Below are 53,499 nucleotides of genomic sequence, written 5' to 3'. Positions count from 1 at the left end.
CGCTGCTCGGTGCGGTCGATCGCCGCCGCGAGCGCCGCATGGGCCTCCGCCAGCGTGAGCGGCGCGGCGTCGATCACCGGCTCGCCCCCGATCGCGTCGATCTCGCCGCAGAGCCGGTCGAGCGCGCCGGTCAGGTGCAGCGCCGTGGCCGGGCCGCCGCGCTCCGGGATCACGACCGCCGCCAGGCAGTGGGGTGGCGCGACGGCGCGGGCGAACTCGACCACCAGCGTCTGGACGCCCGGCTGGCCGGCGGCGGTCAGCCGCGCGGCGCGGACCGGACGGGTCTCGGCAGCTGGGACCACCAGATCGGCCGCGACAGGCCGCCGGCGACCAACCGCTCGGCGGCGCGCCCGGCGTCCTCCGCGACCGCCGCGCTGCCCGCGGCCGCGAGCGCGCTCAGCGCCGCCACCGCCGGCGGGTCGGCCCCGACCTCGAGCGCCTCGACCAGCTGCTCGCCGACCAGCGCCTCGAGCGCCGCACCGGGCCCGCAGGGACCGGTGAACCACTGGCCGCAGACGTTCGAGGCCAGCAGCTCGGCGTCGAGCGCGTCGGCCAGCCGCGGGGCCCAGGTGCGCAGCTGCCCGATCGACAGGTCGACCAGCTCGCCGGCGAGGAAGACCATGTCGGACGCCGCGATCCACCCGACCGAGCGGCCCGCGGCCGGGCGGTCGACGGCGGGCTGGTCGTGCTCCCGCGCGGTCGGCCGGGGACGGGGGGCGTGGCGGGTGGTCATGGCGGGATCGTGCCGGGAGCACCGGTGACGGAACCAGGGGCGAAGCGCGCCGATTCGACGCCGATCTCGTGCCAACTTCGTGACAGCGGCCGCTATGGTGGCGGGCGATGGCCCGGCGCCCCCGCACCGACGCGCTCGCCGCCCGCACCCGCGGTCGGCTCGCCGCCGCCATCGTCCTGACCATTACCGCCTGAGCCTGCGCCGCCGCGCGCAGGCCCGTCGTCCCGCGAGCGGACGACCGGCGGCGCCGACGCCGGGCGGGTCGTTCGACGGGACCGGAGGAGACGCCGTGTTCCACACCATCGACCTGACCCTCGACCCTCGCGAGCCGACCGTGCTCCAGCGGATCGTCGTCCTCTGCCGGGCCCGCGGCTGCGCGATCGCGGCCCTCGACTACCGGCCGGCGCGGGCGACGCTGACCCTCGACGGCCCGGCCGGGCGGGTGGCACTGGTCGGCGACCGGCTGCGGAGCCTGGTCGGCGTGCTCGACGTCCACGGCGCCGCGCTCGCCGGCCCCTGGCCCGGCGACGACCCGGCGGCGCGGCTGGGCCCGCCGCGAGCCGCGCCACTCACGCGGGACGCGCGTCCGGATCGGTCGTCCGGTCCGCTCGCGACCAGGTGCTGAGCACCATCAGGGTCTTCGTCCCCGTCACGCGGCCGCTCCGGCGCAGCTGGTCGATCGCCCGCCGCAGGTGCGTCATGTCCTGCACCCGCAGCCGCACCAGCGCGTCCGGATCGCCGGCCGTCGTGAAAACCTGCTGGACCTCCGGCAGGTCACGGGCCGCCGCCTCGATGTCCTCGAGCCGGGTGTTCCCGATCACCCGCAGCTCGGTGAACGCCTCCAGGCCCCAGCCGAGCTTCGCGTGGTCGATCACGGCCGTGTAGCCGGTGATCACGCCCAGCCGCTCCAGCCGGTCGATCCGCCGCTTGACCGCCGGCGCCGAGAGGCTGACCTGCTCGCCCAGGTCGGCCAGCCGGCGGCGCGAGTTCCGCTCGAGGGCGGCCAGCAGCTCGCGGTCGACGTCGTCCAGCTCGGGCAGATCGGGCATGGCCGCACCGTAGCGCTCCGACGCAACCGATCGCCACCTACGAGACATCTGCCTTCTGTTTCTTGCGCGGTCGGGCCGGTTCTCCGGAATCCGCTTGCTCGCGGGAGCGGGCCGGGGGTTGACTGGCACCACGATGGAACCCGTCTTCCCCGGCACCGAACAGCTCGTCCTCTGCGACGACCGCGCCACCGGGCTCCGGGCCGTGATCGCGATCGACGACACGACGCTCGGCCCCGGGCTCGGCGGCGTGCGACTGAAGGCCTACGCCAGCGACGCCGACGCCGTCACCGAGGCCCGCCGGCTGGCGGCCGCGATGACGCTCAAGAACGCCGCGGCCGAGCTGCCCTACGGCGGCGGCAAGGCGGTGATCGTGGCCGACGGACCGATCGCCGACCGCGCCGCGCTGATGCGGGCCTTCGGCCGCTTCGTCGCCCGCACCGGCGGCGCCTACCTGCCCGGCGTCGACATGGGCACCACCACCGCCGACCTGGCCGAGGTCGGCCGGGTCGCGCCCGACGTCGCCTGCGACCAGGAGGACCCGTCCGGCTGGACCGCGCTCGGCGTCTGGGCCGGGATCTGCGCGACCGCCCGCCAGCTCGACCGCCGCGACGACCTCGGGGGCCTGACCGTCGCGATCCAGGGCGTCGGCCACGTCGGCGCCGACCTGGCCCGGCGGGTCGCCCGCGACGGCGCCCGGGTGCTGGTCGCCGACGTCGACGGGCAGCGGGCCGCCGACGTCGCGGCCGAGGTCGGCGGCACGGTCGTCACCGCCGACGAGATCGTCACCGCCCCCTGCGACGTGCTGGCGCCGTGCGCGGCCGCGCGGGTGATCGACCGCGCGACGCTGCCGCGGCTGCGCTGCCGGGCGATCGCCGGCGCCGCCAACGACGTCCTGGCCGACGCCGAGCTGGCCGACGGCCTGCGGCGGGCCGGGATCGCGTACGTCCCCGACTTCCTGATCAACGCCGGCGGCGTGATCCACATCCACGCCCTCCGCGCCGGCTGGTCGGCCAGCCGTCTGGAGGCCGAGGTGCTGGCGATCGGCGACCGCGTCGAGCGCGTGCTCCACGACGCCGCCCGCGCCCACCGCCCCCCGCTCGACCAGGCGGTCGAGCGCGCCCGCGCCCGGATCGCCGCCGCCCGCCCCACGCCCGACGTCCGACTCGCGGCCTGACCGCGCCACCCGGGAGCCCGAGATGAGCACCGCCACCCCCAGCCGCACCCGCAGCAGCGGCCGCCGTCGCAGCGCCGGTGCCCGGCCCGCGGCCGACGAGCCGTCGCCGACCCACCTCACGGCGGCCGACCACGCCGCGCTCCACGAGCTGCTGCTGCTGACCCGCGCCGTCGAGGAGCGGGGAGTGCGCCTGTACAAGCAGGGCAAGATCCCCGGGTCGTTCTACGACGGCCGCGGCCAGGAGGCGATCAGCGTCGGCGCCACCTACGCGCTCGGCGCCGACGACGTCGTCTGCTCGCCGCTGATCCGCGACCTCGGCGCGCACCTCGTCCGCGGCACCGACCTGACCGAGCTGCTCCGCCACTACCTGGGGCGCGAGAACGCGATCAGCCGTGGCCGCGAGGGCAACATCCACTTCGGTGACCGCCGGCTGGGCGTCGTCGGGCCGGTCTCGATGCTGCCCGACATGATGGTCGTCGCGGTCGGCGTCGCGATGGCGTTCCGGATCCGCGGCGAGCGTCGCTGCGCGCTGAGCTTCTTCGGCGACGGCGCCACCTCGCGCGGGGACTGGCACGAGGCGATGAACTGGGCCAGCGTCCGCCGCGACCCGGTCGTCTTCGTCTGCGAGAACAACCAGCTCGCCTACTCGACCCCGACCGCCCGCCAGTTCCGGGTCCGTCCCGCCGAGCGGGCCGCGGCCTACGCGATGCCGGCCGAGGTGGTCGACGGCAACGACGTCGGCGCGGTCTTCGACGCGGTCCGGCGGGCGCGCGAGCGGGCGCTCGACGGCGGCGGCCCGACCCTGGTCGAGGCCGAGAGCATGCGGATGCACGGCCATGGCGCCCACGACGACGCCTCCTACGTCGACCCCGAGCTGCTGAGCGCCTGGGCCGACCGCGACCCGCTGGCCGCCCACGCGACGGTCGCCGGCGCCCACGGGGTCGACGTCGAGGCCCTGCTGCGGACGGTGACCGAGCGGGTCGACGAGGCGGTCGCCGCCGCCCTCGCCAGCCCGATGCCGGATCCCGCCGGAGCGGCCGACGACGTCTTCTGCGTCGGCGATCCGCAGGGCCTGGGCGCCGGCCGCGCGCCCTGGAGCGGCTTCGAGCGCGAGGCCGCCTGATGGCCCGGATGACCTACCTGCAGGCGATCACCGACGGCCTCCGCGAGGAGATGCGGGCCGACGAGCGGGTGCTGCTGGTCGGCGAGGACATCGGAGCCTTCGGCGGTGCCTTCAAGGCCACGGTCGGGCTCCAGGAGGAGTTCGGTCCCGACCGCGTCCAGGACGCCCCGATCGCCGAGGCGGCGATCATCGGCACCTCGGTCGGCGCCGCGATCGCCGGGCTGCGGCCGGTCTGCGAGATGCAGTTCTCCGACTTCGTGGCCTGCGGCTTCGACCAGCTGGTGAACGTGGCCGGCAAGATGCACTACCGGACCGGGCTGGCGACGCCGATGGTGGTGCGGCTGCCGACCGGCGGCGGCTTCGGCGGCGGCCCCTTCCACTCCCAGAACCCGGAGGCCTGGTTCATGCACGCGCCGGGCCTGAAGGTGGTGGCGCCGTCGACGCCGGAGGACGCCAAGGGGCTGCTGATCGGAGCGATCCGCGACCCCAACCCGGTCTGCTTCCTGGAGCACAAGAACCTCTACCGGCGGGTCAAGGGCGAGGTCCCCGAGGGCCGCTACGAGACGCCGTTCTCGGCCCGGATCGCGCGCCCCGGCCGCGACCTGACGATCGTCACCTACGGGGCGATGGTCCACGCCGCGCTCGACGTCGCCGAGCGGCTGGCCGACGAGGCCGACGTCGAGGTGCTCGACCTGCGGACGCTGGTGCCGCTCGACGAGCAGGCGATCCTGGAGAGCGTCGCCCGCACCAACAAGGTGCTGATCGTCGACGAGGCGAACGAGACCTGCGCCGCCGGCGCCCAGGTGGCGGCGCTGATCGCCGACCGCGCCTTCGACCAGCTCGACGGCCCGCTGCGGCGGGTCGCCACCCCCGACGCGCCGATCCCCTTCAGCCCGACGCTGGAGCCGGCGGTCCTGCCCACTCCCGACCGGATCCTGGAGGCCGCCCGTGAGCTCCTCGCCTACTGACCTGGCCACCGCCGTCGACGTCGTGATGCCCGCGATGGGCTCCTCGGTCGTCGAGGGCACGATCGTCGATTGGCGGGTGGCGGTCGGCGACGTGGTCGCGGCCGACGAGACGATCTGCGAGATCTCGACCGACAAGGTCGAGAGCGAGTGCCCCTCGCCCGCCGCGGGGACCGTGATCGAGCTGCTGGTCGAGGCTGGCGAGACGGTCGACGTCGGGACCGTGCTGGCCCGGATCGCGCCCGAGGGCGCGGTCGTCGCGGCGCCCGCCGAGGCGCCCCCGGCCAGCGACCCCGCCGACCCGCGCGACGAGGTCGCGGCCGAGAGTGTCACGGCCGTCGTGGCGGACGGCGGCGACCGCCGGCAGGCGCTCCAGCGGTCGTCGCCGGTGGCGCTGCGGATCGCGACCGGTCACGGCCTCGACGTCGCGACCGTGACCGGCAGCGGCCGCAACGGCCGCGTCACGAAGGGCGACGTCCTGCGCGCGATCGAGGACGGCGTCGGGGGCGACGAGCCGCCGATGCACATCGAATCGCCCTACCGCCACGACCCGAACGTGCCCGTCGCGGGAGCGGAGCCGCGCTCCTCCTCACCGCGTCAGAAGCCCGCCTCCGCGGCGGGCACGACCCCTGTCCCGGCCCCGGCCCCGGCGACGCCGCCCGACGACCTCGGCGGCACCGTCACGCCGATGTCGCGGATGCGGCGCTCGATCGGGACCGCGATGCGCCGCGCGCTCGACAGCGCCGCCCACTGCACGACGGTCGTCGAGTGCGACATGTCGCGGATCGAACGCCAGCGGCGGGCGCTCGGCCTGACCGCGCTGCCGCTGATCGCGGTCGAGGCGATCGCGGCCCTGCGCGACTTCCCGGGCCTCAACGCGACGCTCGACGGCGACGTGTTGACCGGCTACGACCGGGTCCACCTGGGGATCGCGGTCTCGCTCGGCGAGGACGGCCTGATCGTGCCGGTGATCCACGACGCCCAGGACCTGAGCGCCGAGGGCCTCGGCCGCCGGATCAAGGACCTGGCCGGCCGCGCCCGCGGCAAGCAGCTGCTGCCGGACGAAGTCCGCGGCGGGACGTTCACGATCACCAACCCGGGCGCCGCCGGCGCGCTGATCGCCACTCCGGTGATCAACGTCCCGCAGGTGGCGATCCTCGACCTCGAGGCGATCGTCAAGCGGCCGGTGGTGGTGACCGACGAGGACGGCAACGACAGCATCGCGATCCGCCCGATGGCCAACCTCTGCCTGAGCTGGGACCACCGGGCGCTGGACGGGATGTACGCCGCCCAGTTCCTGACCGCGCTGCGGAAGCGGCTGGAGGGCGTCGGGGGCTGAGGGCCGTCGATCAGACCGGGTCGCCGTCGGGCAGGCCGTGCTTGGCGACGACGCGGTCGTAGTTGAGCCGCATCAGCGCGATCACGTCGTCGACGTCGGCGGCCGTGGTCAGGGCGCGGGCGGCCCAGGCCGGCTTGTGGGGCGCGACCGGGTGGGGGCCGACGCGACCAGCGGCGCGGAGGGCCGCCCCGACCTCCTTGGGGAAGCCGAAGTGGGCGACGCGGTCGCCGTGCAGGTGGCCGATCTCGCGGCGGCCGAGCCGGAACGACAGCTCGCCGCGCTCGCCGAGGCCGTGGTGGACGCCGGGCCAGTCGCCGACGGTGGCGGTGATGCGGGCGCTGGCGGAGGTGGTCGGGGACGGGGCGGTGGTCATCGCTGCTCCTCGGAGGGGGACGGGTGCCTGCCGACCACCATGAGCCTTCAACCACGGTTGAAGTCAAGGGCGGTTGCCTATCCTGGGCACGATGGCCGGCCAGGAGACCCCCGCGACCCGCGCCGCCCGCGCCGCCGGGATCGCCTTCGAGATCCACGAGTACGAGCACGATCCCGCGGTCGCCTCGTACGGCCTGGAGGCGGCCGAGGCCCTGGGCCTGGACCCGGCGCGCGTCTTCAAGACCCTGCTGGTCCAGCGCGGCGACCAGCCGACGGTCTGCGTCCTGCCGGTCTCGGCGACGCTCGACCTGCGGGCGCTCGGCAAGCGGACGGCGATGCTCGACCCGAGCCGCGCCGAGTCGCTGACCGGCTACGTGACGGGCGGGATCAGCCCGCTCGGTCAACGGCGGCGGCTGCCGACCCTGCTCGACGAGAGCGCCGACGAGCACCGCACGATCGCCGTCAGTGCCGGACGCCGCGGGCTGGAGATCGAGCTGGCCCCGGACGACCTGGTGGCGCTGACCGGGGCCGAGCGGCGGCGGTTGGCGCGGGACTGACGCGGCCGTCCGTCCGTCGGGACCTCCCCGGGCGCTCGCCCGCGCTAGCGTGGAGCCGTGCCCGCGCCGCTCTTCCGCCTCGTCGCCGTCCCCGCCGCCCTCAACGGAACGCCCGCCTCGTGGGCGGCCGACATGCTGCGCGACGGCGAGGTGGCGGTGCTGGTCGACGAGGGTGGCCTCGACGCGATCGACGCCGTGGCCCGGGCGATCGACGCCACCGCGATCGCCGTCGTGCGGACCGAGCCGACGCCCGAGCAGCAGGAGCGGACGGTGATGGCGCACGCCGACGGCCTGGCCCTGATCTGGGTCGCCGGCGGCTTCAGCGACGAGGCGCGCGCCTGGGCGACCAAGCGGGCCCCGATGACGCTGCTCGTCGAGGCGACCGGCCCGCTGCCCGACGACGAGCGCCACCGGATCGAGCGCTTCATCCGGATCCTCGGCGGCCAGGCCGCCTGACGCGCGGGCCCGGAGGTCCGCCGGACCGCCTACTCCAACCGCTCCCCCAGGAACTCGCGCTCGGCGGCGTTCTCGGTCAGCGCCAGCGCCGCGCGGTAGGCGTCGGCGGCCTCGCGGTCGCGGCCGAGCCGCCGCAGCAGCTCGGCCTTGGTCGACGGCAGGTAGCGGTAGCCGTCCAGCCGCCCCTCCCGCTCCAGCGCCTCGACCTCGGCCAGCGCAGCCTGTGGCCCGTCGACCATCGCCACCGCCACGGCACGGTTGAGCCGCACCACCGGCGAGCTCCAGACCCGCGCCAGCTCGTCGTAGAGGGTCAGGATCTGGGGCCAGTCGGTCTCGTCGTAGCGGGGCGCCTGCGCGTGCAGCGCCGCGATCGCCGCCTGCAGCACGAACCGTCCCGGCGGTGCCGACCGCAGGCTGGCCACGATCAGCCGGTCGGCCTCCTCGATCGCGGGCCGGTCCCAGACGCCGCGATCCTGGTCCTCCAGCCGCTGCGGCCGACCGCGCTCGTCGGTGCGGGTCGCTCGCCGGGCGTGGTGGACGAGGAGCAGCGCCAGCAGCCCGGCCACCTCTCCGTCGTCGGGGACGAGGGCCCGCAGCATCCGCGCCAGGTCGAGCGCCCGCTCGGCCAGGTCGATCCGCACCAGCTCCTCGCCCGACGGCGCCGCGTGCCCGGTGGCGGCGAGCAGGTGGACGACGGTCAGGACCGCGTCGAGCCGGGCCCGGCGGTCGTCCGGCCCGGGCACCGCGAACGGGATCCGCGCGGCGACGATCTTCTTCTTCGCCCGCGTCAGCCGCGCGGCCATCGTCGGCTCGGCGACGAGGAAGGCGTGCGCGATCTCGGCCGTCGCCACCCCGCAGACCAGCCGCAGGGTAAGCGCCACCTGGGCCTCGCGCGCCAGGGCCGGGTGGCAGCAGACGAACACCAGTCGCAGCCGGTCGTCGGGGAAGGGGTCGTCCTCCGGCAGCGTGCCCTCCTCCCCCGCCCCGGCGCGCGCCTCGGGCTCGATCAGCAGCGGCAGCTTCTCCCGCAGCGTCCGCCCGCGGCGGAGCCCGTTGAGCGCCGTCCGCCGCGCCGCGACCGTCAGCCACGCGCCGGGGCGCTCCGGGATGCCATCGCGCGCCCACGCCGCCAGTGCCGAGACGTACGCGTCCTGCACCGCCTCCTCCGCGGCGTCGAGATCGCGCGTGACGCGGACCGTCGCGGCGAGCACGGCGGCCCACTCGCGACGGTGCGCGTCGGCGACGGCTTCGGCGACCGCGGTCAGGACCGCTCCGCGACCTCGAAGCCGAGCAGCGGCCGGACCTCGACCGCGCCGTCGATGATCGGGGTCATCCGCGCCAGCTCGAGCGCGTGGTCGAGGTCGCGCGCCTCGATGATGAAGAGGCCGCCGAGGACCTCCTTGGTCTCGACGAACGGGCCGTCCGTGATGACCCCGTCGCGGATCGTCGTGGCCGTCTCCGGCGGCTCCAGGGCCAGGCCGGCGACCTCGCGACCGCCGGCCTCGGCGATCCGCCCCGGCAGCGCCCGGTGGGCGTCCATCACCTCCGCCGGCAGCTCGGCGGGCGGCACCCGCTCATAGATCATGATCGCGTACTGGGGCATCAGGCCACCGCCGTGGTCGTCGTGGTCGTGGTCGTGGTCGTGGAGGCGAGTGCCCGCCAGGCATCGGCCGCGGACTGAGCGTCGGCGCCGGGGGCGAAGAGGTGGAGCGTGATCCCGAGCCCGCCGCCCCACGCCTCGCGGCCGAAGCAGCGGATCAGCGCGTCGTCGCCGCGCAGCCCGAGGAAGGCCGGGGCGACGTAGTCGATCCGCAGGTCGAGCGCCGCGCCGGTCAGCGGCGCCCGCACCTGGTCGCCGACCCGCGCCTCCTCGTCGACGCCGATCGCCCGCCGCAGGTCGGCCAGCGTCGCGGGCACCTCGACGCTCACGTAGGCGGGCACGCGTCCCGCGAAGTCGCGCACGTACGTGGTCAGGGCGTGGCGGTAGAAGTCGGTGTGCCGGACGCAGGCGTCGTGCTCCTCCGCCGTCAGCAGCGAGAGGTGCCGGTAGCGCACCGCGGTCCCGCCCGGGTCCGGCTCGAGCCGGTAGTCGAGCGTGTTGTGCCAGCCGTCGGGCCGGGTCGCTCGGGTCTGGAAGTGCCGGCCCGGCTCCCACGCCGTCACGGTGCCGCCGGACGAGGTCAGGCCGCGCTCGGCGCCGCCGACCCGCGGCTCGTACTCGATCGGCCACAGCCAGCCGTCGGCACGCTGCGTGATCGCCTGCCACACCTGGTCGGGCGTCCCGGGGAGCACCTGCTCCCATCGGATGTCGGTCTGCTCGGGCATCGTCGTTGCTCCCGTCGTCGGATCGGGCCGCCGCGGCGGCCCCTTCTACCTCTCCGACAACCGCGTCATCACGAAATCGACAACCGCCTCAGACGACCAGCCGATCGGCCAGCGGCGGCAGCACGTCCGCGAGACCGCCGTCGATCCGGATCGTCGCCTCGCCGTCGCCGCGCGTCGGTCCGCGGGTGACGATCGCGACCGGGATCCCCCGCTCGGCCGCCCGCCGCACGAAGCGGTAGCCCGAGAAGACCTTGAGCGACGACCCGAGCACGAGCAGCGAGCGGGCCTCGTCGGTCAGCGCGAAGCACCGCTCGACCCGGTCGCGCGGCACCGACTCGCCGAAGAAGACGACGTCCGGCTTGAGCGTGTCGGACCCGCAGACCAGGCAGCGCGGGACGACGAACGAAGCGACCTCGAGATCGTTCAGCGCGACGTCGCCGTCCGGCCGGATCTCGTGGTCGGCGGCGACGAAGCCGGGGTTGTCGTCCCGCATCCGCCGGTCGAGCGCCACGCGGTCGCTGCGGTCGCGACAGGTCAGGCAGACGACGTCGGCAAGCGAGCCGTGCAACTCGACGACCTCGTCGCTGCCGGCCCGCTGGTGCAGGCCGTCGACGTTCTGGGTGATCACGGCCCCGATCCGCCCGGCCCGCTGGAGGCGCGCGACCGCGTCGTGGGCGGGGTTCGGCCGCACGCTCGAGAACCGCTGCCAGCCGACGTAGGCGCGGGCCCAGTAGCGCTGCCGGGCCGCCGCGCTGGCCACGAACTCGCGGTACTGCATCGGCGTCACGCGACGCTCGCCGTCCGGGCCGCGGTAGTCGGGGATCCCGGAGTCGGTCGACATCCCGGCCCCGCTCAGCACCAGCGCATCACCGGCCGCCAGCAGTCCGGCCAGGGCCTCGAGGGCGTCCCCGGACGGGGCCGCGGGATCGGTCTCGGAGGTGCTGACGGTGGCCATGCGGTGATGGTGCCAGCCCCGCCTGTGCCGGAACAACGGATCTTCGTGCCAATTCCGTGACAGCGCCGGGCCAAATGCGAGGATGGCCCCGATGGCCGACCCCAGCGACCCGGTCCGGATCGACCGCTGGCTGTGGGCCGCGCGGTTCTTCAAGACGCGGCCGTTGGCCGTCGAGGCGATCGGCGCCGGCCACGTGCAGCGGGAGGGCAAGCCGCTGAAGCCGTCGCGGCTGGTCGGACCCGGCGACGAGCTGACGATCACCGTCGGCCAGCAGCGGTTCGTGGTCCTCGTCCGCGCCACCGCCCAGCGGCGCGGTCCCGCGAGCGAGGCGGCGCTGCTCTACGAGGAGCGACCGGAGAGCCGCGCCGAGCGTGAGCGGCTGGCCGAGCAGCGACGGCTGGCCGCCCCGTTGGGGGCGGACCTCGGACGCCGGCCGACGAAGCGCGACCGGCGGCGGATGGAGCGTGAGCGGGGACGCGATCCGGACCGGCGTTCGCGCTAGCGGCCGATGAGTTCCAGGGCCGGGCGCGGTCTTTGTCGGCGGACCGCCGACCGAGCGGCCCGCCCGACCAGGAGGAGCAGACATGAGCAGCGTGTTCATCGACTTGGGGATCTCGGCCGACGGCTACGTCGCCGGTCCCGACCAGAGCCCGGAGACGCCGCTCGGCGTCGGCGGCGAGGACCTTCACCGCTGGATGTTCGCCCGCGACCTGCCGTTCGACGATTCGGTCGACCCCGAGACCGTCGACGACCCGGACGCGAAGGTCGTGGCCGAGACGTTCCGCGACGTCGGCGCCTACGTGATGGGCCGCCAGATGTTCGGCGGCGGGCCCGGCCCCTGGCGCGAGGACGAGCCGTGGACCGGCTGGTGGGGGCCGAACCCGCCGTTCCACGTCCCGGTCTTCGTGGTCACCCACTACCCGCGCGAGCCGCTGACGGTGGAGGGCGGCACCACCTTCCACTTCGTCACCGAGGGGCCGGAGGCCGCGCTGGAGCAGGCCCGCGAGGCCGCCGGCGACCGCCGGATCCGCGTGGCCGGCGGCGCCAGCATCGCCAACCAGCTGCTGATCGCAGGTGCGGTCGACGAGGTCCACCTGCACGTCGTGCCGCAGATCCTGGGCGGCGGCGAGCGACTGTTCGAGGGCGTGACGCCGGCGATGCTGCGGATGGAGATCGACCGGGTGCTGCCGGCGCCGACGGTGACGCACGTGCGGTACCGGGTGCGGCGGTAGGGGCCGTTCGTCCAGGTCTCGGTCGCCGCGTCGAGGACCGGTGGCGGTGGGACGATGGGTCCCGGGAGGCCGTCGCGCGCACGGTCGCGTTCGTCCGTGGAGCCCGTCGTGTCCCTCACCGCTACCCGCCGCACCCCGATCCTGCTAGCGCTGCTCGTCGCGGCGGTCCTCGGACTGCTCCCAACGGCGACGGTCCGGGCCGACGACCCGCCGGTCGAAAGCGACCGCGGCACCGTCACCGGCCGCGTCGTGGGCAGCGACGGGAAGCCGATCGCTACCCCGTCGGTGGCGTTCGTCCCCGGGGAGCATGAGGGCTCGTGGGGCGGGCTGACGGAGCCCGATGGCTCGTTCTCGTTCGAGATGCCGGCGGGGACCTACCGGCTGTACGCCAACGGCGGGACGTCGCACCGCGAGGGTTGGGCCAACGGGGCGACCAGTTTCGAGACGGCGACGACCGTCACGGTCGTCGCCGGCCAGGTGGTGCGGGACGTGATCGTCACGATCGCGCCCCGGCCCCAGTACGACATGTGCGATCCGGACGGGACCTTCGTGGCCGGGACCGACGGCCCCCGTCCCGACGGCTACTACCCGGGCTGTCCGCCGCGCGTCGGCATGTGGCCCTGGCAGATGGTCGCCGTGATCTACGTGACCCAGGGCTGCGCCGCGCCGGTCCCGGTGCCACTCGAGCTCGCCGGCTTCACCCGCGAGACGCTCTGCGCCGCCGGGCTCTACCTGATCGAGCATCCCGACGGGTCGTACGGCTCGCCGAGCACGCCGGGCGGCCACGGCGAGGGACGCGACATGCTCCTGAGCATGGTCCCGCCGGAACTGCTGGCCCGGACCCCCGCGACGCTTCCGGACGTCGTCCTCGGGCTGCCGGGGGCGGTCTCGCCACGGGGGGCCTTCGCGATCCCCGTGACGTGCACCGACAGCGCTTGCAAGGGCACCGTCGCCGTGACCACCCGGGTGCGGACGGCGGCGCCGCGACATGGCCGTGCGCCGCGGACGCGCGTCGTCACGATCGCCAAGGGGCGCGTGCGCGAGGCCTCGTCGGCACGGCTGCGCCTGCGGCTCAACGCGACCGGCCGCCGCCTGCTCCGGACCAGCCGCAAGCTCTCGATCAGCGTCACCTGGACGACGCCCGGGGCGGCGTCCACCAGCACCCGGCGGACGCTCGCGCTGCGGCGCCGCTGAACGGCGCGGCGCTCAGACCCACCGCCCCCGCTGGCGCTTGGTCGTGATGTAGACGGTGCGCTTCCCACGCAGGCAGAAGCCCTGGGCCGCCCCCGGCGAGCCAGCGCAGCGCCAGCCGCCGCCGACCGCGAACTGCCCCGAGCCGCGCGACGGCTTCCAGTGGCGGAAGAACCGCGTGCCGACCGTCTTCGCCGAGCGGCAGGAGACGGTGCGGGGCGCGAAGACGCCGGCCCGGACGCGCTTCTTGCCCTTCTTGGCGGTGATCGTCCCGCAGGCCCGCTGACCGGCGGCGGCCGCCGGTGACGCGGCCACGCCCGTGGTGCCGGCGGCGAGAACCGCCACGAGCAGCGGGGTGAGCAGACGGCGTCGGTCGAGCATGCGCGCATCCTTACGGAGCCGCTGGCGTGTTGCAACCGAGAGCGCGGACGTCGTCCACTCGACACACCGACGGCTCTTCGCCTACAGTGGCCGCGTTCACACGCGTCCTGGGGGGACAAGAGATGTATCGACGTATCGTGGCGACCTTGGCGACCACGTCGCTGCTCGCCGTGGGTTCGGCGGCGCTGCCGGTGGTCGACGGCGGGCCGATCGCGGTCGCGCAGGCCAAGAGCTGCAGCGGCGGCTACAAGCGCGCCCAGATCAACGGACAGACCAAGTGCCTGAGGCGCGGCCAGTTCTGCGCCCGCGCCGCGGACTCGCAGTACCGCCGCTACGGCTACCGCTGCACCAGGTACGACGCGAAGGTCCGGCGCTACCGCCTGACCTAGCCCGGCGAGCGGGGCGGCCGGCGCGACAGCGGCCGCCCCGTTCTTCCCCCACCACCCCGCTCCGCCCGTACGATCGGCCGGCACCAGGGCCACCCCCGACCCCGACCAGATCCGCATGAGCGACCGCACGACGAAGTTCCTGCTCCCCGAGGACCAGATCCCGAGCCACTGGATCAACGTCCTCCCCGAGCTGCCCGGTGGGGCACTGCCGCCGCTGAGCCCGGCGACGATGCAGCCCGCGGGCCCCGACGACCTGGCGGCGATCTTCCCGCCGCAGGTGATCGAGCAGGAGGTCTCGTCGGAGCACGAGATCGCGATCCCCGAGCCGGTCCGCCAGGCGCTCGGACTGTGGCGGCCGACGCCGCTCTTCCGGGCCCGCCGGCTGGAGGAGGCGGTCGGGACGCGGTCGCGGATCTACTACAAGTACGAGGGCGTCTCCCCCGCCGGCTCGCACAAGCCGAACAGCGCGATCGCCCAGGCCTACTACAACCAGCAGGCCGGGATCACGAAGCTGACGACCGAGACCGGCGCCGGCCAGTGGGGCAGCGCGCTGTCGTTCGCCGGGGCGATGTTCGGCCTTGACGTCGAGATCTACATGGTCGGCTCCTCCTACGACCAGAAGCCGTACCGCCGCTCGATGATGCGGACCTGGGGCGCCCAGGTGCACCGCTCGCCCAGCGACCGGACCGAGGCCGGACGCCAGAACGCGGCCTTCGAGACCGGCTCGCTCGGGATCGCCATCAGCGAGGCGGTCGAGCTGGCCGCTCAGCGCCCGGACACGAACTACTCGCTCGGCTCGGTGCTGAACCACGTGTTGCTGCACCAGACGGTGATCGGCCAGGAGACGATCGCCCAGCTGGCGCTCGCCGGCGACACCCCCGACGTGATCGTCGCCTCGGCCGGCGGCGGCTCGAACTTCGCCGGCATCGCCTTCCCCTGGTGGCGGGAGAAGCGGCGCCGGGGCCTGGACCTGCGCTTCGTCGCGACCGAGCCGGCGGCCTGCCCGACCCTCACCCAGGGCGTCTACGGCTACGACTTCGGCGACGCCTCGGGGCTGACGCCGCTGCTGCCGATGCACACCCTCGGCCACGGCTTCGTCCCGCCCCCGGTCCACGCCGGCGGCCTGCGCTACCACGGGATGGCACCGCTGCTCTCGGCGATGGTCGAGGCCGGCGAGGTCGAGGCCCGCGCGATCCGTCAGAACGAGACCTTCGACGCCGCGCTGACCTTCGCCCGGGCCGAGGGCATCGTGCCCGCCCCCGAATCCGCCCACGCCGTCCGCTCGGCCCTGATCGAGGCCGAGCGCGCCGACGAGGCCGGCGAGGAGCGCACGATCCTCTTCCTGCTCTCCGGCCACGGCCACTTCGACATGGCCGCCTACGACGCCTACCTGGCCGGCGACCTGGAGGACCCGGAGTTCTCGGCCGAGGAGCGCGACCGGGCCCTGGCGGAGCTGCCGGCGGGGGCGCCGGCGATCGGGTAGCACGTGACGGCGATCGAGCGGTCTCACGCCACCGGGAACGCCCGCTCGATCGCCGTCACGGCCCGCGCCACGACGGCCGCCTCGACGCCGCCCGCGGCGGCCAGCAGCAGGCAGTCCTCGGCCTCGAGCAGCGGCACGCCGTCGACGACCGCGCGCTCCGGCGGCAGTTCGTCGGCGGCCACCCAGTGCAGGACGCCGTGGACCGGGACCTGCCCCAGCCCGGCGCGGGCGAGGGCCAGGCGCACCTGCTCGGTCTGCCGGTGGACGCCGGCGGCGAGCTTCGGGCGCCGGCGGCCGCCGACCCACAGCTCGCCGTCCCGCACCCGGGCCCGCCCGACGTAGTTCTTGCTGTCGGCCACGACGACGCCGCCCGGCCCGATCAGCAGGTGGTCGAGGTTGGCCCGGCGGCCCGGGATGCCGCGATCGTGGAGCACCGCGACGTGCGGGAAGCGCCCGCGGCGCAGCGTCTCGAACGCGACCGCGGCCCACGCCTCGCCCTCGGCGCCGCGACGCCACTGCCGGGCGGCCGCGTGCGCGTGCTCCGAGGCGACGAGATCGCCCGCCGCCGCCCGTCGGACCGCCGCCGCCTCGATCCTCTCAGCGGCGCGAGCGGCGCTCGCGCCGGCCCCGGCCCCGTCCGTCGTGACCGACGGCGACGGCCCCGCCCGACCGACGCCGGCCGTCACCAACCGCTCCACCACTCGCCGCCGCTGACGGCGACGCCACGCGAGCTGAGCCACGCGCGCCAGGGCGATCGCGATCAGCACGCCGAGCAGCGCCCGCAGCACCGCCGGCACCCACTCCAGCAACGGACGCGCCCGCACCGACAGCGGCGTCAGGCCGAGCGGATCGGGCACCGTCGCCCGCGCGACGTCCAGCACCGCCGGGGCCGCACCGCCGCGCACGAGGTAGGCGCAGACCGTGGTCGCCTGGTTCCCGACGCCGACCCGGCCGCGGACCGCGAACGCCCGCCCGCCGGGCAGCCGCGTCCCGGGCCGCCGACTCCCGCCTCGCCAGCCGAGGCGCTCCGTCCCGGCCGGCAGCCGCAACTGGGTCGACGGCAGGACGCGCGGCGTCGGGCAGTCCCCCGCCACGTCCGTCAGCCCGAGCAGCCGGACCGTCGTGCGGCGGCCGGCGGGCGCTCCGACCCGTCCCCGGACCCGCACCGTCGCGGCGTCGCCGGTGCGCGCGACCTCGATCCGCAGAGCGGTCCCGCCCCGCGACGCCGGCGTCGTACGACCGCCGCTCTGCGCGCCGTCGTCTCGGAGCAGCCAGAGACCGCCCAGGATCGCCAACGCGACCACGCCGGAGACGACCGCCTCGTCGCCACGACGCCGGCGCTTCCGGGAACGCGAATGGGTCCGTGGCGGCACCGTTCCCTGGTCGGCACCGACGGCGACCGGATCGCGCCGACGGCGTGGGGAACGGACGGACGTCCGGTGGCGCCGGGCGGCCGACCACCCCTACTTCAACCCCGCGAACACCTTGTACGTCTTCCGCTCCGCCCCCAGCCGGTTGAGCAGGCCCGACTGCCAGCCGGTCTTGGGATCGACCGGGTCCTGCAGCTGGTACCAGGAGAAGCTGGTCACGCGCTCGCGCTTGGCGATCTTCCAGGCGCTGGCCAGGTACTTGGCCGCGCGGGTGGTGGAGATCTTCTTCTTGCCCGCGGTCAGGAAGGCGAACTCGGTGATCCGGAAGTCCTTGGTGGCCTTCTTGTCGACGGCGCCGCGGTTGGCGGCCTTGCGCCAGGCGCGCTTGGCCTCGGCCAGGTTGGCGATCGTCCAGACGTCCTTGCTCTTGGGCTTGGCCATCGGCTTCTTGAGGAAGTCGTAGGGGTGGATGCCGATCGCGTCGCCACGGACCTTGGTCTGGCAGTCCTTCGAGCGCCGCGACTTCGCCAGCCGCTGGTAGCCGCTGGTCAGGCACAGCGCCCGTCGCAGGAAGTCGCCCGGGTCGTAGACGCTCTTCGACGAGGCGTAGGGCGAGAACTCGCCGACCAGGACCGGCCCGTCGGGATCGCCCGCCTTGTAGCCCGCGTACCCCGCGTTCGAGGCCTTCGCCCACAGCTGCGGATACTTGTGCGGCCACTGCGAGGGCCAGTTCGGCTCGTTCCAGGTGATGTACCCCGCCACCTGCAGATCAGCCACCGACGCCGCCAGCGACTCGGCGTACGGCCGGTAGGCCTTGATCACCTTCAGGACCTTCGAACGGCTCACGCCCTTGGCCTTGGAGAACGGCGCGAAGAGGCCGATCAGCGGCCGGATCCCGTGCGCGTTCGCCTCCTCGGTGGCCCGCCGCAGCCGGATCCGCGACGGGTCGTCGATCGTCGTCCGCGCCGCGTCCCAGGTGATCAGGATCCGCACCTGGCGCACGCCCAGCGCCTCGGCCGAGGCCCAGAACCGATCACGGGTCGCCTGGTCGTCGGAGAGCACCATCGCGTCGTCCTCGAGCGACTTGACCGGCGCCGCCGACGCGGGCGCCGCGCTCACCCCCGTGGCGACGGCCGTGGCGGCGAGCGCGCAGGTCAGCGCGCGACGGAGGCGTGAGGGCGTCCGGTGGTCCATGCCTCCGAGGATCGCAAAGGTCCCCCCGAGGACGAGCCAGTTCCCCCGCGACCGTCAGTCGAAGGTGCAGATCCGGCGGCTGCCGCTCCAGCTGAACCACTTGCCGAGCCGCCCGCCCGGCTTCGACACCGCCCGCGCCCGCAGCTTCAGGTAGGCCCGCTGGCCGTTCGTCCCGGGACAGGTGCCGCGGCCGCTGGCCCGCAGCTCGATCCGCCCCAGCCGCGCGTAGTAGCCGCCGTTCGGCCGGTAAATCGGGATGTAGCCGCGCCCGTAGGTCACCGCGTGGCCCCAGCCCCGCCAGCGGATCCGCTCGACCCGCCCGCTCGGCGCCCCGCCGTTGAAGATCACCCGCGGCTTGGCGGTCCCGAAGCCGCTGCCGTTCGGCGCGTAGGCCGCACTGCCGAGCACGATCGTGCCCGCCGACGCCGCGCTGGTCGCGACCGCGGCCGGCCCCAGCGTCGCGATCGTCACCAACGCCGTCGCGCACGCCGCGGTCCGGCGCCGCCGACCGCCCCTCCTGGTCACCTCACGCATGGAGACCACCCTACGCCGACCATCCGCCGGCGGTGCCGATCGGCGGTTCCCCGCCTGCTCACGGGCCGCGTGTCGCGGCGGGTTAGGCTCGCACGGCAGCCCATCAGCGATCGAGGAGGCACCCATGCCCGCCAAGGGTCACGCCGAGTGGAACGGCGATCTGAAGTCCGGCAGCGGCACGTTCACCGCCGGCGACACCATCAGCGGCGAGTTCTCGTTCAAGTCGCGGTTCGAGGACGGCCCCGGCGCCAACCCCGAGCAGCTGCTGGCTGGCGCCCACGCGTCCTGCTTCTCGATGGCGCTGTCGCACATCCTCGCCGAGGCCGGCACCCCGGTCGAGTCGGTCAAGACGGACGCGAAGGTCACCCTCCGCCAGACCGAGAACGGCCCCACGATCACCGCGATCGCGCTGACCACGGTCGGCGTCGTGCCCGGCATCGACGAGGCCACCTTCCAGCAGCAGGCCGCCGCCGCCAAGGCCGGCTGCGTGATCTCGCGCGCGCTGGCCGGCGTGCCCGAGATCACGCTCGAGGCGACGCTCGCCGGCTGAGCGCGCCTCGGCGGTGACGTTCCGGTCGCCGGTCGACCGGAACGTCACGGCCCGGCGGGGCGGCCGGCGGCTGGCGTAGGCTCGATCCGTGAGCATCACCGAGCAGGTCAAGAGCGACGTCACCGCCGCGATGAAGGCCGGCGAGAAGGACCGCGTCCAGGCGCTGCGGCTGCTCCTCTCCGAGCTCCAGAAGGACGCCAAGGAGGGCAAGGGCGACGAGATCGCCGTCCTCCGGCGCGAGCGCAAGCGGCGGATCGAGTCGGCCGACACCTACGCCGACGCCGACCGCCCGGAGCTGGAGGCGGCCGAGCGGCGCGAGGCCGAGCTGATCGCCGCCTACCTGCCGCAGGAGCTGTCCGACGACGCCCTCCGCGAGCAGGTCGCCGCCGCGATCGCCGAGTCCGGCGCCAGCTCGCCGAAGGACATGAGCGCGGTGATGAAGCTGGTGATGGCCGCGGTCGGCGGGCAGGCCGACGGCAAGCGCGTCTCGGCGCTCGTGCGCGAGGCGCTGAACGGCTGAGCGGCGCCGAAACCGCTTCCCAACCAGCCCGGGTCGCCGATGCGCGACCCTATGCCGGTGAGCCCGCGCCCGCGCCTCTACCTGAACCACGACGCCGACTTCGACTGGCTGCGGGCCGTCGAGTTCGGGCGCGTGACGGAGGACCAGCCGGAGGACTGCTGGCAGCCGCTGAGCGAGTCGTTCGCGTACCTGGCGGAGGAGCCGGGCGGGCGGATCGTGGGCTTCGCGATCGAGGACTTCCCGCAGTTCGACGAGGACGCGCCGGAGGTGGCCGCGATCTGGGGCGAGCCGCGCTTCGACGCCCCGGTCCTGGGCCTGGTCGACGCCAGCGCAGGCGAGATCGTGCTGGCCGCGCGCAGCCACTTCGACGGCCACGACTCGATCAACCGCTCGATCTTCGCGATGGCCGCCGACGTCGAGGGCGAGGCGGCCGTCGAGCGCTGGCGCCACTGCCTGGAGGCCGGCGACTCGATGGCCCACTTCGCGCTCGGCTACACGCTGCTGGAGCTGGGCCGCTCGACCGAGGCCTACCGGCACCTGCGCCACTACACCGAGATCGCTCCGATGGGCACCTGGAACTGGTGCTGGTACGGCCGCGCCGCCGAGGCGATCGGGGAGCTGGCCGAGGCCCGCGCCGCCTACCGGCGGGCGATCGAGCTGGAGGCCGACGGCGGCGAGGCGACCGACGCCGACGAGCGGCTGGCCGCGCTCGACTCGCCCCAGCGCTAGCGGCCCGCGCGCGTCCGTCCCCGCCGTCGGCGAGGCTGGCGGTCGATGCCCGAGAAGTACACCGACACGCCGCTGCTGACCGCGCGCTTCGACGAGGCGCTGCACTACGCCACCGAGCACCACCGGCCGCAGCTGCGCAAGGGCACCGCCGTCCCCTACGTCGCCCACCTGCTGGCCGTCGCGGCGATCGTGCTGGAGATGGAGGCCTCGGAGGACGAGGCGATCGGCGCGCTGCTGCACGACGTGGTCGAGGACGGCGGCGGCCTGGCCGCCCGCGACGAGATCGAGCGCCGCTTCGGCCCCGACGTCGCCCGGATCGTGCTGGCCAACAGCGACAGCGTCGACGGTGCCGGCCCGAAGGGTCCCTGGCGGCCGCGCAAGCAGGCCTACCTGGACGCGATCGCCCACAAGCGACCCGACGAGCTGCGGGTCTCGCTGGCCGACAAGCTGCACAACGCGCGCTCGATCCTGCTCGACCTGCGGCTGCACGGCGACGACCTCTGGCACCGCTTCGCGGCCGGCGGCGGCGACCAGGTGCGCTGGTACTACCGCTCGCTGGCGCGCGCGTTCGAGGCCCGCCGCGACGACCTCGGGCCGGGCGCCGCCGTCGCCCTCGACGAGTTCCGGCGGACGGTCGCGGCGATCGACGACGAGGCGCGGCCGTGATCGCGATGCCTCAACGGATGATCTAGCCGCCACTGGGCAGATGTTCTAGACGGAGCGAGACGGGGTACACTCGCGGCGGCCGGACGCCGACGCGATCGGCAGATGGCCCGGTCCCGGCGCATCCCGCTCCCGACGCTCCCGCTGGCGCTCGCCGGCGCGCTGGCCACCGGCGTGCTGCTGCCGGCCGTCGCCCCCGCCGCGACCGCCTGCCCCGGAGCCGACGGCGATCCGGCGGCGCTCGGCCACGACGCGACCGTCGCCGCCCTCGTCTGCCTGACCAACCACGAGCGGATGGCCGCCGGGCTGCCCGCCCTGCGTCCCGACGCGCGCCTGGCGCTGGCCGCCCAGCGGCACACCGAGGACATGCTGACCCGCGGCTACTTCTCCCACGACGCCCCCGCGCCGGCCCCGTTCGGAACCCGCCCGCCCGACCGGGTCGAGGCGGCCGGCTTCGCCTGGGCGGCACTCGGCGAGAACATCGCCGCCGGCCAGCGGACGCCGCGCTGGGTGATGCGCGAGTGGCTGGCCAGCCGCGGCCACTGCCAGAGCATCATGTGGACCCAGGTGACCGCGGTCGGCTTCGGGATCGCGACCGGGCCGGAGCAGGAGGACGGCCCGCCCGCGCCCGCATGGGTCCAGGAGCTGACCCGGCCCGCGGGCAGCGCCGGATCGGACGACGGCGATCCGCCCTGCCCCCGCGCCCCCGCCGTCCCGGCCCCGGTCGACGGGCCGATGCCGCCCGGCGAGGCGATGCCCTGGGCCCGTCCTGCCGCTCCCGCGGGCGCCCCCGTCGCCGCGCCCGTCACCACCACCCGCGATGCGGGCGACCGGCGACCGCTGCTGGCCGTCGCCGCTCGCCGCCGCGGCCGGACGCTGCGCCTGCGCGTGACGGTCCCCGACGCGGCCGCTTCCCGCGGGCGCGTGCGGGTCCGGATCCGGGTCCGCCAGCACGGCCGAGCCGGCGGCGCCCTCGACGTCCGCCGCCGCGCCGGCGCCCAGCGGATGCGGCTGCGGCTGCGGCGGGCGGCCGGCGGCGCGGTCACGATCCGCGCGGCCCGCGTCCGGCAGACGCTGCGGTTCGGGTAAGGGGTTGGGGCGCGCCCCACCGCCGTCTAGGCTGGAGCGATGGGTCGTCGGCTGCCGTTCTCCACCGCACTGGGGCTGACCGGCGCGGCCGTCGCCGCCGGGCTGGCCGGCGCTCCGGGCGCCGGTGCGGCGACCGCCTGCCCGGGGGCCGACGGGCGGCCGGCGTCGATCGGGACGGCGAAGGCCGCGGCCGCCGTCCGCTGCCTGGTCCGCCACGAGCGGGCCGCGGTCGGCCTGCCCGCGCTGACCGCCGAGGCGCGGCTGGCGCTCGCCGCCCAGCGCCACGCCGACGACATGGTCGGCCGCGGCTACTTCGACCACACCGCTCCCGCGCCGGCGCCGTTCGGGGCGACGGCGGCCGACCGGGTCAGCGCGACCGGCTACTCGTGGTCGGCGGTCGGGGAGAACATCGCCGCCGGCCAGGCGACGCCGCGGGCGGTGCTCGCCGGCTGGCTGTCGAGCGCCGGGCACTGCGCCAACCTGGTCGGCAGCGAGGCGACCGAGATCGGCGTCGGGATCGCCACCGGCGGCGTCGGAGCCGTGCCCGGGCCGACCTGGGTGCTCGTCGTCGCCCGGCCGCTGCACGTCGCCCGGCCCGGCGGGCAGGCCGCCGGCTGCCCGCGCTCGCCCGCGTCGCCGGCCGCCACCGATCCCGACCGCTCCGGAAGCGGCTCGCCCTCCGGAACGCCCGCCGACCCGGTCGGCCGCGCCTCCGGGCTGCGGCTCCACGCCCGCCGCCACGGCCGCTCGCTGCGGCTGCGGGTGCGGATCGCCTGGCCCGGTGCCAGCGGCAAGGTCCGGATCCGCGTCCACGTCGTCCAGGGCGAGCGCTCGCGCGACGTCGTCGTCCGCCGGCGGGCCAACCGCGACCAGCGGTTCAGCGTCCGCCTGCGCCGCGCCGGTCGCGGGCGGGTGACGGTCCGGGTGCCCGGTCAGCGGCTGGCCCTGCGCTTCCGCTAGCCGCTCCGGGGGAGGCGACTCCCCCGCGCGGACGATCGACGGCACGTCAGCGGGGCGCGATGCTCTCGCCATGCTCCGCGTCCGCACCATCGCCGCCCTGACCGCCGCCGCGCTGCTGGGCCCGGCCGCCGCCGCCGAGGCCCGCACCGTCCACGCCGACAACATCGTCTCGCCGACCAAGCTGATCCGCTGCTACGCCGTCCAGTACGGCGGCGGGATCGAGTGCTCGGCCAGCTACCTGCGCCGGATCGGCGAGCTCGACCCGTACATCGCCCTCAAGCCGCGCGGCCGCGCCCGCTACGGCGAGCGCGGCGACTACCCCGGCTACACCACCGCCCGCCGCACGCTCCACTACGGCGACCGCTGGCAGCCGCGCCGCAAGGCCCGCGGCATCAGCTGCACGATCCGCAGCGCCAGCGGCCTGACCTGCCGCAACCGCGACGGCCACGGCTTCGTGCTCGTCAATGGCGGCGTCCGCCGCTTCTGACCGCCAGCCGCGAAGATCGGGCCGTGCGGCTGATCGTCGACGGCTCGAACGTGATGGGTGCCCGGCCCGACGGCTGGTGGCGCGACCGGCCCGCCGCCCGCCGCCGGCTGGTGCGCGAGATCGACGCCGCCGCGGACACGATCGAGGCCGGGCTCGCGGTCGCCGGGCCGCCGGTGGTGGTCTTCGACGGCCGCCCCCACGAGCTGCCGGCGACCGTCGCCGACGTCCGCTTCGCCCCCTCCGCCGACGACGCGATCGCCGCCCTCGCCGGTCCCGACGACCTGATCGTCACGTCCGACCGCGAGCTGGTCGGCCGGGTCGGCGACCGCGGCGCCCGCGCGGTCGGCGTCCGCACGCTGCTGCGGCTGCTGTGACCCGTGACGGCGTCCACGCGCGGCAACGCGACCATCGACGTCCCGTTGCTTGCCGCTTCCGGCCGCCGCCGGATACCGTCCGCCGATGGCTCCCAATCAGATCCTCCAAGGCATCCGGCTCGCGATCGGCGTCGGTGCCTGGGCGGCGCCGAACCTGACCGGCCGGCTCTTCGGCCTCGATCCGGAGGCGAACCCGCAGGCCGCCTACCCAACGCGGCTGTTCGGCGTCCGCGACGCGGTGCTGGGGATCGGGACCCTGACCACGAGCGATCCCGGCGCCCGCCGCCTGTGGCTGCAGCTCGGCGTGCTGACCGACGCGGTCGACGTGGCCGCCGCCGCCCTCAGCGGCAAGGAGGGCTCGCTGCCGAAGCAGGCCGCGATCATGGCCGGCGGGACCGCCGCGGTCGCCGTCGGGCTCGGGATCGCCGCGCTCCGCGCCGAGGGCGAGGGCTGAGCGTGCCGCGAGCGACCGTCCGGGGCCGCCGCACGGCCGCCCACCGCTCGGCGATGATCGCGTCGTGACCGTCACCACCGCGTACCGCGGGCCGCTGGCGGCCCCGACCGCGGCGCGGCCGCGCGTGCCGCTGCCGCCGGATCGGCTGCCGCTGGTCCGCGACCGCCGGCTGCGCAAGGGCTGGCGCTACGTCGGCTACTTCGGCGAGGAGCTGTCGCTGTGCCTGGCGCTGGCCTACGTCGGCCCGCTGCGGCAGGCGTTCTGGGCCGTCTGGGACCGCCGCGAGGGGCGGCTCCACGAGCGCACCTACCGCCACGCCGCCGGGGTCCGGATGACGCCGGGCCACGCGGCGCTGAGCACCCGCGAGGTGGGCTTCGACCTGCGCTTCGCGGAGCAGGACGGCGCGCCGATGGAGACGGTCACCCCCTACGGCGGCGCCTACGCCTGGACGGTCAAGCGCGGCGCGATCGCGCTCCGCGGCACGGTCCGGGTCGGCGGTCGCGAGCACCGGATCGACGGCCCCGGGATCATCGACGACTCGGGCGGCTACCCGCCCCGGCACACGGTCTGGAACTGGGCCGCCGGCGTCGGCGAGGACGTCCGCGGGCGGGCCGTCGCCTGGAACCTGGCGACCGGGATCCACGACGACGCCGGCGCCAGCGAGCAGACGGTCTGGATCGACGGGGTGCCGCGCCACGTCGGCCCGGTCCGGTTCGCCGTCGACCTCTCGGCGGTCGACGACGCGCTCGGCCAGCGCGACGGCCAGGCGCCGGTCCCGGACGAGGAGCGCGGCGTGGCGCTGCGCTTCCACCGCGAGGCGGTCCGCGAGCACCGCGAGAACCTGATCGTGATGCGCCAGTCCTACGAGCAGCCGTTCGGGACCGTCACCGGCACGCTGCCGGGCGGGGTCGAGCTGCGCTCCGCCTTCGGCGTCATGGAGCACCACGACGTCGTCTGGTGAGCGCGCTCCGGGGGCGCCGCGGCGCCCCCGACGGGCGGCTCAGCGGCCCTGGTAGGCCGTGCCGTGCTTCGGGCCGCGCTCGATGAAGGCGGCGACCGCGGTCTGCAGGTCCTCGGTCGCGAAGAGCGCGCCGGAGACCTCGGGCACGACCTCGTCGGCCAGCCCGATCCCGCCGTCGCACCAGGCGCGGACGATCTGCTTGGTGGCGTCGTGGGCGCGGGTCGGCCCGGCCGCCAGCCGCTCGGCCAGCGCGCGGGCGCGGGCGTCGACCTCGTCGTCCTCCCAGACCTGGTTGACGACGTTCCAGCGCTCGAGCGTCTCGGCGTCGTAGAGCCCGGCGGTCATCACCAGCTCGCGGGCGCGGCCCGACCCGGCCCGCTCGGCCAGCCGCTGCGGCCCGCCCATCGACGGGGTCAGGCCGACGACCGTCTCGACCAGGCCGAACTTGGCGCCGCGGCCGGCGACGATCAGGTCGCAGGCCAGCGACAGCTCGAAGGCGGCGGTCAGGGTCAGGGCGTGGGCGGCGAAGACGGTCGGGCAGGGCAGCCGCTCGATCGTGTGCAGCGGCTCGAACAGCGACCGCCAGAGGTCGCCGCCGGTCTCGGGCGTGAGGCCGGAGAACTCGTGGACGTCGACCCCGCCGGAGACGACCGGCCCCTCGGCCCGGATCAGCAGCGCCCGCGGCGGCGCGGCGCCGAGGTCGCGGGCGGCGGCGACCAGCGCCTCGAACATCGCGCGGTCGAACAGGTTGAGCGGCGGGCTGTCGATCGTCAGGACGGCGAGGTCGCCCTCGCGCTCCAACCGCATCGGGGTGTCGGACATGAGGCGGGAGCCTACCCGCGCTCAGCAGGAGGATGTGAGGCGCACGTCGACCGAGCAGGTCGCCGCCGGGGAGCGAGAGCCGTACTTCGTACTGCCGAGCGAACCAGGTGGCGAGATGCGACGTGTCGACGTGCGCCTCACGCCTCCTGCTCGAAGTACTCGGGATGCTCGGCCTGGATCGGCGCCAGCCCCGACAGCACCATCCGCAGGTGGTGGCGGAGGACCGCCTCGGCGCTGTCGGGATCGCGCTCGGCCAGCGCCGCGACCACCGAGCGGTGCTCGTCGATCATCTCGGCGACGTACTCCGGGACCGGCAGGCTCAGCCGCCGGACGCGGTTCAGGTGACCGTCGGCGCGCTGGACCAGGGCCCAGGCGATCGCGTGGCCCGAGCTCTCGCAGAGCGCCGAGTGGAAGCCGTCGTCGAGCTGGTAGAAGCGGTCGAGGTCGCCGGCGGCGTGGGCCTCGTCCTGCTGGGCGATCAGCTGCTGGAGGCCGAGCAGCTCGGCCTCGGTGACCCGCCGCGCGGCCAGCCGGATCGCGGCGCACTCCAGCGCCTCGCGGACGAACTGGGCGTCGGCGACGGCGGCGATCGAGATCTTGGAGACGAAGGTGCCGAGCTGGGGGACGATCTCCACCAGCCGGTCGTCGCGCAACCGCACCAGCGCCTCGCGGACCGGGGTCCGGCTGACGCCGAGCCACTCCGCCAGCTCGTTCTCCGACAGCCGGCGGCCGGGCTCCAGCCGCCCCGCGACCAGGGCGTCGCGGAGCGCGCTGTAGACGCGACCGCGCGTCCCGCCCCGAGCGCGGTCCGCGAGCGCGATCTTCAGCTCCGGCGGCACGCTTGCATGCTAGTCGACCGCCGCTCCCGGCCTGTGCGCCGCGCCCGCGAACGGCACGATCCGGCCGTCGGTCCGCTGCACGAACGGCCGTCCCTCGTGGAGGAACGCCTGCTCGACCGGCTCGCCGAGGGCGGTCGCTGCCAGCGCCACCGCGGCGATCCGCTGGAGGTCCTGGGCGACCCCGACCGGGAACAGCGCCCGCGTCTCCTGGGTGACCTCGCCGCCGCCGGCCCGCAGCACCGTCCGGACGCCCGGCGCGACGGCCAGCGCGGCGACGCTGACGGCGATGTTGGCCAGCTCGTCGCTGGTGACCGCGGCCAGCGCCCGCGCCCGCCCCAGCGACAGCCCCTCGAGCACGAAGCGGTCGCCGCCGTCGCCGACCACGACCGGGATCCCGCGCCGCTTGGCCATCCGCAGGTAGCGCGACTCGCGGTCGCGCTCGACCGCCACCACCCCGACGCCGAGCGCGTGCAGCTCGAGGCAGAGCCGGAAGCCGACCTGCCCCAGCCCGACGACCACCACGTGGTCGATCCGCGGCACCGTCCGGCGGCCGACGATCCCGGTCAGCCGGCGGCTCATCAGGCGGCTGGTGAGCGCGGCCGTGAAGACCGCGGCCAGCACCAGCGCCAGCGCCATCGAGACGATCCCGTAGACCTGCAGCCAGCCGGGCGAGGCGTCGATCACCGGGCTCGGCCCGACGGTCGTGGTCGCCTTCAGCGCGGTGTAGAGCGCGACCCCGACCGGCTCGTGGTGGCTGAGGCCGGTGATCGTCGCCTCGGCCACGACCAGCGCCACCAGCCCGACCATGCTGCACAGCAGCAGCCGCGAGGTGCGGTCGTAGGGCCGCAGCTGGGCCACCGCCCGCTGCCGCCAGCGCTGCCCGCGGGAGGGGCCGGGATGGTCCAGGTGGACGGTCCGCGGGCCCTCCTCCCCCGCCACCACGCCGGTCAGCGCCGCCGCCCGGTGGACGGCGACGAGCTCGCGGTCGAGGCAGGGACCGACGATCGCGCCGACCGTGGCGTCGGCCATCGAGAGCACGTGGCAGTTGGGGATCGCCCGCCGCATCTGCTCGGCGACGGTGCGGTCGAAGACGGTCACGATCAGCCGCACTCCGGGCCGCGCGTACTCGACCAGCAGCGCGCTGCGGAGCGCCTGGACGTCGTCGCGGTCGACCACCACCACGGCGTCGACCTCGGCCGCCAGCGCCCGTCGCAGCTCGCGGTCGACGGGGTGGCGGAGCCGCCGCACGCGGGCGTCGGCGACGCCGAGCGCCGCCTCGACGCCGGCGGCCAGGGCGCTCTCGCCCACGATCAGGATCTGGCCAGGCACGGGCCGGATCGTCGGCGATGCCGTCGGCGCCCGGCAACGTCACGAGCGTCGTCACCCGCCGGTCGTCGGAGGACACCCTGTCGCGTCGCGCGCTGCGAAGATGGCGCCGATGGCGCGCCCGTGGGAGGACCTCGACCGGCTGGTGGACCTCGTCGAGCAGCGGGCGACGCACCTCGGATCGACGATCCACGGCCCCAGCCACTGGCGGGCGGTCGGCGCGACCGCGTCCGAGCTGGCCGGCGCCGCCGACCCGGCCGCGGGCGCCCCCGACGGCGAGCTGCTGCTGCTCTTCGCGCTGCTCCACGACGCCTTGCGCGAGGACGACGGCTACGACCCCGACCACGGCCCGCGGGCGGCGCTGCTGCTCGACGAGCTGGTCGCCGACGGCACGCTGCGGCTGGCGCCCGACCGCCACGAGCGGCTGCACGAGGCGCTCCGCGACCACACCCGCGGGACGGTCAGCGCCGACCCCACGATCGGCGTCTGCTGGGACGCCGACCGGCTGCTGATCGGCCGCGTCGGGCTGGTGCCCGATCCCCGCTACTGCTCGACCGACGTCGGTCGCCGGCGGGCGGCCGCGGGCGACCTGCCGGCGCTCGACGGCCCGGCCGACTGGGCGACGGTCGCGCGGCGGGTGGGGGTCGACGGCGCCGGGCCGGGCAGCAGCGACCGCAGCAGGTAGCCGTACGACCAGCGGGGCACGCCGCGCGGGTCGAGCAGGCCGGAGTCCCACGTGGTCTCGGCGGCGCCGGGGATCCAGGCCGGATCGGGCGCTCCCTGCAGCTGGTAGACGTAGACGCGGCCGATCCGCGACCGGTAGCGGCGGACGATCGCGCCCAGCTGACGGGTGGCCCGGTTCTGGAACCCCAGCCGTGCCTCGTCGCTGCGGGCGCCGGCCCGCTGGGCGGCGAACGGGGTCCGGGCCTCCGAGCCCGGCAGCCGCGAGTAGACGCCGCCGGTCTCCGTCAGCCAGAGCGTGCCGCGGACCGCACGCAGCATCGCCGCGGTGTCACGCACGTTGAAGCGGTTGACGTCGAAGTAGTTGTTCAGTCCCCAGAGCCGGATCGGGCGGCCGGCGCCGCGCTCGATCTGGCGCGCGTAGGTCGCCACCGACGGCCGTCCCTGGAGGTCGCCCGCCACCAGCCGGCAGCCGCGGCAGTCGCGCCGCAGCTCGTCGGCCGCCCGCCGGTAGAGCCGCCCGAGGTCGCGCGGGCGCCGCTGGTAGGGACCGCTGTGGTTCGGCTCGTTCCAGATCGAGAAGTCGCGGACCCACGGGTAGGCGGCGCGGAACCGTCGCAGCTCGCCGACGAAGCGGGTGCGGGTCCGCGCGACCGAGGTCCGCAGCGACCGCGACGGGCTGGCCGAGCGCTGGAAGCTGATCAGCGGCCGGACGCCGGCGGCGCGGGCGGCCAGCAGCCAGGCGTCGAGCCGCTGGGCGTGGTGCTCGAGCCCCGGCGTGCGGGCGTAGCGCAGCGCGTCGTAGGAGACGACGTAGCGGGCGTGGACCATCCCGGCCGCCTGCAGCGCCGGCCAGTGCGGGTTGGCGAAGGTCTGCGGCTTCTGGTCGGCGATCCCCCACTCCGTGGCCGCGGCGGTGGCGGGGAGGAGCGCCAGCAGCAGGCCGGCGAGGAGCAGGGCGCGGAGGGGCATCTGCCGGGTTCGACCCGCGGCGCGGCCCGAAGTTGCGCGTCCCGCTGTGACGTTGCGGTCGCCAGGCGTCCGGAACGTCACCGCGGGGCGGCTCAGCGGGGCGCGGGGGCGTCGGCCGAGGCCGCCCGCAGGCCGGTGAAGAACGCGGTCAGCATCGTCCCGTAGAGCTCGGCCGAGTCGGCCTCGGGCTCCAGCAGCTGCTCGAGGGCGACGCCGTTGGCCATCGCGAAGGTCATCCGCGCGGCCTCCGCGGCGCTGATCGGCGGCGTCCAGTCGAGCTGGCGGGCGCGCTCCTCGAAGAGGTCGGCGATCCGGCCGCGCAGCGCCCGGTGGCGGGTCACCAGCTCCTGGCGGAACTCCTCGTTGCGCGACGCGTAGACGGCGAACTCGAAGAACAGCCGCGACCACTGCTCGTCGGCCCGGATCGCGCGGATGAAGTCGATCCCGGCCTGGCGGGCCTGGTCCTCGATCGCGGCGTCCTGGTGGACGACCCGGTCGATCTCCTCGAACCGCTCGGCGAAGCGCTCGTCGAGCATCGCGAGGAACAGCTCCTCCTTGTTCTTGAAGTTCGCGTAGAAGGCGCCCTTCGTGTAGCCGGCGTCCTGGGCGATCTCGTCGATCGACGCCTGCTGCATCCCCTTGCGGGTGAAGAGCGTCGCCGCCGAGCGCAGCAGGCAGGTGCGGGTGTGCTCCTGCTGCTGCTTGCGGGTCCGGCGGCCGGGCGGCGCCGGCGGGTCGGGCGGCGTCGGTGGCGCCGGGACGCCGTCGCGGAAGCGCTCCCCGCTCATCGCCCACCCGCCCCGGCGGCGACCGGCTCGGCGACCGGCGCCGGCGGCGGCGCCAGCCGCTCGCGGACGACGACCCGGGCGCCGTGGGCCGGCGTCTGGGTGATCGCGCGGCGGCGGATCTGCTCGCCCTCCGGCGTCTCCGGCACCAGGTCGACGCCGGCCACGATCGCGGCCAGCACCCGCTTGCTCTCGAAGAGCGCGAAGCTGGCCCCGAGGCAGCGCCGGACGCCGCCGCCGAAGGGGAACCAGGTGTAGGTGCCCGGCTTCTGGTCGAGCCAGCGCTCGGGCCGGAAGGCGTCCGGGTCGGGGTAGATGTCCGGCCGCCGGTGGACCAGCTGGATGCAGGGCGTCACGCGGGTGCCCTTCGGCAGCAGGTGGTCGCCGATCTGGACGTCCTCCTGCAGCTCGCGGACGACGATCGCCAGCACCGGCCGCAGCCGCAGCGTCTCGGTCACGACCGCGTCCAGGTAGGCGTCCTCGCCGGCCAGCACCTCGGCCCGTAGCCGCGCCAGCTTGTCGGGGTGGCGGACCAGCCGCTCCAGCGCCCAGCCGAGCGTCGTCGCCGTCGTCTCGTGGCCGGCCACGAGCAGCGTCATCAGCTCGTCGCGCAGCTCCTGGTCGCTCATCGGGCGGCCGTCCTCGTGGGTCGCCTGCAGCAGCAGCGAGAGGATGTCCTCGCGCTGCTCCAGGTCGGCGGCCTCGCGGCGGGCGCGGATCAGGCGGAAGACGACCTCGTCGGCCGGCTCCAAGTGGCGCTTGACGATCCCCAGCTCGCGGAAGCGGTGCGGGCCGAGGGTGGCCACCATCGCCATCGTCACCGGGTGGGTGACCCGCTCCAGCAGCGTGGTCAGGACGGTCCGGACCTCGTCCAGGCGGGCGGCGTCCTCGACCCCGAAGACGGCCCGCATGATCACCTCGAGCGTGATGTTCTGCATCCGCGGCCAGGCGGCCAGCGGCTCGCCGATCGGCCAGCTGGCGATCTCGTCGCGGGCGGCCTGCTCCATCAGCTCGCCGTAGCCGGCCATCCGCTTGCCGTGGAAGGGCGGCAGCAGCAGCTTGCGCTGGCGCATGTGGGCGTCCTCGTCGAGCAGCAGCACCGAGTGGTCGCCCAGCAGCGGCAGCAGGATCTGGTTGCCCTTGCCGGCGTGGAAGACCTGCGGCGAGCCGGTGAAGACCTGCTTGACGTGGGCCGGGTCGGCGAGCATCACCCAGTTGCCCTCGCCGCTGATCCGGAGCGTGAACATGTCGCCGTAGCGCTGCTGGCAGCGCTTGAGGAACGACGGGCCGCGGGTGATGAACCCGGTCGTCTGGAGGGCGCGCGGCATCCGCGGGCCGGGCGGGAGGCTGGTGGTGCTCATGTGGTCGCTCCTTGGATCCGTGCGCGCCCGCGCTCGCGGCCGCCGCGCCAGGCCGCCACGGCCCGCCGCTCCCGTCCGTCGCACCACGGGACCACGCGCCGCTCGACGGCGAGGACCGGATGGGCGGGCACGGGGTCGTTGACGTTCTTCAGCCAGTGCAGGCGGCGCTCGCCGAAGGCCAGCCCGCCGCCGGGGTCGCCGACCGCCTCGACGGTGGCGGCGCTGACCAGCACCTCGCCGCCGCCGGCCGCCGAGCAGAGCCGGGCGGCGACGTTGACGGTCATGCCGTACCAGTCGTCGCCGCGGCGGACGGCCGGGCCGGTGTGGATGCCGACCCGGACCGGCGGCGCGTCGCGGCGCTCGTGCTCGGCCACGATCGCCAGCCCCAGGCGGGCGGCGAGCAGCGGGTCGTCGCAGCGCAGCATCACGCCGTCGCCGAGGGTCTTGACCTCGTCGGCCGCGTGCGCGGGCAGCAGCTCCCGGACGGTGGCGAAGAAGCCGACGGCGACCTCGGCCGCGCGGTCGTCGCCGTCCTCCGCCGTCAGCGTGGTGAAGCCGACCAGGTCGGCGAAGAGGAAGCTGTGGCGCTCGGCGACCGAGTTCACGTACCGGAGAGTATTCGGATACCGACCGGTATGCAAGGCCAAGTGGTGTCATCTCGCCCCTCCCCCGGCGAAGGAGGGGCGAAATGACGCCGCTTGCTGCCCCGGCCCCGCTCAGGCCGCGGCCGGCGCGGCCACGCGGCCGCGGACCAGGTCGGCCGCACGCTCGGCGACCATGTAGGTGGGCGCGTTGGTGTTGCCGCCCGGGATCACCGGGAAGACCGACGCGTCGGCCACCCGCAGGCCCTCGATCCCGCGCACCCGCAGCTCGGGGTCGACGACCGCGTCGGCGTCGGTGCCGATCCGGCAGGTCCCGACCGGGTGGTAGATCAGCTCGATCCGCTCGCGAACCGCGGCCTCGATCTCGTCGTCGCTCTGGACCTCGGCCCCGGGGTGCAGCTCGCGCACGATCGTCGAGGCGAAGGGGCCGCCGGCGGCCACCTGGCGGGCGAACTTGACCGCCGAGACCATCGCGTCGATGTCCTCGCGCTCGGTCAGCGAGTTGGTCAGGATCGCCGGCGCCGCCGCCGGGTCGGGCGAGCGCAGCGTGATCGTGCCGCGGCTCTTCGGGGCCACCAGCACCGGGACGATCGTCGCGGCGTGGCCGTCGAAGGTCACCGCCCCGTGCTGCTCGTAGAAGAGCGCGCCGTTGTGGAACTGGATGTCGGCCGCGGGCAGGCCGGGCCGGCTGCGCCAGAAGGCGACCGACTCGGCGGCGGTCGAGGTCAGCGGGCCGTTGCGCCGCACCAGCCACTGGACCAGCTTCGCCGGCTTGTCGGCCCCGTAGAGCGTCTGCTGGTCGCTGACCTCCCACAGGACGGTCAGCATCGGGTGGTCCTGGAGGTTGCGGCCGACGCCGGGCAGGTCGTGGACGACCGGCACGCCGACGTCCTGCAGCTCCTGCGCCGGGCCGATCCCGGACAGCATCAGGATCTGCGGCGAGCCGATCGCGCCGGCCGCGACGATCACCTCGCGGGCGGCGTGGGCGACGTGCTCGGCACCCTTCTTGTCGCGGTAGCGGACGCCGACCGCCTTCGTCCCGTCCAGCTCGACCCGCTGGACGTGGGCGTGGGTGACGACCTCCAGGTTCGGCCGCTTCATCGCCGGCCGCAGGAAGGCGTCGGCGGCGCTCCAGCGGCGGCCGTTGCGCTGGGTGACCTGGAACATCGTGGCCCCGTCCTGCTCGGGCCCGTTGTAGTCGTCGGTCCGCGGCACCCCGGCGGCGGCGAACGAATCGAGGATCTTCTGGTTCAGCGGCCGCGGATCCTTCGGGTCGGTGACCTTCAGCGGCCCGCCGACGCCGTGGTGCTCGCTGACCCCGCGGCTGTTGTCCTCCGACTTCAGGAAGTAGGGGCGGACGTCGTCCCAGCCCCAGCCGGTCGCTCCCTGGGCCTCCCACAGGTCGTAGTCGAGCGGCCGCCCGCGGACGTAGAGCATCGCGTTCATCGAGCTGCAGCCGCCGAGCATCTTGCCGCGGGGGATGTAGAGCCGGCGGTTGGCGCAGCCCGGCTCCGGCTCGGTCGAGTAGTCCCAGTCGAGCTTGGTGTGGAACTGGTTGGCGAAGGCGGCCGGGATCCGCACGTTCGGGCCGGCGTCCTTGCCGCCGGCCTCCAGCAGCAGGACCCGGGTGGAGGGGTCCTCCGACAGGCGGTTGGCGAGCACGCAGCCCGCCGAGCCGGCACCGACGATGACGTAGTCCGCGGAGGGCATGGCCCGCAGCCTCGCCGATCACGGCCGCGCGGTGGCAGTGTTTTGGCCACAACGGCCCCCGAGGCCCCTGGGGTGGGGCCACGGGGGGTGCGGCCCGGCTAACGAGGGTCGGGGATGGCGACGTAGCGGTGGTTGAGGTACTCGTCCAGCCCCTCCGGTCCGCCCTCACGACCGAACCCCGACGCCTTGACCCCACCGAACGGCGCGGCGGGGTTGGAGACCAGGCCGACGTTGACGCCAATCATCCCGGCCTCCAGCAACCGCGACACCCGCAGCACGCGGCTGTTGCTCTCGGAGAAGAAGTAGGCGACGAGGCCGTACTCGGTGTCGTTGGCCAACCGGATCGCCTCCTCCTCGTCCCGGAACACCGTCACCGGCGCGACGGGGCCGAAGACCTCCTCGTGCAAGATCCGCGCATCCGGCGGCACATCGGTGAGAACGGTCGCGGGGAAGTAGCGGCCCTCCGCCTTCTCACACCCACCCGCCGCAACCGTCGCGCCACGCGCAACGGCGTCGTCGACGAGTTCGCGGACCTTCGCGACCGCGTGGTCGTCGATCATCGGCCCAAGCGTCGTCTTCGGATCGGTGCCGGGGCCGAGGACGAATCCGTTGGCGATCTCGACCAGCCCCTTGGTGAACTCCTCCGCCACCGCCTCGTGCACCAGGAACCGGTTGGCCGAGGTGCACGCCTGGCCACCGTTGCGGAACTTCGCGATCTTCGCCGCCTCCAACGCCGCCGCCACGTCACCGTCGTCGAAGACCAAGAACGGCGCGTTGCCCCCCAACTCCATCGACATCCGCAACAACGCCCGACCACCCTGCTCCGCCAACGCCCGCCCCACCGGCGTCGACCCCGTGAACGACAACTTCGCCGTCCGCTCATGATCGATCAACTTCGCCGTGACACCCCGCGAATCGGTCGTCGTCACGACCGAGATCGCCTTCGGATGCACCCCGGCCTCGAGCAGGATTCCCGCCAGGGCGAGCATCGTCAACGGCGTCTGATGCGGCGGCTTGACCACCACCGAACACCCCGCCGCCAACGCCGGCGCGATCTTCCGCGTCCCCATCGCCAACGGAAAGTTCCACGGCGTCACGAACACACACGGACCAACCGGATCGCGCTGCGTCAAGATCCGCCCACCCGTCGACTCGTGAAACGCGTTACGACCCTCGATCCGCGTCGCCCGCTCCGCGTACTCGCGCAGGAACCCATTGGCGTAGGCGACCTCGCCGCGAGAATCAGGCAACGCCTTGCCCATCTCCAACGACATCAACCTCGCCAACTCCTCCGACCGCTCCTCCACCAGATCGAACGCCCGCCGCAACGCCTCCGCCCGCTCCCGCGCCGGCGTGTCACGCCACGCGACGAACCCCTCCCACGCGCCCTCCATGATCGCGTCGACATCCTCCGGCTTGGCGTCGGGAACGTGCACCAGCTCGCTGTCGTCAGCCTTGTCGGTGACCGCGAACGTGGCACCATCGAGCGCCGTCCACTCACCGTCGATCAGGCTCCTCGCGGGCACCCGCAGCGGCAGCTCGGTCGTCGTCGTCTCAGCCATGCCAGTCTCCTGTCGCGTGTGGTGGATCCGGGGCGCGGACCGCTCCTGTTCGCAGCCTGACGGATCGCCTCCGGCGCCTGGACGCGACGGGCTGTCGCGCCTCCGGGCTCGTCGGCCGACGTCCCGACCGCTCCCGCCAGCCTAGTCCCCCGCCGGGCCGCCGACCGGGGGGGTTCAGCGCGACGCCAGCAGGATCTCCGCCAGGTCCTCGGCCCGCGGCTGACGGGGCGCGATCTGGAGCAGCCGCTGCTGCTTCAGCGCTCCCTCGACCAGCGCCGGGACGTCCTGCTCGTCGTAGCCGAGCGCGCCGATCCCGCTCGGCGCGCCGACGTCGGTCATCAGCTGACGGAGGACGGTCGGCAGCAGCTCCGGGCCGAGGGCGTGGCCGGCCGGCTCCAGCTCATCGACCCGCAGGCCCAGCAGCAGCCCGGCGACCTGGTGGTGACGCTCCGGCATCGCCTCGTAGGTGAAGCGGAAGGCGGCCGGCGCGGTCACGATCACCGCGTGCCCGTGCGGCACGAACGGGTGGTCGTCCGGATAGCCCGCCGGCCGGTGGACGTGCTTCAGCCCGGCGATCGGGTAGGCGCAGGCGTGCGGGATGTGGACCCCGGCCGAGCCGAAGCCGACCCCCGCCATCGTCGCGCTGAGCATCATCGCCCCCCGCGCCTCCAGGTCGTCGGCGTCGGCGACCGCCCGCCGCAGGTAGCGGCCGCCCAGCTCCAGCGCCTTCGCCGACCAGACGTCGGCGACCGGGTTGGCGCCCTGGTACGGCGGCCGGTCGGCGGGACCGGCCGGGCGCGGGCGGCGGTCGAAGGGCTGCGAGAGGAAGCTCTCGGCGGCGTGGCAGACGACGTCGAGCCCGGTCGCCGAGACCACCTCGCCCGGCAGCGTGCGGGTCAGGTCGGGATCGACGATCCCCTGCGCCGGCCGCAGGTAGCGGTGCGAGATGCCGCTCTTGACCCGCAGCTCGGGCAGGTCGAGGACCGCGACGGTGGTCGCCTCCGAGCCGCTGCCCGAGGTGGTCGGGATCGCCAGGTGCGGCAGCAGCGGCCGCGACGGCGCGCGGCCGCCGCCGACCGGGGCGTTGACGTAGTCGATGATCGGCGGGACCGCGTCGTCGCTGCGCCCGCGGGCCTCGGAGACGACCAGCGCCGCGACCTTGCCGGTGTCGATCGAGGAGCCGCCGCCGACCGAGACGACGCCGTCGACCCCGGCCGCCAGCGCCGCGTCGGCCGCCTCCTGGAGCGAGCCGATCGTCGGCTCGACGCGGGCTCGGTCGAAGCGCACGACGGCGATCCCCTCGGCCTCGATCGCCCGCTGGACCCGGTCGGGGATCCCCTGCGCGGCGAGCCCCGGATCGGTGACGAGGAACGCCCGCCGGACCCCGAGCCGGGCCAGCTCCCAGCCGGCGTCGGCGACCGCGCCCGACCCGTACTTGATCGGGGTGGCCTCGAGCGTGAAGACGGTCTCGTGCGCCGTGGTCATGGCGCATCGATACAACATCGCCATGGTCCGTGCCGATCCGACCGTCGCCCGCGACGCCGCCGCTCTCGCCCGCGACCTCTCCCGGATCGTCGGCGAGGCCCACGTCCAGGCCCCGGTCGAGCGCGCCGAGCTGCTGCAGGACGCGACCGAGTCGCGCGGGCTCCGCGGCCGGGCGCTGGCCGCCGTCGCCCCCGCCGACGCCGACCAGGTGGCCGCGGTCGTCCGCTGGGCGGCCGGCGCCGGCGTGCCGCTCGTCCCCCGCGGCGGCGGCACCGGCTTCTCGGGCGGCGCGGTCCCGGGCGCGGCCGACGACGACCCGCCGGCGGTGGTGCTGGCCACCGATCGCCTGAGCGGGTCGCCGCTGCTGGTGCCCGAGGACTGGACGGCCAGCTTCCCCGCCGGGATGGTGACCGCCGAGGTCCAGCGCCGCTGCCTCGAGGCCGGGCTGTTCCTGGCCCCCAACCCCGGATCGGCCGAGTCGTGCCTGATCGGCGGCAACGTCGCCACCAACGCCGGCGGACCGCGCTCGTTCCGCTACGGGCCGATCCGCTCGTGGCTGACCGGCGTCGAGGCGGTGCTCGGCGACGGCGAGCGGGTGCGGCTGGGCGGCCGCGTCCGCAAGAACGTCGAGACGCTCGACCTGCTGGGCCTGCTCTGCGGCTCGGAGGGGACGCTCGGCGTGATCACCGAGGTCTCGCTGAAGCTGCAGCCGGCGCCGGAGCTGGCACTGCCCGCGGTGGCCGTCTACGCGGACCGCGAGGCCGGGCTGGCCGCGCTGGCGGCGACGATGGCCAGCGGCGTCGTGCCGACCGCGATCGAGTTCCTGGACGGGGTCGCGCTGACCGCCGGCGCGGCGTCGTTCCCCGGCGGGCTGCCGGACGGCGCCCGCTTCGGCGTCCTGGTCGAGGCGCTCGGTCAGGCCGAGGTGGCGCGGATCGAGGCCCGGCTGCTGGCCGAGGCGATCGCGCCCGACGCGCTGCGGGTCCACGCCCCGACCGAGCGGGCCGCGGTCGACGCGCTCTGGCGCTGGCGCGACGGGGTCTCGCTGGCGGTCACCGCGGCCCGCGGCGGCAAGCTCTCCGAGGACCTGGTCGTCCCCGCCCACCGGCTCGGCGAGGCGCTGGAGGCGATCGACCGGCTCGGCGAGCGGCTGGGCGTCGAGGTCACCTCGTGGGGTCACGCCGGCGACGGCAACCTCCACGCCACCGTGCTCGTCGACCGCACCGACGCGGCGGCGCTGGCCCGGGCCGAGGACGCCGCCCACGCGATGCTCGACGTCGCCCACGAGCTGGGCGGCGCGCTCAGCGGCGAGCACGGGATCGGCCTGGTCAAGCGCGAGGCCGCGGCCCGGCTCGACCCGCCGCTGCTGGCCGCGCAGGCGGCGGTCAAGGCGGCGCTCGACCCGGCCGGGATCATGAACCCCGGCCGCAAGCTGCCGGTCTAGCCCCGCAGCAGCTTCGGCAGCCGCGCCAGCCCGCGCGGGATGTCGCTGCGGGAGCGGTCGATCGCCGTCGCGAGCGCCGCCGAGGCGCCGTCGTGGAGCGGCGCCCCGTGGCCGACCAGCAGGTGCTCGGGGTCGAAGGGACGCAGCGCCCGCGGCGGGGTCAGGCGCAGCATCGGGTGGACGCCGAGCGGGCCGGCACCGACGGCGAAGTAGGAGCCGGTGCCGACCGCCTCGGGCACGATCAGGACCCGCCGCCGCGGCCACCAGAGCGCGTGCTCGTTCCACCACCGCCGGCGGATCAGCGGCACGACCTCGAACGGGGTCCCGGGCAGCGCGTCGGGCAGCCGCAGCAGCGGCACGCCGAGCCGGCGGGCGATCGCGTCGCCGTCGCGCTCGTGGCGGTCGAGCAGCTGGAGCACGCCGACCGGGGTGCCGAGGGCGGCGACCCGCTCCAGCGCCGGCTCCCATCCGACCGGGTCGATCAGCCAGACCCGTCCGTCGTCGACGACCGCGTGCGAGGCGCGCTCCATCGGCTCGTCGACCGTCCAGCTGCAGACGAAGTCGACCCGGTCGTGGAACCGCGCGTCCATCGGCCGAAGGCTAGATGATCGTTTCCGCGTCCTCGCGGCGCACCCGGGCGCTCCCGCCCCAACCTGGCGCGTGACAACTCGGCCTCGCGGAACGAACGTCCAGAAACGGGCGGCGATCAGCAAAACGTTCTCCCCCGTACCGCGGATCGGGTCTACGATCGGAGACCGCTCGTGAGGCACATCCTCTTCGTCTGCACGCAGAACGCGGGCCGATCACAGATGGCCGCCGCCTTCTTCGACCGGCTGGCGCCCGCCGACGTCCGCGCCGACACCGCCGGCACCCGGCCCGGGGAGCGGATCCATCCCGCGGTCGTCGAGGCGATGCGCGAGCGCGGGCTCGACCTCTCCCGCCGGCGACCACGGCTCTTGACCGTCGAAGAGCAGCTGCGGGCCAGCCTGGCGGTGACCCTCAGCTGCGACGGCCGCTGCAGCTTCGTCGCGCGTGCCGTCGAGGAGTGGCCGATCGACGACCCGGCCGGCGCCCCGATCGACGAGGTCCGCCGGATCCGCGACGAGATCGAGCAGCGGGTGACGACCCTCGTCCGCGAGCGGATCGACGACGCCCGCCGCCCGCCCGACGAACACGAGCGGCGGCTGATGCGGCTGCTGCTGGCGCTCGCCCGCCGCTTCGGCGGCCGCCGCTCGCCGCACGAGATCCGGGCCGCCGCCGAGCACGCGCTGCGAATCGTCGAGGCCGGCGCCCGCAACGCCGTGCGGCCGGGACCGTTCCCGATGTCGCTGGCCCACCGCCTGGCCCGCGAGCAGCTGGCCTGAGCCGCTCAGCGGACGGCCAGCCGCACGATCCGGTCGTCGCCCTCGCGGACCCGGCCGCGGCCGTCGCGGTTCGAGGTCGCGATCCAGAGCGACCCGTCCGGCGCCGCCACCACCGTCCGCAGCCGCCCGAGGCGCCCGGCGAGCAGCGCCTGCGGCCGACCGGGACGGGTCGGGCCGCCGCGGACCGCCGACGGCAGCCGCACCCGCCACAGCCGCTCGCCGCGCAGCGCGGCCACGTAGAGCTGGTCGCCGACGATCGCGATCCCGCTCGGCGACGCCTCCGACGTCGGCCAGGTCACCAGCGGATCGACGTAGGCGCCGCCGCCGGTGCCGTGGCCCTCGACCCGCGGCCAGCCGTAGTTGCGGCCCGGCCGGATCAGGTTGATCTCGTCCCAGCGGTCCTGGCCGAACTCGCTGGCCCACAGCCGCCCGGCCCCGTCCCAGGCCAGCCCCTGGACGTTGCGGTGGCCGAGCGACCAGACCGGCGAGCCGCCGATCGGGTTGTCGTCCGGGATCGACCCGTCGGCGGCGATCCGCAGGATCTTGCCGTTGCGCGCGTCCCGGTCCTGGGCCAGCGCCGGGTCGCCGGTGTCGCCGACGCCGACGTAGAGCCGTCCGTCGGGCCCGAAGGCGATCCGGCCGCCGTCGTGGATCGCCCCGCGGGCGAGGCCGGTCAAGATCGGCGTCGGTGCCGCCTCGGGGCGGTCGAGCCGGAAGCGGACCACCCGGTTGTCCTCGGCGGTGGTCAGGTAGGCGTAGACCAGCCTGTCGCGGGCGAACCGCGGCGAGACCGCCAGCCCCAGCAGGCCGCCCTCGCCGTCGGCGGCCACGCCGGGCATCCGCCGGACCGTCCGCAGCCGCTGGTCGCGGGCGCCGATCCGCACGATCCGGCCGGGCCGCTCGGCGACCAGCGCGTCGCCGTCGGGCAGGAACGCGATCCCCCACGGCACCTCCAGCCCGCGGGCGATCGTCGTGATCGCCGGGGCGTCGGGAGCCGCGTCGTCGCTGGGCGCCGGGTCGCTGGCGGCCGGCGCCGTCGTGGTCGGCGGATCGCCGGCGCGGTCGCCGTCCCCGTCGCCGCAGCCGGCGGCGGCCAGCGGCAGCGTCGTGAGGACCGCGGCGAGCAGGAGCGACCGAGCGCGCATGCGCCAAGCCTGCCGCAGCGGGCGGCCGGGCGCCAGGCCCGGCCGGTCGCGGCTACTTGCGGCGCTTGCGGCGGTTGCCGCTGTTCTTCGGCGTCGGCGCGGGCTCGCTCTCGGCCGCCGCGGCCGAGGCCTTCGCCTCGCGGGCGCGCTCGGCGGCCTCGATCTGCTGGGCGCGGGTCGGCCACGGACGCGGCACGCCGGCGGCCCACGCCTCGGGCCGGCCGCCGGGCCAGCGGCCGAGCAGGATCAGCCCGATCGCGATCAGCCAGAACGACCGCAGCATCGGCGTGCCCTGGATCAGCGGCACGACGGTGAAGACGGCGATCATCACGCCGACGATCCCCATCACGCGGGTCAGCAGGCCGACGTTCATCGCGCTCAGCGCGGCGGCGCCGACGCCGACGGCGACGAACATCTGGCCGAAGCTGCCGACCAGCACCAGCGCGGTCAGGTCGTCGCGCGAGGCGTTGAGGACGTCGGTCGCGGCGATGTTGGTCTGGGCGGCGAGCGGCAGGTTCGAGAAGTCCTGGCGCTGGAAGGCGTCGTAGACCAGCGCCGCGGTGCCGCCGATCCCGAACACGACCGAGCCGACGACCGGCAGCCACATGAACCAGGTCGGGAACGACGGGCGGCGGCGGTAGGCCGCGCGCAGCAGGCCGAAGAGGACCGGCGCCAGCAGCAGTGCGCCGAGGCCGCTGAGCAGGGCCGAGCCGATCAGCTCGGCGGTGTGGTCGCCGTAGACGGCGGCGGTCTCGGCCTGGATGCCGTGCAGGCCCTGGCCCTGGTCGCCGGCCGCGTAGCGCGTGATCGCGTCGGCGACCGAGACGACGTGGCCGGCGTCGCGCGGGCGGTCGCGGCTGACGCCGATCTCGAGCACGACGCCGATCAGCGGCAGGATGCCGGCCAGCAGCGCCAGGACCCCGGCGCGGGGCAGCCAGCGACGCTCGATCGCCTTCGTCTCCTCGGGATCGAGGGCGTCGGGGATCACGCGGACCGGCCGCTCTCGCTGCGTGCTCATGCGCCACCTCCGTGACGGATCCGCCGCAGGCGCGGAGCGACGCGCTGCGAAACGGCGTGCTCGGCTCCGGCGCCGGCCCGTCCGACCCGCTCGGCCGTCCCGACGACGAGGTCGAGGACCGGGGCGGTCAGCCGCAGGGCGACCTCCAACCGGCCACGCCAGGCGCGCTGTCGGGGACTGAGTCGAGCCACGGCGGGGCATTCTACGGACCGGCGCTACCGTTGCCGCGTGCCGATGCCCGACCCGACGACCGACGCCGGCCCCGTGACGCCCGCGAGCGGCGACGCGCCCAGCGCGTGCCCGGCGTGCGGCGGGCCGCTCGCGCGCTGGCGGAACGCGCCCTCGGGCGAGCCGTCGCTGCCGGGCGAGGTGCCGCTCCGCCGCTGCGTCCTCTGCGGGACCGCGGTCACCGGCGGACCGGCGCCGGCCTTCTCCGCCGCCCACGACGCCGGCAGCTACGCGACCCGGCGTCCGCGCGGGGCCGGCGCGGCGGCGCCGCTGCTGGCCGCGTTCGACCGCCAGCGGCTGCGGCTGGTCGAGCGCCACCGGCCCGCCGGCCAGCGCGGGCGGCTGCTCGACGTCGGCGCCGGCCGCGGGCGGTTCGTGGCCGCGGCCCGCGCGGCCGGCTGGGACGCCCGCGGGATCGAGCCGTCGGCGCGCGGCGTCGAGGCGGCGCGGGCGGTCTACGACGTCGCGCTGGAGCGGGCGATGATCGACGACGCCGCGGTCGCGCCGGCGTCGCTCGACGCGGCGACGCTGTGGCACGTGCTCGAGCACCTGGACGACCCCGGGGCCGCGCTGGCCACGATCCGCGACTGGCTGCGGCCGGGCGCGGTGCTGCTGGTCGGCGTGCCGAACCTGGGCTCGTGGCAGGCCCGGATCGGCGGCCGTCGCTGGTTCCACCTCGACGTCCCCCGCCACCGGGTCCACCTGACCCCGGCCGGCCTCCGGCAGCTGGCCGAGGACCAGGGCCTGCAGGTGCTGGCCGTCCACCAGGTGCTGCTGGAGCACAACCCGTTCGGCATGTGGCAGTCGCTGGTCAACCGCCTGACCGGGACGACGTCGCACCTGTTCCACGTCCTCAAGCGGGCCGAGCGGCCGCGGCCGCTGGCGCTGGCGGTGACGCTGCTGGCGCTGCCGCTGGTGCCGCTGGTGGCGGCGGTCGAGGCGCTGGCGGGAGCGCTCGGCCACGGCGGCACGATGGCGCTCGTCGCCCGCCGGCCGGCCGACGGCTGAGCGGCGCGGCCGGGCGCGTTGCGGAGCCGGCCCCAGCGGCCCGCTACGATCGGTCCATGGAAGGCTTCGGTGGACTGTTCGGCGATCCGGACGAGCTGCAGCGGCGGATGATGGAGTTCGCCGAGCAGATGCAGGGTCAGCAGAAGCTGGCGTGGGCCGACAACGCGATCGGCCTCGCGGTCCAGATGACGGTGGCGGCGATCAACCGCGTCAACGTCCAGGGCAACGCCGACGAGCAGGCCCAGCAGATCCGCAGCGTGATGGCGACCGTCTTCCCGGAGGCGGTCACCCTGGTGCGCGAGGCCCGCCAGGGCCTCGGCTAGGCCGGCGGCGCCCCGCCGGCGGCTTCCGCCGACCGGTGCTCCTTGCCGGCGGCGATCACTTCCTTGAAGGACCGGAAGCCGAAGATCTTCAGCAGCGCGACGAAGCCGACGCCGAGGCAGACGACGGCGATCGCGATCTGCTGGCCGACCGAGTAGGCCGCCACCGTCGCCCCGGTCGCGGCGCCGGCGAAGACCTTGACCATGAACGCCTGCTGGACGCCCGCCCCGCCGGGGGTGAAGGGCATCAGCGCGGCGACGGCGTTGATCCCGTGCACGAGCAGCACGTTGCGGACCGAGCCGCCGACGTGGAACGCCTCCAGCAGCATCCAGAAGGCGGCCAGCCGGAAGAGGTAGCCGGTGAAGCAGACCAGCCAGACCTCGCGGAAGAAGCGCTGGCGGTCGCCGAGGATCACCAGGCCCTGCTTGACCCGGGCCCAGAACCGCCGCGCGCGCTCGGAGAGGACGGCGAACAGGACCAGCAGCGCGACCGCGACGAAGGTCAGGATGAACAGCGTCAGCTGCGGGTTCGAGGCGATGAACGAGAGGTCGAAGGCCCCGAGGCTGGCGAAGTCCGGCGGCTTCGGGAAGACGCCCTGGGTGAAGGCGAAGATCAGGATCGGGATCGCGATCGTGGCGTCGAAGACCGCCTCGACCATCATCGACGCCGTCACCGCCGGGTAGGTCGAGCGCGGCACCGAGGTCTTGACCAGGAAGACCTTGATCACGTCGCCGCCGCGGGCCGGGATCACGTTGTTGAAGCCGTAGGCGGCGATGTAGGCGCCCCAGATCCGCCGCCACTGGATCGTCTCGGTCGGGTAGGCGGCCCGGAGGACGTTGAAGAACGCCCGCGAGCGGATCGACAGGTAGACGACGAAGCAGAGCAGCCCGATCGCCAGCGGCACGAAGTTGACGCTGGCGATCCGCTCGAAGAAGGAGCCGATCGAGTCGAACACCTCGCTGACCCCGGCGAGGGGCGGCGCAGCGGGGGACGACGGGCCGACGGGCACCCCGCAAGCCTACGCGGCGCGGGCCCCGGAGCGTCCGAGACCCGGACGATCGGTGGCGCACCGCCGCCGATATGGCGCGAACGCGCCACATCCGCGCCTCCGTGCTCTACCCTCGGAGGCGTCAACGTCCCGTGGATGGGACGGGCGTCACCGCCCTCCCGGCCCGGGTCGACCAGCGCGACCCCCACCACACCATGCCGGAGACCTACTCCCTTTCCACCGCCACCGCCCAGCGCGCCTCCTACGGGGCCCTGCTGGCGCAGACGATGTTCCTGGTCGCCGTCGCGATCGGCTTCACCGTCCTCGGGTCGTACCTGGGCGGCGGTCCGGGCGACGCCGAGCCGCTCTCCCGCGGGGCCGCGATGGGCTGCACGATCGGCGCGATCGTCCTGCTCTTCGCCTCGAACTTCATCAGCTCGCTGCGCAGCGGCCCGGGCGGCATGGCCGTCCTCTTCGCCGCCGCGCTGCTGCTCGGCCTGGGCCTCGGCCCGGTCCTCTACACCTTCCTCGAGGTCAAGCCCGACGCCGTGACCAAGGCCGCCGGGACGACCGCGCTGGTCGTGGTCGCCGCCGGCGCCGGTGGCTCGCTGGTGGCGAAGGACCTGTCGCCGTGGATGAAGCCGCTCTCGATCGGCCTGCTGGTCGTGGTCGCGATCAGCTGGGGCATGCTGCTGTTCGGCGGCGGTGGCGGGATCGCCGGCGATCTGGTGAGCCTGGCGATCGGCGGCTTCTCGGCCGTCGCGATCGTCGTCTACTTCAACGTCCTCCGCCAGCGGGCGACCGAGGACGACGTCGTCTGGATCGCCACCGGCATCTTCATCGGCATCTACAACATCTTCGTCTCGCTGCTGAGCCTCTTCGGCAACGACTAGGGCGGCGCCTGGCGTTCGTGGACGCGTCGCATCTCGGGACGGCCGCCCACCGGGCGGCCGTTCCGCGTTCCGGGCCCCCTACAGCGCCGGCGCCGGCAGCCCGAGCAGGGCCCAGACCGCCGGGTCCTCGAGCGAGACGTGCACGTGGTGCGCGTCGTGGAGGACGATCCCGGGGTGGTTGGCGACGCCGATCACGGTCATCCCCGCCGCCCGCGCCGAGGCGACGCCGGTCGGGCTGTCCTCGACCGCCACGCAGGCCCGCGGGTCGACGCCGAGCGCCTCGGCGGCGGCCAGGTAGAGGTCGGGCGCCGGCTTCGGGGCCGCCACGTCCTCGACGGTCAGCACGACCGGGAACGCGTCCGACTGGCCCGCGCGGTCGAGCGCCTTGGTGGCGAAGCCGCGGGCGGCGTTGGTGGCCATCGCCACCGGCACCCGCTCGGCCTTCAGGGTCGTCACCAGCTCGACGGCACCGGGCATCGCCGGGACGTCGCCGTCCAGCTCGGCGTAGACCAGCTCGATCAGCTCGGCCATCAGCACCGCGCCGCCGCCGGGATGGTCGAGGAACTCCTCCAGCTTGCGCGAGGCCGCGTCGAAGCTGCTGCCCAGCAGGTGGCGCTTGTGCTCGGGCAGGAACGGGACCCCGCGGCGGGCGAAGAGCGTCTCCTCCGCCCGTGACCAGACCCCCTCGGTTTCGAGGAAGGTCCCGTCGTTGTCGAAGATGACGGCGGCCGGCCGCTGGCCGTGGGGGTGCAGGCCCCCGCCGACGGCCGTCGGACGGCTCACGCCGCCCCGGTCACCAGGGGCTCGGCGCCGCCCACGATCCGCCACGGCGTCTCGGGCTCGTAGAGGTTGCCCAGGCCGCCGCTGTGCTCCAGCTCGAACCGCAGCTCGCGGTCGCCGGCCTTGACCGTGACGGTCGCCGTGTCGCCGTCGACCTGGGTCGAGTAATCGAGGTCGTTGACGGCGGCGGTGTCCTGGACGATGTCGCCGTCGTCGACCAGGTAGGCCTTCTCGAACGAGTCGCGGCAGGCCCCGCCGACGCCCTGGGCGGCGGCGATCTTCTGCTGCGCCTCCTGCGTCAGGTAGTCGCACGCGCGCTGGCCGTTCTGCTGCGCCAGCGCCTCGCCGAGGAAGTCGCGGACGGCCGTCTGCGGGTCGTCCTTGCCGAAGGACGTGCCGCAGCCGGTGGCACCCAGCGCCAGCAGCGCCGCGGCAAGTGGGAACACGCGGATCGTACGCATCGGTCCGGGATTCTGACGTGCTCGGCCGTCGCCTGCATCGAGGCCGTCCGCGGGGGTCAGCGCGGCAGCAGCAGGAGCGCGGCGAGAACGGCCGGGAGGACCGCCAGCGGGGCCCGTGAGAGCAGCCCGCGGAGGCCGACGTCGACCCCCGCTCCGGCGCACGCGCGCCACCACAGGTAGGCGGCCAGCGACCCGCTGACGAACAGGTTCGGCCCCAGGTTCAGCCCCACCAGCAGCGCCTCCGGATGGGCGGGATGGCCGGCCCCGAGCAGCGCCGCCGCCGGCAGGTTGTTGAGCAGCACCGCCGCCAGCGCGCCGATCGCCGCCGTCGCCAACGGCCCGCTGTCGGCGACCAGCCCGGCCGGGCCCGTCCACGCGCGCGCCAGCCAGCCGAGCGCGGCGACGACCACCAGCAGCCCGATCAGCACCACCGGCCCGACCGCCCGCATGACCGTCCGCCGCTCGAGGCCGGCCCGGCCGACGGCGACCGCCGCCACCGCGAGCCCGATCGCCAGCACCGGCAGCGCCGGCCGCGAGAGGACCACCATCGCCGCCCCCGCCAGCCCGATCGCGGCCATCAGCGCGCGGTCGCCGCGCGCGGCCGGGACGCGCGCCGGAGGCACGGTGGCCGCCGCCGGGGCCCGCCACGCCCGCCGGTCGCGCAGCAGCACCACCGCCAGCGCCGCCGCGGCCGCGGCCAGGCCCGCCGGAGCGACCTCGACCAGCCAGCGCGCGCCGCCGGCCGGCAGGTCGCCGACCAGCAGGTTGGTCAGGTTCGCCCCCGGCAGCAGCAACGAGCCGGCGTTGGCCATCGTCAAGGCCCCGTAGGCGACCGGTCGCGGATCGATCCCCCGCCGGCGCGCGGCATGGACGGCGACCGGCGTCACGAAGACCACGGCGGTGTCGAGGTTGAGCACCGCCGTCACCGCGACCACCAGCCCGAGCGCCGCGACGACCAACAGCCAGGGCGGGCCCGGAAGCCGCTCCAGTCCCGCGCCCAGCCGCCGGAAGAGGCCCCGGTGCTCGGCCACGACCCCGAGCAGCAGCAATCCCGCCACGAGGGCGAACGGGGGCCACGCCGCGCCGATGGCGGGTAGCAGGTGCGAGCTCGCGACGACCGGTGCCAGGACGTGTGAGGATCGCACGATGGCCGCGTCTCGCACCCCGTCGAACGCCCCGCGCCCGCCGGCCGCGCCCCGGATTCCGGAGCAGCTGACGGCGACCCCGCTGCCCGCTGCCGGGTGGCCCGACGACGAGCGGCTGGAGGGGGTGCTGCTCGACGGGATGGCCGACGATCCGCTCCGCGCCCGCTCGCTGACGATCGGCGAGGCCCGCGGCGAGATGCTCGACCTGACCGGGGCCGTGCTGCCGCGGCTCTCGCTCCACGACCTGGAGCTGCGCGGCGGCAGCCTGGCCAACGCCGACCTCCGCGACGCCGGCGCCCGCCGGGTGGCCCTGCGGCGGGTGCGGCTGACCGGCCTCCGCTGGACGTCGGGCGCGCTCGACGACGTCGCCTTCGACGGTTGCCGCTTCGACCTCGGCTCGCTGACCGCCAGCCGGCTGCGGCGGGTCTCGTTCAGCGACTGCGCGCTCAACGGCACCGACCTGATCGACGTCCAGGCCGAGGAGGTCGCCTTCGAGCGCTGCGACCTGCGCGAGGTCGACTTCACCAACGCCCGCTTCCGGCGAGTGACGATGCGCGACTGCCGGCTCGAGGGAGCCCGCGCGCTCGAGCAGCTGCGCGGGGTCCAGATGCCGTGGTCGGACATCATGGCCTCGGCCGGCGTCTTCGCCGGCGCGCTCGGGATCACGCTGCTCGACGGGTGACGGCGCCGCGCCTCATCTAGGGTTGCCCCATGACGATCGAGAGCGCCGAGGAGCTGGCGGGGATGCGGCGGGTCGGCGCGCTCGTCGGGGAGACGCTGCGCAGCCTCCGCGAGCAGGTCCGGCCCGGGATCGCGACCGGCACGCTCGACGAGCACGCGGCGGCGATCTTCGCCCGCCACGGCGCGACCTCGGCCCCGGCGTCGACCTACGGCTTCCCGGGCACGATCTGCATCTCGGTCAACGAGGAGGTCGTCCACGGCGTGCCCGGCCCGCGGGTCCTGCGCGAGGGCGACCTGGTGACCCTCGACGTGACGCCGGAGCTGGACGGGTTCTTCGCCGACGCCGCGATCACCGTCCCGGTCGGCCGCCCGACCCCCGCCGGCCGGCGGCTCCTGGGCGCCGCCGGGGCCTGCCTGCGCGACGCGCTGGCCGTCGCCACCAGCGGCGCGCGGCTGTCGGCGATCGGGCGCGCCACCGAGCGGACTGCCCATCGCCACGGCACCCGGCCCTTCGCCGAGCTGGCCGGCCACGGGATCGGCCGCGGCCTGCACGAGGAGCCGTCGGTCTTCAACGTCGACATGCCGCGGCTGCGGACCCGCCTCCACGACGGCCTGGTGCTGGCCGTCGAGCCGATGCTGACCGCCGGCTCGACCCGACTGGAAACCCGCGACGACGGCTGGACGATCGCCACCGCCGACGGCTCGCTCTCGGTCCACGTCGAGCACACGATCGTGGTCCGCGACCGCCGGCCGGCGGTGCTGACCGGCTGACGCGGCGCGCCCCGCGCCGCCCCGCTACGCCGCCTGCAGCGCGTCGAGCGCCTTCAGCACCTTCTTGTCGTGCTCCTTCGGCGCGATCTTCGCGAACACGTGGCGGACGACGCCGCCGGGGTCGATCACCAGCGTCGAGCGCGAGGCGCCCATGTACTTGTTGCCGTACATCGACTTCTCGACCCAGGTGCCGTAGAGGTCGCAGACCGCGTGGTCCTCGTCGGCCAGGAGGGTGAAGTTCAGGTCCTGCTGGGCGACGAACTTCTCGACCCGCGCGACCGGATCGGGCGAGACGCCGAGGACCCGCGCGCCGCGCTCGGCGTAGGCGTCGTGGTTGTCGCGGATGCTGCACGCCTGGGTGGTGCATCCGGGGGTGCTCGCCTTGGGGTAGAAGTAGAGCACCACCCACTGGCCCCGCAGCTCCGAGAGCGTGACGGTCGACCCGTCGGCGGCGGGGAGGGTGAAGTCGGGGGCGGTGTCGCCCACCTCGGGCAGCGGCAACGGATCCTCCGGGGGATCGTCGGGGACGGGCCGCCGATCCTCGCAGACCGACCGGCGCGGACGGCCCCGCGCCACCGGCGTCGTACGATCGGCGGCGCCCGCCCCGCCCCGCGCCGCCCCCGATGCCGAACGCCGACCACGCCACCGTCCTGCTCGCCACCGCCGCCGGGTCGCCCGCGGTGCTGCGGGTCGCGCGCCGGCCGCGCCGCGCGCCCGGCCCCGGCGAGGTCGAGGTCGAGGTCCGCGCGGTCGCCGTCACCCCCCGCGACGTGCGGCTGCGGGCCGGCCGCCCGCAGCCCGGCGAGCCGCCCGCCGCCTTTCCCTGGACGCCCGGCAGCGACCTGGTCGGCGTCGTCCGCCGGGTCGGCCCCGGGGTCGCCGACCTCGGCCCCGGGACGCGGGTGGCGGGGATCGCGCCCGGCGCCTGCGCCAGCCACGTGACCGCCCCCGCCGCGGCCTTCGTCGCCGTCCCCGACGGGCTCGACGACCGCCCGCTGGCCGCCACCATCGGCCCCGCCGCCAGCGCCTGGCAGGCGCTCGAGCTGGCCGGCGACCTGCCCCGCCGGCGGGTGCTCGTGACCCACGCCACCAGCGCGATCGGGCGCGCCGCGGTCCAGCTCGCCGCCGACCGCCGGGCGCGGGTGGTGGCCGTGGCCGGCGACGACCGGCTCGACGAGCTGACCGCCCTCGGCGCCGGCGAGACGATCGACGAGCGGCTGGTGCCCTACGCCGCCGTCGCGACCCAGGCCGACGTCGTCGTGACCCAGGTCGACGAGCCCGGCCCGCTCCACGAGCACCACCCGATGCACCAGGCGCTGGCCGCCACCGACCGCCGCGGGCTGCTGCTGTCGCTGGCCAGCCCGCCGCCCGAGGACGCCGCCGGCAAGCAGGTCCGCGCCCCGCGGGTGCCGCCGCCGGGCCGCGAGGCGCTGCAGGCCGCGGTGCTGCTGCTGGCCGAGGGGATCGTGCGGCCGACCCTCGACGCGGGCCCGCCGATCGACGACCCGCGCGACGCCCACGCCTACGTCGAGCACCGCGGCGACGCCGGCGGCACGATCGTGATCGCCCCTCCGACCGAACGGACCCCGTGATGCCCTCCCCCACCATGCGCGCCATCGTCGCGCCCGCGCCCGGCGAGCCCGACGTGCTCGAGCTGCGCGAGGTCCCGCGGCCCGCGCCCGGCCCCGGCGAGGTCCTGATCCGGGTCGCCGCCGCCGGCGTCAACCCGGTCGACGCGAAGACCCGCCGCGGCGCCGGGGCCAGTGGCTTCCTGCGCCGCGACGGGGCCGACGGCTTCCCCTGGATCCCCGGCTGGGACCTGGCCGGGACCGTCGCCGAGGTCGGCTTCGGGGTCGCCCGCTTCGCCATCGGCGACCGCGTCTTCGGCACGGTCGGCTTCCCGCGCGCGGCCGGTGCCTACGCCGAGTACGCAGTCGCCCACGTCAGCCAGCTCAGCCGCTCCCCGCGCTCGCTCAGCGACGAGCAGGCCGCGGCGCTGCCGATGGGCGGCCTGACCGCCTGGCAGGCGCTGGTCGACGCCGGCGGGCTGGAGACCAACCAGCGGGTGGCGATCACCGCGGCCTCGGGCGGCGTCGGCCACCTGGCGGTCCAGATCGCCGCCGACCTCGGCGCCCACGTGATCGCCGTCGGCTCGACCGCCAACCTCGACTTCCTGCGCGGGCTCGGCGCCCAGGAGCTGATCGACCGCACGACGACCGACTACACGCAGGCGATCGAGCCGGTCGACCTGGTGCTCGACGGGATCGGCGGCGACGACCGCACGCGGGCCTTCTCGATCGTCCGCCCCGGCGGCGCGGTCCTGACCCTGCCCTCGGCCAGCGCCGGCGACCCGCCGCCGCGCGACGACGTCCGCGGCCCGCGGGTCTTCGTCGCCCCCGACGGCCTCGAGCTGCAGCTGCTGACCGGCACCGTCGAGCGCGGGATGCTGCGGCCGACGGTGGCCGAGGTGCTGCCGCTGGCCGAGGCCGCGCGCGCCCACGAGCTGATCGAGGGCGGCGCGGTCCGCGGCAAGCTGGTGCTGCGGGTCGACGGCTAGGCCATCGCGCCGGCGGCGGCGGTCGCCTCCGGCATCGGCGCCGGCTCGCCGCTGGCCGTCTTGGCCGCGATCGGCTGGCTGCCGAACGGCACCACCTCGCGCCCGTCCTTCGACGGGATCGTGCTCATGGCGTGCTCGCTCATCGCCGTGATCGTCAGCGACGGGTTGACCCCGACGTTGGCCGGGATCGCCGCGCCGTCGCAGACCAGCAGGTTCTCGTAGCCGAAGACGCGGTGGTCGCGGTCGACGACGCCGCTCGCCGGATCGGCCCCGATCGCCGCCCCGCCGATGAAGTGGGCGGTCGTCGGCACGTTCATCGTCGCCTCGAAGATCGACGAGCCGGGCACGCCCTTCGTCCGCCGCGCCAGCCACTCCGCGAAGTGGTTGGCGACCGGGATGAAGGTCGGGTTGGGCTTGTTCGGGTCCTGCTCGGTCTGGAGCTTGACCCGCCCGTTGCGGCGCAGCTTCGCCCGCAGGCTGATCGCGTTGTCGAGCGTCTGCATCACGAGGATGATCACCGTCCGCTCCGACCAGCCGGGACGGAACATCAGCTCCAGGAACCAGCGCGGGTGACGGAGGATCTGGCCGATCCACTTCAGCGGCCGGGTCAGGCGGCTGCCGTCGCCGACGAGGACGGTGAAGAGCCAGCGCATCGAGCCGCCGCCCTTGCCGTAGGTGACCGTCTCGATGTGGGTCGCCGGATCGGGGTAGATCGAGGAGGTGATCGCCACCCGCCGGACCAGGTTCTGGGCCTCGCCGGGCGGCACCGTCACGGCCAGCACCGCCTCGCTGTTCGTCCGCACCAGCTCGCCGAGCTGCGGCGAGACGTCGGGCAGGCTGCCGTTCAGCTTCGCCTGGGCCAGCAGCTCGTTGGTGCCGAGCGCGCCGCCGGCGCTGACCACGCCGCGGGCCCGGATCAGCTTGCGGTCCTTGCGCAGCCA

Annotated in this window: 62 protein-coding genes (2 of these 62 only partly in view); 31 read left to right on the top strand and 31 right to left on the bottom strand. The window is 75.3% G+C overall.

All coding sequences use genetic code 11. From position 1 onward, the window contains the following. A protein-coding gene (locus SH587_RS03975) for a hypothetical protein (RefSeq protein WP_320669269.1) crosses the window boundary here: on the bottom strand, nt 1-302 show its 5' portion. The gene continues 130 nt to the left of window position 1, outside the view; 302 of the gene's 432 nt are visible here — the first part of the coding sequence; its start codon is at nt 300-302; its stop codon lies off the left edge, out of view. Beyond that, entirely contained in the window at nt 257-733 is a 477-nt protein-coding gene (locus SH587_RS03970; RefSeq protein ID WP_320669268.1) for a hypothetical protein, read from the bottom strand. The genes SH587_RS03975 and SH587_RS03970 overlap by 46 nt, the downstream gene beginning before the upstream one ends. 289 nt (nt 734-1,022) lie before the next feature. On the opposite strand from SH587_RS03970, the gene SH587_RS03965 reads away from it, so the two are divergent. Beyond that, entirely contained in the window at nt 1,023-1,358 is a 336-nt protein-coding gene (locus SH587_RS03965) for an acetolactate synthase small subunit (protein ID WP_320669267.1), read from the top strand. On the opposite strand, the gene SH587_RS03960 is transcribed toward SH587_RS03965, so the two are convergent. Beyond that, entirely contained in the window at nt 1,303-1,782 is a 480-nt protein-coding gene (locus tag SH587_RS03960) for an Lrp/AsnC family transcriptional regulator (RefSeq protein ID WP_320669266.1), read from the bottom strand. The genes SH587_RS03965 and SH587_RS03960 overlap by 56 nt on opposite strands. A gap of 133 nt (nt 1,783-1,915) precedes the next feature. On the opposite strand from SH587_RS03960, the gene SH587_RS03955 reads away from it, so the two are divergent. From SH587_RS03955 to SH587_RS03940, 4 genes are read left to right on the top strand one after another with little or no spacing between them, the layout of a single operon-like run. Continuing rightward, nucleotides 1,916-2,956, top strand: a complete 1,041-nt coding sequence (locus SH587_RS03955; RefSeq protein WP_320669265.1) for a Glu/Leu/Phe/Val dehydrogenase family protein — start codon at nt 1,916-1,918, stop codon at nt 2,954-2,956. 22 nt (nt 2,957-2,978) lie between these two features. Further along, nucleotides 2,979-4,079, top strand: a complete 1,101-nt coding sequence (locus tag SH587_RS03950; RefSeq protein ID WP_320669264.1) for a thiamine pyrophosphate-dependent dehydrogenase E1 component subunit alpha — start codon at nt 2,979-2,981, stop codon at nt 4,077-4,079. After that, nucleotides 4,079-5,047, top strand: a complete 969-nt coding sequence (locus tag SH587_RS03945; protein WP_320669263.1) for an alpha-ketoacid dehydrogenase subunit beta — start codon at nt 4,079-4,081, stop codon at nt 5,045-5,047. Before SH587_RS03950 ends, SH587_RS03945 begins: the two co-directional genes overlap by 1 nt. Beyond that, nucleotides 5,028-6,383 (top strand): dihydrolipoamide acetyltransferase family protein, encoded by a 1,356-nt coding sequence (locus SH587_RS03940; RefSeq protein WP_320669262.1) that lies wholly within the window; start codon nt 5,028-5,030, stop codon nt 6,381-6,383. The genes SH587_RS03945 and SH587_RS03940 overlap by 20 nt, the downstream gene beginning before the upstream one ends. Before the next feature lie 10 nt (nt 6,384-6,393). On the opposite strand, the gene SH587_RS03935 is transcribed toward SH587_RS03940, so the two are convergent. Continuing rightward, entirely contained in the window at nt 6,394-6,756 is a 363-nt protein-coding gene (locus SH587_RS03935) for a luciferase domain-containing protein (protein WP_320669261.1), read from the bottom strand. 91 nt (nt 6,757-6,847) lie between these two features. Between SH587_RS03935 and ybaK the strand changes: the two genes are divergently transcribed. Both ybaK and SH587_RS03925 read left to right on the top strand, forming a co-directional pair. After that, on the top strand, nt 6,848-7,312 hold the full coding sequence (gene ybaK / locus SH587_RS03930) for a Cys-tRNA(Pro) deacylase (protein WP_320669260.1): 465 nt from the start codon (nt 6,848-6,850) through the stop codon (nt 7,310-7,312). A 57-nt stretch (nt 7,313-7,369) separates the two neighbouring features. Then, entirely contained in the window at nt 7,370-7,768 is a 399-nt protein-coding gene (locus SH587_RS03925) for a hypothetical protein (RefSeq protein ID WP_320669259.1), read from the top strand. A 29-nt stretch (nt 7,769-7,797) separates the two neighbouring features. On the opposite strand, the gene SH587_RS03920 is transcribed toward SH587_RS03925, so the two are convergent. The 4 genes from SH587_RS03920 to SH587_RS03905 form a co-directional block, all read right to left on the bottom strand. Next, nucleotides 7,798-9,033, bottom strand: coding sequence for an RNA polymerase sigma factor (locus tag SH587_RS03920; protein ID WP_375341729.1), 1,236 nt, complete (start codon nt 9,031-9,033; stop codon nt 7,798-7,800). Beyond that, nucleotides 9,030-9,371 carry a YciI family protein gene (locus tag SH587_RS03915; RefSeq protein WP_320669257.1) on the bottom strand — a complete coding sequence of 114 codons (342 nt, stop codon included), beginning with the start codon at nt 9,369-9,371 and terminating at the stop codon, nt 9,030-9,032. The genes SH587_RS03920 and SH587_RS03915 overlap by 4 nt, the downstream gene beginning before the upstream one ends. Then, the gene (locus SH587_RS03910) at nt 9,371-10,093 is read right to left on the bottom strand and encodes an SRPBCC family protein (protein WP_320669256.1); all 723 of its coding nucleotides are present in this window, start codon (nt 10,091-10,093) and stop codon (nt 9,371-9,373) included. Before SH587_RS03910 ends, SH587_RS03915 begins: the two co-directional genes overlap by 1 nt. 88 nt (nt 10,094-10,181) lie before the next feature. Beyond that, nucleotides 10,182-11,048 carry an NAD-dependent protein deacetylase gene (locus SH587_RS03905; protein ID WP_320669255.1) on the bottom strand — a complete coding sequence of 289 codons (867 nt, stop codon included), beginning with the start codon at nt 11,046-11,048 and terminating at the stop codon, nt 10,182-10,184. 91 nt (nt 11,049-11,139) lie between these two features. Between SH587_RS03905 and SH587_RS03900 the strand changes: the two genes are divergently transcribed. The 3 genes from SH587_RS03900 (at nt 11,140) to SH587_RS03890 (ending at nt 13,474) form a co-directional block, all read left to right on the top strand. Then, nucleotides 11,140-11,550 carry an Hsp15 family ribosome-associated heat shock protein gene (locus SH587_RS03900; protein ID WP_320669254.1) on the top strand — a complete coding sequence of 137 codons (411 nt, stop codon included), beginning with the start codon at nt 11,140-11,142 and terminating at the stop codon, nt 11,548-11,550. A gap of 82 nt (nt 11,551-11,632) precedes the next feature. Continuing rightward, nucleotides 11,633-12,280 carry a dihydrofolate reductase family protein gene (locus SH587_RS03895; protein ID WP_320669253.1) on the top strand — a complete coding sequence of 216 codons (648 nt, stop codon included), beginning with the start codon at nt 11,633-11,635 and terminating at the stop codon, nt 12,278-12,280. A gap of 108 nt (nt 12,281-12,388) precedes the next feature. Continuing rightward, a complete protein-coding gene (locus SH587_RS03890) occupies nt 12,389-13,474 on the top strand; it encodes a peptidase associated/transthyretin-like domain-containing protein (RefSeq protein WP_320669252.1) in 1,086 nt (361 codons plus the stop codon). A gap of 12 nt (nt 13,475-13,486) precedes the next feature. Here the strand turns inward: SH587_RS03890 and SH587_RS03885 are convergent, their stop codons facing one another. Then, nucleotides 13,487-13,852, bottom strand: a complete 366-nt coding sequence (locus SH587_RS03885; RefSeq protein ID WP_320669251.1) for a hypothetical protein — start codon at nt 13,850-13,852, stop codon at nt 13,487-13,489. Between the two features lie 146 nt (nt 13,853-13,998). On the opposite strand from SH587_RS03885, the gene SH587_RS03880 reads away from it, so the two are divergent. Continuing rightward, a complete protein-coding gene (locus tag SH587_RS03880) occupies nt 13,999-14,241 on the top strand; it encodes a hypothetical protein (RefSeq protein ID WP_320669250.1) in 243 nt (80 codons plus the stop codon). Nucleotides 14,242-14,356: 115 nt separating this feature from the next. Next, complete coding sequence (locus SH587_RS03875; protein ID WP_320669249.1) at nt 14,357-15,724, top strand: TrpB-like pyridoxal phosphate-dependent enzyme; 1,368 nt, start codon at nt 14,357-14,359, stop codon at nt 15,722-15,724. A gap of 23 nt (nt 15,725-15,747) precedes the next feature. On the opposite strand, the gene SH587_RS03870 is transcribed toward SH587_RS03875, so the two are convergent. The 3 genes from SH587_RS03870 to SH587_RS03860 form a co-directional block, all read right to left on the bottom strand. Then, nucleotides 15,748-17,019: a nuclease-related domain-containing protein gene (locus SH587_RS03870; protein WP_320669248.1), complete on the bottom strand. Its 1,272-nt coding sequence runs from the start codon at nt 17,017-17,019 to the stop codon at nt 15,748-15,750. Between the two features lie 168 nt (nt 17,020-17,187). After that, on the bottom strand, nt 17,188-18,288 hold the full coding sequence (locus SH587_RS03865) for a hypothetical protein (RefSeq protein WP_320669247.1): 1,101 nt from the start codon (nt 18,286-18,288) through the stop codon (nt 17,188-17,190). Nucleotides 18,289-18,342: 54 nt separating this feature from the next. Beyond that, on the bottom strand, nt 18,343-18,822 hold the full coding sequence (locus SH587_RS03860; RefSeq protein ID WP_320669246.1) for a hypothetical protein: 480 nt from the start codon (nt 18,820-18,822) through the stop codon (nt 18,343-18,345). 124 nt (nt 18,823-18,946) lie between these two features. On the opposite strand from SH587_RS03860, the gene SH587_RS03855 reads away from it, so the two are divergent. The 10 genes from SH587_RS03855 (at nt 18,947) to SH587_RS03810 (ending at nt 25,609) form a co-directional block, all read left to right on the top strand. After that, nucleotides 18,947-19,372, top strand: a complete 426-nt coding sequence (locus SH587_RS03855; protein WP_320669245.1) for an OsmC family peroxiredoxin — start codon at nt 18,947-18,949, stop codon at nt 19,370-19,372. 88 nt (nt 19,373-19,460) lie between these two features. Beyond that, complete coding sequence (locus tag SH587_RS03850) at nt 19,461-19,892, top strand: GatB/YqeY domain-containing protein (protein WP_320669244.1); 432 nt, start codon at nt 19,461-19,463, stop codon at nt 19,890-19,892. Nucleotides 19,893-19,949: 57 nt separating this feature from the next. Then, entirely contained in the window at nt 19,950-20,621 is a 672-nt protein-coding gene (locus SH587_RS03845) for a hypothetical protein (RefSeq protein WP_320669243.1), read from the top strand. Between the two features lie 45 nt (nt 20,622-20,666). Beyond that, the gene (locus SH587_RS03840) at nt 20,667-21,287 is read left to right on the top strand and encodes an HD domain-containing protein (RefSeq protein WP_320669242.1); all 621 of its coding nucleotides are present in this window, start codon (nt 20,667-20,669) and stop codon (nt 21,285-21,287) included. A gap of 102 nt (nt 21,288-21,389) precedes the next feature. Then, nucleotides 21,390-22,373 carry a CAP domain-containing protein gene (locus SH587_RS03835; protein WP_320669241.1) on the top strand — a complete coding sequence of 328 codons (984 nt, stop codon included), beginning with the start codon at nt 21,390-21,392 and terminating at the stop codon, nt 22,371-22,373. A 39-nt stretch (nt 22,374-22,412) separates the two neighbouring features. Continuing rightward, a complete protein-coding gene (locus SH587_RS03830; RefSeq protein ID WP_320669240.1) occupies nt 22,413-23,333 on the top strand; it encodes a CAP domain-containing protein in 921 nt (306 codons plus the stop codon). 70 nt (nt 23,334-23,403) lie between these two features. Beyond that, nucleotides 23,404-23,820, top strand: coding sequence for a hypothetical protein (locus SH587_RS03825; RefSeq protein ID WP_320669239.1), 417 nt, complete (start codon nt 23,404-23,406; stop codon nt 23,818-23,820). 23 nt (nt 23,821-23,843) lie between these two features. Further along, nucleotides 23,844-24,194 carry an NYN domain-containing protein gene (locus tag SH587_RS03820; protein WP_320669238.1) on the top strand — a complete coding sequence of 117 codons (351 nt, stop codon included), beginning with the start codon at nt 23,844-23,846 and terminating at the stop codon, nt 24,192-24,194. An 85-nt stretch (nt 24,195-24,279) separates the two neighbouring features. Continuing rightward, nucleotides 24,280-24,648 carry a hypothetical protein gene (locus tag SH587_RS03815; RefSeq protein ID WP_320669237.1) on the top strand — a complete coding sequence of 123 codons (369 nt, stop codon included), beginning with the start codon at nt 24,280-24,282 and terminating at the stop codon, nt 24,646-24,648. A gap of 64 nt (nt 24,649-24,712) precedes the next feature. After that, on the top strand, nt 24,713-25,609 hold the full coding sequence (locus SH587_RS03810) for a DUF2804 family protein (protein ID WP_320669236.1): 897 nt from the start codon (nt 24,713-24,715) through the stop codon (nt 25,607-25,609). 39 nt (nt 25,610-25,648) lie between these two features. Here the strand turns inward: SH587_RS03810 and SH587_RS03805 are convergent, their stop codons facing one another. The 10 genes from SH587_RS03805 to SH587_RS03760 all read right to left on the bottom strand — a co-directional run bounded on the left by SH587_RS03805 (nt 25,649) and on the right by SH587_RS03760 (nt 37,754). Further along, complete coding sequence (locus tag SH587_RS03805; protein WP_320669235.1) at nt 25,649-26,431, bottom strand: enoyl-CoA hydratase/isomerase family protein; 783 nt, start codon at nt 26,429-26,431, stop codon at nt 25,649-25,651. Between the two features lie 137 nt (nt 26,432-26,568). Then, a complete protein-coding gene (locus SH587_RS03800) occupies nt 26,569-27,270 on the bottom strand; it encodes a GntR family transcriptional regulator (protein WP_320669234.1) in 702 nt (233 codons plus the stop codon). Between the two features lie 9 nt (nt 27,271-27,279). Continuing rightward, the gene (locus tag SH587_RS03795; protein WP_320669233.1) at nt 27,280-28,599 is read right to left on the bottom strand and encodes an NAD-binding protein; all 1,320 of its coding nucleotides are present in this window, start codon (nt 28,597-28,599) and stop codon (nt 27,280-27,282) included. A 540-nt stretch (nt 28,600-29,139) separates the two neighbouring features. Further along, complete coding sequence (locus SH587_RS03790; protein ID WP_320669232.1) at nt 29,140-30,249, bottom strand: hypothetical protein; 1,110 nt, start codon at nt 30,247-30,249, stop codon at nt 29,140-29,142. Nucleotides 30,250-30,341: 92 nt separating this feature from the next. Continuing rightward, entirely contained in the window at nt 30,342-31,037 is a 696-nt protein-coding gene (locus SH587_RS03785) for a TetR/AcrR family transcriptional regulator (protein WP_320669231.1), read from the bottom strand. Then, the gene (locus tag SH587_RS03780; RefSeq protein WP_320669230.1) at nt 31,034-32,395 is read right to left on the bottom strand and encodes a cytochrome P450; all 1,362 of its coding nucleotides are present in this window, start codon (nt 32,393-32,395) and stop codon (nt 31,034-31,036) included. The genes SH587_RS03785 and SH587_RS03780 overlap by 4 nt, the downstream gene beginning before the upstream one ends. Next, nucleotides 32,392-33,000: an adenylate/guanylate cyclase domain-containing protein gene (locus SH587_RS03775; protein ID WP_320669229.1), complete on the bottom strand. Its 609-nt coding sequence runs from the start codon at nt 32,998-33,000 to the stop codon at nt 32,392-32,394. The genes SH587_RS03780 and SH587_RS03775 overlap by 4 nt, the downstream gene beginning before the upstream one ends. A 111-nt stretch (nt 33,001-33,111) precedes the next feature. After that, on the bottom strand, nt 33,112-34,707 hold the full coding sequence (locus tag SH587_RS03770; RefSeq protein ID WP_320669228.1) for a GMC family oxidoreductase: 1,596 nt from the start codon (nt 34,705-34,707) through the stop codon (nt 33,112-33,114). A 98-nt stretch (nt 34,708-34,805) separates the two neighbouring features. After that, entirely contained in the window at nt 34,806-36,269 is a 1,464-nt protein-coding gene (locus SH587_RS03765) for an NAD-dependent succinate-semialdehyde dehydrogenase (RefSeq protein ID WP_320669227.1), read from the bottom strand. Between the two features lie 174 nt (nt 36,270-36,443). Then, nucleotides 36,444-37,754, bottom strand: a complete 1,311-nt coding sequence (locus SH587_RS03760; RefSeq protein ID WP_320669226.1) for a hydroxyacid-oxoacid transhydrogenase — start codon at nt 37,752-37,754, stop codon at nt 36,444-36,446. A gap of 22 nt (nt 37,755-37,776) precedes the next feature. Here SH587_RS03760 and SH587_RS03755 point away from each other — a divergent pair, with 22 nt between their 5' ends. After that, entirely contained in the window at nt 37,777-39,198 is a 1,422-nt protein-coding gene (locus SH587_RS03755; RefSeq protein WP_320669225.1) for an FAD-binding oxidoreductase, read from the top strand. Here SH587_RS03755 and SH587_RS03750 read toward each other — a convergent pair. After that, on the bottom strand, nt 39,195-39,788 hold the full coding sequence (locus SH587_RS03750) for a hypothetical protein (protein WP_320669224.1): 594 nt from the start codon (nt 39,786-39,788) through the stop codon (nt 39,195-39,197). The genes SH587_RS03755 and SH587_RS03750 overlap by 4 nt on opposite strands. Before the next feature lie 171 nt (nt 39,789-39,959). Between SH587_RS03750 and SH587_RS03745 the strand changes: the two genes are divergently transcribed. After that, nucleotides 39,960-40,562 carry an arsenate-mycothiol transferase ArsC gene (locus SH587_RS03745; RefSeq protein ID WP_320669223.1) on the top strand — a complete coding sequence of 201 codons (603 nt, stop codon included), beginning with the start codon at nt 39,960-39,962 and terminating at the stop codon, nt 40,560-40,562. Nucleotides 40,563-40,567: 5 nt separating this feature from the next. Here SH587_RS03745 and SH587_RS03740 read toward each other — a convergent pair whose 3' ends face one another. After that, complete coding sequence (locus SH587_RS03740; RefSeq protein ID WP_320669222.1) at nt 40,568-41,707, bottom strand: PQQ-dependent sugar dehydrogenase; 1,140 nt, start codon at nt 41,705-41,707, stop codon at nt 40,568-40,570. A gap of 52 nt (nt 41,708-41,759) precedes the next feature. Next, entirely contained in the window at nt 41,760-42,725 is a 966-nt protein-coding gene (locus SH587_RS03735) for a hypothetical protein (RefSeq protein WP_320669221.1), read from the bottom strand. 234 nt (nt 42,726-42,959) lie between these two features. Here SH587_RS03735 and SH587_RS03730 point away from each other — a divergent pair, with 234 nt between their 5' ends. Both SH587_RS03730 and SH587_RS03725 read left to right on the top strand, forming a co-directional pair. After that, nucleotides 42,960-43,961, top strand: coding sequence for a class I SAM-dependent methyltransferase (locus SH587_RS03730; protein ID WP_320669285.1), 1,002 nt, complete (start codon nt 42,960-42,962; stop codon nt 43,959-43,961). A 56-nt stretch (nt 43,962-44,017) separates the two neighbouring features. Further along, the gene (locus SH587_RS03725) at nt 44,018-44,284 is read left to right on the top strand and encodes a hypothetical protein (RefSeq protein WP_320669220.1); all 267 of its coding nucleotides are present in this window, start codon (nt 44,018-44,020) and stop codon (nt 44,282-44,284) included. Here SH587_RS03725 and SH587_RS03720 read toward each other — a convergent pair. Further along, on the bottom strand, nt 44,281-45,291 hold the full coding sequence (locus SH587_RS03720) for a lysylphosphatidylglycerol synthase domain-containing protein (RefSeq protein WP_320669219.1): 1,011 nt from the start codon (nt 45,289-45,291) through the stop codon (nt 44,281-44,283). The genes SH587_RS03725 and SH587_RS03720 overlap by 4 nt on opposite strands. A 131-nt stretch (nt 45,292-45,422) precedes the next feature. Here SH587_RS03720 and SH587_RS03715 point away from each other — a divergent pair, with 131 nt between their 5' ends. Beyond that, nucleotides 45,423-46,163, top strand: coding sequence for a Bax inhibitor-1 family protein (locus SH587_RS03715; RefSeq protein WP_320669218.1), 741 nt, complete (start codon nt 45,423-45,425; stop codon nt 46,161-46,163). A gap of 78 nt (nt 46,164-46,241) precedes the next feature. On the opposite strand, the gene SH587_RS03710 is transcribed toward SH587_RS03715, so the two are convergent. The 3 genes from SH587_RS03710 to SH587_RS03700 all read right to left on the bottom strand — a co-directional run bounded on the left by SH587_RS03710 (nt 46,242) and on the right by SH587_RS03700 (nt 48,549). Further along, nucleotides 46,242-46,946 (bottom strand): HAD family hydrolase, encoded by a 705-nt coding sequence (locus SH587_RS03710; protein ID WP_320669217.1) that lies wholly within the window; start codon nt 46,944-46,946, stop codon nt 46,242-46,244. Further along, a complete protein-coding gene (locus tag SH587_RS03705; RefSeq protein ID WP_320669216.1) occupies nt 46,943-47,389 on the bottom strand; it encodes a hypothetical protein in 447 nt (148 codons plus the stop codon). Before SH587_RS03705 ends, SH587_RS03710 begins: the two co-directional genes overlap by 4 nt. A gap of 71 nt (nt 47,390-47,460) precedes the next feature. Then, nucleotides 47,461-48,549, bottom strand: a complete 1,089-nt coding sequence (locus tag SH587_RS03700; protein ID WP_320669215.1) for an SLC13 family permease — start codon at nt 48,547-48,549, stop codon at nt 47,461-47,463. Between the two features lies 1 nt (nt 48,550). Between SH587_RS03700 and SH587_RS03695 the strand changes: the two genes are divergently transcribed. Next, complete coding sequence (locus SH587_RS03695; RefSeq protein ID WP_320669214.1) at nt 48,551-49,231, top strand: pentapeptide repeat-containing protein; 681 nt, start codon at nt 48,551-48,553, stop codon at nt 49,229-49,231. A 29-nt stretch (nt 49,232-49,260) separates the two neighbouring features. Beyond that, nucleotides 49,261-50,001, top strand: coding sequence for a type I methionyl aminopeptidase (map, locus tag SH587_RS03690; protein WP_320669213.1), 741 nt, complete (start codon nt 49,261-49,263; stop codon nt 49,999-50,001). A gap of 24 nt (nt 50,002-50,025) precedes the next feature. On the opposite strand, the gene bcp is transcribed toward map, so the two are convergent. Beyond that, nucleotides 50,026-50,502, bottom strand: a complete 477-nt coding sequence (gene bcp, locus SH587_RS03685) for a thioredoxin-dependent thiol peroxidase (RefSeq protein WP_320669212.1) — start codon at nt 50,500-50,502, stop codon at nt 50,026-50,028. Nucleotides 50,503-50,624: 122 nt separating this feature from the next. On the opposite strand from bcp, the gene SH587_RS03680 reads away from it, so the two are divergent. Together SH587_RS03680 and SH587_RS03675 are read left to right on the top strand one after the other, a co-directional pair. Further along, entirely contained in the window at nt 50,625-51,593 is a 969-nt protein-coding gene (locus SH587_RS03680; RefSeq protein ID WP_320669211.1) for an alcohol dehydrogenase catalytic domain-containing protein, read from the top strand. Beyond that, the gene (locus tag SH587_RS03675; protein ID WP_320669210.1) at nt 51,593-52,558 is read left to right on the top strand and encodes an NADP-dependent oxidoreductase; all 966 of its coding nucleotides are present in this window, start codon (nt 51,593-51,595) and stop codon (nt 52,556-52,558) included. The genes SH587_RS03680 and SH587_RS03675 overlap by 1 nt, the downstream gene beginning before the upstream one ends. Here SH587_RS03675 and SH587_RS03670 read toward each other — a convergent pair. Next, a protein-coding gene (locus tag SH587_RS03670; protein WP_320669209.1) for an FAD-dependent oxidoreductase crosses the window boundary here: on the bottom strand, nt 52,555-53,499 show its 3' portion. 768 nt of this gene lie beyond the right edge of the window; 945 of the gene's 1,713 nt are visible here — the last part of the coding sequence; its start codon lies beyond the right edge, outside the window — the gene reads right to left on this strand; it ends in the stop codon at nt 52,555-52,557. The two genes, SH587_RS03675 and SH587_RS03670, sit on opposite strands and share 4 nt — an antisense overlap.

Source organism: Patulibacter defluvii (assembly GCF_034096925.1).
Classification (GTDB): Bacteria; Actinomycetota; Thermoleophilia; order Solirubrobacterales; family Solirubrobacteraceae; genus Patulibacter; species Patulibacter defluvii.
This window is presented reverse-complemented; position numbering and strand designations above follow the sequence as displayed.

Bases quoted from the DNA above. Each gene is read 5' to 3' on its own strand.
- SH587_RS03855 (WP_320669245.1), top strand. From the start codon at position 18,947: ATGCCCGCCAAGGGTCACGCCGAGTGGAACGGCGATCTGAAGTCCGGC.
- SH587_RS03840 (WP_320669242.1), top strand. From the start codon at position 20,667: ATGCCCGAGAAGTACACCGACACGCCGCTGCTGACCGCGCGCTTCGAC.
- SH587_RS03785 (WP_320669231.1), bottom strand. From the start codon at position 31,037: ATGAGCGGGGAGCGCTTCCGCGACGGCGTCCCGGCGCCACCGACGCCG.
- SH587_RS03875 (WP_320669249.1), top strand. From the start codon at position 14,357: ATGAGCGACCGCACGACGAAGTTCCTGCTCCCCGAGGACCAGATCCCG.
- SH587_RS03750 (WP_320669224.1), bottom strand. From the start codon at position 39,788: ATGGACGCGCGGTTCCACGACCGGGTCGACTTCGTCTGCAGCTGGACG.
- SH587_RS03955 (WP_320669265.1), top strand. From the start codon at position 1,916: ATGGAACCCGTCTTCCCCGGCACCGAACAGCTCGTCCTCTGCGACGAC.
- SH587_RS03760 (WP_320669226.1), bottom strand. From the start codon at position 37,754: ATGACCACGGCGCACGAGACCGTCTTCACGCTCGAGGCCACCCCGATC.
- SH587_RS03805 (WP_320669235.1), bottom strand. From the start codon at position 26,431: ATGTCCGACACCCCGATGCGGTTGGAGCGCGAGGGCGACCTCGCCGTC.
- SH587_RS03885 (WP_320669251.1), bottom strand. From the start codon at position 13,852: ATGCTCGACCGACGCCGTCTGCTCACCCCGCTGCTCGTGGCGGTTCTC.
- SH587_RS03865 (WP_320669247.1), bottom strand. From the start codon at position 18,288: ATGGACCACCGGACGCCCTCACGCCTCCGTCGCGCGCTGACCTGCGCG.
- SH587_RS03945 (WP_320669263.1), top strand. From the start codon at position 4,079: ATGGCCCGGATGACCTACCTGCAGGCGATCACCGACGGCCTCCGCGAG.
- SH587_RS03780 (WP_320669230.1), bottom strand. From the start codon at position 32,395: ATGAGCACCACCAGCCTCCCGCCCGGCCCGCGGATGCCGCGCGCCCTC.
- SH587_RS03725 (WP_320669220.1), top strand. From the start codon at position 44,018: ATGGAAGGCTTCGGTGGACTGTTCGGCGATCCGGACGAGCTGCAGCGG.
- SH587_RS03815 (WP_320669237.1), top strand. From the start codon at position 24,280: ATGGCTCCCAATCAGATCCTCCAAGGCATCCGGCTCGCGATCGGCGTC.
- SH587_RS03675 (WP_320669210.1), top strand. From the start codon at position 51,593: ATGCCCTCCCCCACCATGCGCGCCATCGTCGCGCCCGCGCCCGGCGAG.
- SH587_RS03825 (WP_320669239.1), top strand. From the start codon at position 23,404: ATGCTCCGCGTCCGCACCATCGCCGCCCTGACCGCCGCCGCGCTGCTG.
- SH587_RS03935 (WP_320669261.1), bottom strand. From the start codon at position 6,756: ATGACCACCGCCCCGTCCCCGACCACCTCCGCCAGCGCCCGCATCACC.
- SH587_RS03680 (WP_320669211.1), top strand. From the start codon at position 50,625: ATGCCGAACGCCGACCACGCCACCGTCCTGCTCGCCACCGCCGCCGGG.
- ybaK (WP_320669260.1), top strand. From the start codon at position 6,848: ATGGCCGGCCAGGAGACCCCCGCGACCCGCGCCGCCCGCGCCGCCGGG.
- SH587_RS03910 (WP_320669256.1), bottom strand. From the start codon at position 10,093: ATGCCCGAGCAGACCGACATCCGATGGGAGCAGGTGCTCCCCGGGACG.
- SH587_RS03735 (WP_320669221.1), bottom strand. From the start codon at position 42,725: ATGAGCACGCAGCGAGAGCGGCCGGTCCGCGTGATCCCCGACGCCCTC.
- SH587_RS03730 (WP_320669285.1), top strand. From the start codon at position 42,960: ATGCCCGACCCGACGACCGACGCCGGCCCCGTGACGCCCGCGAGCGGC.
- SH587_RS03740 (WP_320669222.1), bottom strand. From the start codon at position 41,707: ATGCGCGCTCGGTCGCTCCTGCTCGCCGCGGTCCTCACGACGCTGCCG.
- SH587_RS03895 (WP_320669253.1), top strand. From the start codon at position 11,633: ATGAGCAGCGTGTTCATCGACTTGGGGATCTCGGCCGACGGCTACGTC.
- SH587_RS03755 (WP_320669225.1), top strand. From the start codon at position 37,777: ATGGTCCGTGCCGATCCGACCGTCGCCCGCGACGCCGCCGCTCTCGCC.
- SH587_RS03970 (WP_320669268.1), bottom strand. From the start codon at position 733: ATGACCACCCGCCACGCCCCCCGTCCCCGGCCGACCGCGCGGGAGCAC.
- SH587_RS03790 (WP_320669232.1), bottom strand. From the start codon at position 30,249: ATGCCCCTCCGCGCCCTGCTCCTCGCCGGCCTGCTGCTGGCGCTCCTC.
- SH587_RS03905 (WP_320669255.1), bottom strand. From the start codon at position 11,048: ATGGCCACCGTCAGCACCTCCGAGACCGATCCCGCGGCCCCGTCCGGG.
- SH587_RS03950 (WP_320669264.1), top strand. From the start codon at position 2,979: ATGAGCACCGCCACCCCCAGCCGCACCCGCAGCAGCGGCCGCCGTCGC.
- SH587_RS03765 (WP_320669227.1), bottom strand. From the start codon at position 36,269: ATGGCTGAGACGACGACGACCGAGCTGCCGCTGCGGGTGCCCGCGAGG.
- SH587_RS03770 (WP_320669228.1), bottom strand. From the start codon at position 34,707: ATGCCCTCCGCGGACTACGTCATCGTCGGTGCCGGCTCGGCGGGCTGC.
- SH587_RS03860 (WP_320669246.1), bottom strand. From the start codon at position 18,822: ATGCGTGAGGTGACCAGGAGGGGCGGTCGGCGGCGCCGGACCGCGGCG.
- SH587_RS03915 (WP_320669257.1), bottom strand. From the start codon at position 9,371: ATGCCCCAGTACGCGATCATGATCTATGAGCGGGTGCCGCCCGCCGAG.
- SH587_RS03960 (WP_320669266.1), bottom strand. From the start codon at position 1,782: ATGCCCGATCTGCCCGAGCTGGACGACGTCGACCGCGAGCTGCTGGCC.
- SH587_RS03835 (WP_320669241.1), top strand. From the start codon at position 21,390: ATGGCCCGGTCCCGGCGCATCCCGCTCCCGACGCTCCCGCTGGCGCTC.
- SH587_RS03695 (WP_320669214.1), top strand. From the start codon at position 48,551: ATGGCCGCGTCTCGCACCCCGTCGAACGCCCCGCGCCCGCCGGCCGCG.
- SH587_RS03900 (WP_320669254.1), top strand. From the start codon at position 11,140: ATGGCCGACCCCAGCGACCCGGTCCGGATCGACCGCTGGCTGTGGGCC.
- map (WP_320669213.1), top strand. From the start codon at position 49,261: ATGACGATCGAGAGCGCCGAGGAGCTGGCGGGGATGCGGCGGGTCGGC.
- SH587_RS03830 (WP_320669240.1), top strand. From the start codon at position 22,413: ATGGGTCGTCGGCTGCCGTTCTCCACCGCACTGGGGCTGACCGGCGCG.